Consider the following 57,671-nt stretch of genomic DNA (forward strand, 5'->3'; position numbering starts at 1 on the left):
AGAAGTCGAGTTGAAGGACGGACTACAAAGCGTTTCAAGTTTAAGTCTAGCTAGCTCAAGACTTAGCGTTACATAGTGTATTTTTTTCCTGTCCACCTACTTATGAACAATTAACCGGACATCATATAAGTGATTGCCTGAGTAATTTCCGCCATCCGCGCACTGAAACTGTTGGCTGAATTTTTTTTAATGAGAAACGGGGGTATTTTGTAATAAAAATTTATCAAACGAGTAGGGCCCAGAAGTTTTCTGCTCTTGAAAGAGATCGAACTCTTCCCTATTTTAGCAGTGTTTTTATTGTGACTTAAGAACCGAAGTAAAATATTCAGCCATTTGGCTAATCGTTTATTGGCTAATTGGCCGACTCGGTAATTCGTTAGTTTGAATATGCTAGAGTTAGTCAGGTTGATATAGAGTGCCATCTGTTATCTAAGTATCATGCTCAAAATTTTGGTAATTGAGGACGACGAATTAATCCGGGAAACTCTTCTGCAACTCCTGGAATCTCACAGCTACCGGGTCATTGCGGCTGAAAACGGTCGAGCTGGGGTGCAGATGGCACTTTCGGAGATACCGGATTTAATTTTGTGCGACGTGCAGATGCCGGAACTCGACGGTTATGACGTGTTGCGGACTCTGCGGCAAAACTCGCTAGCTGCAACAATTCCATTTATTTTCCTCACGGCTCAAAGTGACAAAACCGATTTTCGTCGGGGGATGGAATTGGGCGCAGACGATTACTTGACAAAGCCGTTTACCAAAGCTGAATTGCTAGGAGCAATTGCTTCTCGCGTCTTGAAACGGCAAACTATTACTCAACCGCTGACAGTCGCGCTTCACCAAGCAGAAGCCAGACTCAAAGATTTAGTTAACGACTCCACTAAGGTTACGACCCTCTCTCCTGAAAAGTTTGCTCTCGAAGCTTTGTTGCGCCACGCTTTGGCACAAGGTGAGTTTCAGGTATATTATCAGCCACAAGTGAATATTGCTACCGGCAAAGTTATCGGCGCTGAAGCTTTAGTGCGCTGGCAAAATCCCGATCGAGGTATAATTTCTCCCTGCGAATTTATTCCCTTAGCAGAAGAAACAGGTTTAATTATTCAGATTGGCGAGTGGGTACTGCTTTCAGCTTGCGCTCAAGCCGCTAGTTGGCTGGCGGCGGGGTTTTCGCCCTTTACAATATCAGTAAACTTGTCGGCCCGGCAGTTGTCGGACCCGGAACTAAAAGCGCGAATCGTCCAAATATTGGAAACTACAGGTTTAGAGCCTGCTAATTTAGAATTAGAAATGACCGAAAGCGCTTTGGTGGAAAATGCGACTGTAGCAGGCGCTACTTTAAACGAACTTAAAGCTCTAGGAATTCGGATTGCTATTGACGACTTCGGCACCGGTTACGCTACTTTAGGATATCTTAAGCAATTTGCTTTTGACACTTTAAAAATTGATCGAATTTTCGTCCGTAATGCCAGCGAAGATACTCAAAATGCTGCTATTACTACAGCAGTAATTTTACTTGGTCACAGTTTGAATATGACAGTAATTGCTGAGGGAGTGGAAACAGAAGCAGAACTAGATTTTTTGAAACAACATCAGTGCGATATCATGCAGGGGTATCTGTTCAGCCGCCCCGAACCCGCACCGATAATTGAAAGTATGTTGGTTGCCGACCCGAGTTGGTTCGCGCCGCCCCCAGCAGCAGGAGCTGCTCGCGCTGTCCCTTTTGTACCTGTATCCGAACCTGAAAACTCTAAAAACCTTTCAATGTCGGGTCTAGGAATAGTATAAGTGTCACCCAGATTTCAGTTTTATAGGATTAAATTCTTTCTTTTACCTTCTATTTTCTGCATAAAAGTTCACGCTTCCTCATAAAAAGTTGTAGCTTTTGATGATATGCGAATCAAATAAGGATATTCCCCATATTGCTCTACTGCTTCCGCTTTTATGCGCTAGGCGCTCCTAATTGGACTATTTGAGAAAGTGTGGCGTCTTGAAATTGTGAGCCTTTATCCAGTTGCAGGAGGTAAACTCATTTAAGTTCCTACTTTGGGACTGGCAGTTTCAAGAACTGTCCAACTGGAATTGGTGCAAGCCTGTCATGGAAAGAATATTAGTGGTTGACGACGAAGCAGACTGTCAAACAGTCTTAGCAATGTACTTGGAAAGTCAGGGATATCGGGTGGAATGCGCTAATTCAGGGGTGGAGGCGCTCTCAATGTTTGAAAATGCCCCCCCAGATTTGGTAATTTCAGATGTGATGATGCCGGAAATGGACGGGTTTGAGTTTTGTCGCCGTTTGCGAACTACCCGTTTGGGACAGTTAGTTCCGTTTATATTTTTGTCTGGTCAAGGGGAGATTGAGTCAAAAGTTGAAGGTCATTCGATCGGCGCTGACGATTATCTGGTAAAACCTTTTCAGTCTGAAGAAATCTTAGCTAAGGTAAAGGCGCAGTTAGAGCGCTCTCACCGGATTCACGCCGAGATTGTCCGACTGCTTCAAACTTCTAGCGGTAGGGCGGTGGAACCACAATTTGTGGCAGTATTGCCAGCACCTGCACCTTTGCCTTTAACACCAGCCGAGGAAAGAGTTTTTTGGGAGGTTATCCAGGGTTATACTAACAAACAAATTAGCGATCGGCTGTTTATTAGCCCCCGGACTGTGCAAGCTCATTTAGGCAGCATTTTCAGCAAATTACAGCTAGAAAATCGGGCACAGCTTGTGAGATTTGCCCTCGAAAGAGGGTACAAACCGCCTCAAACTTAACTCGGATCTCAACCTAGGGTGCGCCAGCCCGCCAGTCAGTCGATTTTAGATTTTAGATTTTAGATTTATTCCACAGATTCATCTGGGAGCTACAACTTTAGTCTAAAATTTTGATCTTTCCACGGCTTAAGTCGGAGACTTCTAGCGGTTTTTGGGCCGGGTCAGTCGATTTTAGATTTTAGATTTATTCCACAGATTCATCTGGGAGCTACAACTTTAGTCTAAAATTTTGCTCTTTCCACGACTTAAGTCGGAGGCTTCTATCGGTTTTTGGGCGGGAGCAAAAATTCCCGTAGCTGCAAAAAAAATGGAGGCTGACGCACTCAGCAAGCAGATTATTCCACATTCAAAACACAATAAGGAAAAGTAGTGATCACGCAAACCCCAGGCCCCAAATTCGTACCTCGCAAGTTGGCACGTTCCAAATCAGCTTGCCGCACGTTATTCGCCGCATCAATATTTGTCCCGGTCAATTGAGCCCTAGGAAGCCTAGTATTTGACAAAATAGCATTCTGCAAATTAGTATCGCGCACATCGGCGAAAGACATATCCGCTCCGCTTAAATTCGCACGATTCAAATTAACTCTAAACAACAGCGAACGCCTCAAATCTGCATTCGACAAATTAGCTTGCAGCAGATAAGCTTCCCCCAGATTGGCATTAAAAAGTTTAGCACCGCGCAAATCCGCACTCGTCAGATTCGCTCGCCCCAAAAAAGCATTAGACAAATCCGCATTTCGCAGATTAGCACCATTCAATTCAGCACCGTACATCTCGGCATTAACTAAGTTAGCATTTGCCAAATTAGCATCACTTAAGTCCGCTTCTAGCAAATTAGCTTCATAAAGATTTGCTCCGCTTAAATCGGCTCCTCTTAAATTAGCTCTGTACAAGCTAGCCTTGAACAAATCAGCATTTCTCAAGTCACAGCCCTCGCACTCTTTAGTTTCCAGCAATTGCCTAACATGATCGGGATTTTGAGCTTTAACGGGAGCTACCAGCCCAAACAAAGCTAAACTTGCCGTTACAGTTGCCAAGAGTTTAAGTTTCACAAACAAACCTCACTGCTACTTCAAACAAATTATACTAGCAAACTATAGACTTTAAACCGATATCCTTCTCTCTTTTCTCTTGCTATTCGTTCTCGGCGCCCTCTGCGCTAAATCTTCAAAAAAATGATTTGCAGCCAAGGATATAGACCTGCTGACAGCAAGGCGGGCCAAGCCCGCCCTACTTAACTTAATTAAGCTTCATCTAAAGCAGCAACACCAGGCAATTCCTTACCTTCGAGCAGCTCCAAACTAGCACCGCCACCAGTAGAAATGTGGCTCATTTGTTCACCTAAATTTAACTGTTCAACAGCCGCCACCGAGTCACCACCACCGATAATGGTGGTAGTACCAGTTTTAGTAAGTCCCGCCAAAGAATGAGCGATACCTTCAGTTCCCACAGCAAACTTCTCCATCTCAAACACGCCCATGGGCCCGTTCCAGATAACAGTTTTGCAATCGGCCAAAGCATCTTGGAAAGTTTTTACTGAATCCGGGCCGATATCCAAACCCATCCAACCGTCGGGGATGCTTTCAACAGAGACAGTTTGAGTGTTAGCATCAGCAGCAAACTTGTCAGCAACTACCACATCAGTAGGTAACAGAAAAGCAACTCCCCGTTCCTTCGCCTTAGCTTCCAAAGACTTAGCCAGTTCCAGCTTGTCCTCTTCCACCAAAGACTTTCCAACGTTCAAGCCGCGAGCTTTGTAGAAGGTGAAAACCATGCCACCGCCCAACAGCAGTTTGTCGCACTTTTCGAGCAGTTTTTCAATGACTCCAATCTTGCTGGAAACCTTAGAACCGCCGATTATAGCAGCTAAAGGACGCTGAGGATTGTCGATCGCACTGCCGAGATATTGCAGTTCCTTCTCCATCAAAAACCCAGCCACAGAAGGACTCAGGTACTTAGTAACGCCTTCAGTAGAAGCGTGAGCCCGGTGAGCCGTACCAAAAGCATCATTGACATACAAATCGGCCACAGAAGCTAACTTCTTAGCAAATTCCGGGTCGTTTGCCTCCTCCTCTGGATAGAAGCGAACATTTTCCAGCAACAGCACATCGCCATCTTGCATCCCGGCGACTGTAGCAGCGACTTCATCACCGATGCAGTCATCAGTCTTTTTGACTTCTTTACCCAACAATTCCGACAGGCGCACAGCAACCGGCGTCAAGCGCAACTTCTCTGTCACACCCTTGGGACGGCCGAAGTGGCTGCACAAAATCACCTTAGCGCCCTTGGACGCTAAATCTTGAATTGTCGGCAGAGCCGCCCGGATGCGAGTATCATCGGTGATATTGCCGTTGTCGAGCGGCACGTTAAAGTCCGCCCGTACCAATACCCGTTTGCCCGATAAGTCCGATGCCGATAAATTTGCTACAGTTTTTTTTGTCACAGGATTAACCTCCTAATATGTGTGTTTTTGTCGAATTCCGTTGAAATGGCGGCACTGGTCACTTGCACTTGGGCCTCGGACGCATTCAACCGCGTCCGTACAAAAAACGGAAGATGAAACAAACGGCACTGATTGGCTCAACGTAAACATTTTATCGGAGTCCGCGTCCCGGAGATGCGCAGTATGTTCAAGACTGTCTTATTTCCTGTAGATCAAAGCCGAGAAGCCCGCGAAGCTGCCGAAAAGGTGGTCAATATCGTGAAAACCTACGGTTCTCGCTTAGTTATTCTCTCGGTAGTCGAGCCCCCAGCCGAGGAGGCCGACGCCCCCGCGCGAGAGGTGATGACTTCCCCCGAAGCAGTCGCCAAACTTCTTTCTGAGGCCCAATCGATGTTTTCCCAGCAGGGAATTGAAGCTGAAATCATCGAACGGGAAGGCAAACCTGCTTTCACGATTTGCGATGTGGCTGACGAAATTGGGGCCGATTTGATTGTGATGGGCTGTCGGGGGATGGGTTTAACCGATGAGGGGGCGTCTGACAGCGTTACCAATCGGGTGATCAATCTGTCTCCTTGTGCAGTTTTGATTGTGCCTTAGTCAGTTGACAGTTGTCAGTTGACTGTTGACTGTTGGCAGTTGGCAGTTGACAGTTGACTGTTGTCATTCAACAACTAACCAATAACAACTGTCAACTAACTAATAACAACTAACTAATAACAACTAACAAGTAACAAAAGTCAACAGTCAACAGTCAACAGTCAACTAACTAATGAAAATTCACTGGTATCCCGGTCACATTGCCAAAGCTGAACGGGCATTAAAAGAACAGCTAAAGCGGGTAGATGTGGTGCTCGAAGTCCGAGATGCCCGCATTCCATTGGCTACTTATCACCCCCAAATGCCGAGCTGGGTGGGTGGCAAGCCGCGAGTATTGGTCATCAACCGCATGGATATGATTACGCCTCGATCGCGCGAGGCGTGGGAAACATGGTTTGAGGCTCAGGGGGAAACTGCGTATTTTACTAATGCCGAGCACGGTCAAGGAGTAGATGATGTGGCGGATGCGGTGCAGAATGCTGGGGTGCAGCTAAATAAAAGAAGGTTCGATCGAGGTATGCTGCCCCGTCCAGTCCGTGCAGTGGTGATGGGCTTTCCCAATGTCGGAAAATCTGCTCTAATTAATCGGCTGTTAGGGCGGAGAGTGGTAGATAGTGCCCGCAGAGCTGGAGTAACTAAATCGCTCCGATGGATTCGCATTTCTGATGAAATTGAATTATTAGACGCGCCCGGAGTGATCCCAACCCGAATTAACAATCAAGAAAATGCCATAAAATTAGCTATTTGCGAAGATATTGGCGAAGCAGCTTACGACAACCAGGTAGTAGCAGCAGCGATGGTAGATTTGCTCCAAGGGCTGGAGGCGACTGATGACACGTTGGTATCACTATCTGGTTTCAAATCCAGGTATAAATTAGATCCAGCATCTAGTAATGGTGAAGATTATTTGCACGAGGTCGCAAAAGACAAGTATAAAGGAGATGTCGAACGAACGGCGCGACAGATGTTAAACGATTTTAGAACTGGTGTTTTGGGTCAACTTTCTTTGGAGTTGCCGCCGGCTCGATCAGACTCGTAACCTACAACTAATCAGAAATGGTATTCAATAGAGAGTTGCTGACGGTGATAATTTGAACTTCGTCTCCTATGTGTAATATTTTTTCTGCTGCTTGAGGTGCGAGTCGCGTGTTAACTATCAGCCGACTAAAGTGATTTAAATGCCCTTTTTTTACCAAGTCAGGCATGATTTCCTTCTGCTTGGCTGTTAGTATATTTTTAAAATTTAGATCGCCTGCTTTCGCCCCATAGTTTCGCGTAGATAGGATACATGGCTGACCGGGATTAATAGCTTCAAATATTACTGTTCCTATTTTAAACCTAACAATTTCATCAGATTGTGAGAAAAGTTGGTCTTCCCAAAAAGCTGGGACATCCCCTATTTCAATATTAGCTCGCAAGCGATGGCGCATCTCGTTAACGCAAACTCTCGGAAACCAAGATGCAACTTCGGCAATTGTTTCGGTACTGATAATGGTTGGCCCTGGTGCAGCAAGATTGTCGGGAAAACCAGTCAGCAAGTTTTCAATTAACTTGACGGAGAAACCGAAGTAATTGCTCAACCAAGATTCTATTCCCAAGCGTTCTCTATCTACATGAAAAAATATTTCTTGTTCGGTGCCTTGAATTTTCAGGCCGGCAATTCTCTTTTTAATGTCAAAGGATAAGCGTAGAAAACAGACTCCGCTGTTGTGCTTGCTGTTAACCAATTCTCCTGCTGCATCGCAGATTGCAAAAGAGCGATCGCCTTCTAGAGCTCCGCTGGCTAGAATAGTTGCTTGACTGACTGCTATGCCGTCAAGGGACTTGACCGGATAGATATGAATGCTGGCGACGTATGACATTTCGAGCCATTGATAAAAAATAGTCGTTTTAGATACATTCTAGCATCCCGGTAGAAGGATGACCGCAGTTGACTTTACTAAATAAAATATGAATGAAATAAAAATAGGTCACTTTTTTGAAGTTTACATTTTGCCGGAGCTGCGTGTAAAGAAAAATCAAAAAAGTCTGAGTGAGGTTGTGGTAGATATTATGCTAGAAAATAGAAAAAATTGAACCGAGTTATAAGCAATGACTGAAAGGGGAAAAAAAGCATGATTTCGCGACGCAATTTAATGTTGAAGGCTGGTGCAGGGATGCTCGCGGCAAGCTTGGCACCAGTGATTTTACAAGCCCAAGCAGCAAAAGCAGAGGCAATCTCTGACCTGACTCCCGACGGTGCTCTCAAGAAATTGATGGAGGGGAATCAACGCTACATTGAGCAAAAACGGACATTTCCCGACCAAGCTCGATCGCGGATTGTAGAAGTAGCACAGGGTCAACATCCGTTTGCAACCATCCTGGCTTGTTCTGATTCGCGCGTTGCTCCCGAAATTATTTTCGACCAAGGATTGGGGGATTTATTTGATATCCGAGTAGCTGGCAATTTTCTCGACGATGTGGTTCTCGGAAATATAGAATATGCGGCCTTAGAATTAGGCGTGCCACTATTAGTAATTCTGGGTCACGAACGCTGCGGTGCTGTTAAAGCAGCTTTAGATGGCAAAGCTGTGCCTGGTCACATTAGCACTTTGGTGGCGGCGATTAAACCAGCAGTTGATTCGACCAAAGGTCAAACAGGCGATGCGTGGGATAACGCAGTCAGAGCTAATGTGAAAATGAATGTAAATCAGTTACAATCCTCGTCGCCTATTTTAGCTGAAGCTGTCAAAGCGGGCAAGGTTAAAGTTGTTGGGGGTCGCTACGATTTGGATAGCGGCAAAGTGGAGATAATTGCTTGATTTTACTGGTTGTATCTCATATCTTGGAATATTTTTAATGAACAGGCTTTCCGGCCTGTTCCACGAGAATTTGATTGTGGGGTGGGCATCCTGCCCGCCCATAAAAGCCATAATTTCAGTTACATTAAACCCATTTCTTGCAGTCCCCGGCGCAGGCGTTCTGCTTCAAATGGGCGGCGCTGTTCGTGAAGGGCGATCGCTCTTTTGAATTCTGCTAAACTCTCTGGCATTTTGCCAATCTTCAGCAAGGCTACTGCCAAGTTTTGATGAGCTTCGGCGTGTTCGGGATCGATTTTTATCGCTTGTCGGTAATAGGCGATCGCATCTGCTAAATTTCCGGCTGCCTTCAGCGTCAGTCCTAAATTGTAGTGACCTACAGCAAAATAGGGGTCAATTTTTAAAGCTGCTTTGTAAGCTTTTTCAGCAGATTTTAAATCTCCTTCATCTTTGAACAAATTGCCCAAATTATTGTAAGCGCCCAACTTGAGCGGGGGGAAAACATTGGTATTAATTGCGGCTTGATAGTGTTCTTTTGCTTTACCAAATTGCTGCTGCTGGCGATAAGCAATTCCCAAATGATAGTTAAGCTCGTAAACAATAGAATCATCAATGCCCTCGGCAGTTAAGCCTTTGGTTAATAAATTAATTCCCCGCCCAATTTGCCCGGTTTCTACATACAGCGCACCTAATTTGCTACAAGCATAAGCATCGTTTGGATAATAAGCGATATACCGTTCCATGGCTGCTTGAGCTTTTTGGAATTTACTTTTTGCTGCGATCGCATCTTTTTGATAACCAGAGTGCCAAATCGCCACATCGGGGAGAGCAGCTATTTTCCACTTTGGTTCCCTCTGCAAAATCTCACCTACGCTGTCGTCTACCATGGCGTGGTAAGGGCGAGAAAAGCGGATGTCGGGGCGATTGCGAAACAAGCGCGACACCAAGGAATAGGGAGATTGAGAGGCACCGATTTCTTGGCGGATGAGATTGATTAGCAGCAGCCGATCGCTCGCAATTGCCTGCTTCATTTGAGGTACCATCTCCGGTACCAAAACCTCATCTGCATCCAACACCAAAATCCAGTCGCCCAGGGCGTGCTTCAGACACTCATTGCGCGCCGCTGCGAAGTCGTCGCACCATTCAAAGTCATAAACCCTCGCCCCGGATTCTCGGGCAATTTCACGGGTGCGATCGCCCGATCCCGTATCCACCACCACTATTTCGTCCACAACACCTTTAACGCTGTCCAAAGTCCGCGACAGTGTTGCCTCTTCATTCTTCACAATCATGCACAGAGTCAGATCCATCGGGCGCAAACTTTCCTCGTTTCACAAAATTATTGTAATTTTTTTACCAGTAAAACACAAAAAGTCCCAGAAACAATTCTCCTATTTCCTTTTTGCCTTGAGCATAAGTACCTTTCTTCCCTAGAGAAAGTGGGTTAACTCTTTTGAGATATTAAAAAGGCTCAAACTCCGACAATTAATGGGAAATCCTACCACTTTCGGTTCCTCCCTACGGTAGAGGTAAGGACTGGAGAGCACTTGTTATTCTAAAAACATAAGACAAGGCACGAGAAAAGTTTAAGTATTCAGGAGAAAGAGAAATGGGAATTATTGCTTGGATCGTTTTAGGACTGATTGCCGGTGCGATCGCCAAAGCCATTTATCCGGGAACTCAAGGCGGTGGTTTTCTGGCAACAACAGGTTTAGGAATTTTGGGCGCGCTAGTGGGAGGTTATCTGGGTCAAGTCTTGCTGGGGACTAGCGGGGGAGCATCCTTTGGAGCATTGACTCTACCCAGTATAGCTTTTGCAGTTGTAGGTGCGATCGTTCTACTTTTCATCTGGGGATTGTTAACTCAGCGTGCTGCATAACAAATACTGCCAATTCCCAGTCGATAGACTTTTAGGGTATTCATAAACCCGGTTTCTTGAAGAAACCGGGTTTTTCAGTGGTTGGTAGGATGCGTCAGCCTACTTTTACCAAATCCGCGTTAAAAACCCCGATCGGACTCAGCGCTTGCAACGGTTCAAGAGCAAAACTTTTCTCCGCACAGAGGGGGACTGAAGAATAAAGGGGGAAAAATGCCGGACTTGGTATTAATTAATCAATCCGCAAATTGAAAGGCAAGCGAACATAAATCCCCTGCGGGTCGTTCATAGACTTGATCGCAGCCAATTCATCTTGCATTTTCTTAAATTCGGCCGTTAGCGGGTCGAGTTTGGTGGCTGGTTTCAAAACGTGAACGCCTGAAATTTTTTCCAAAATTCGCTCTTCCAAACTGCGGCGTTTGGGATATTCTTCCACCTTCCAATCGTCGCCGAGTTTAGCTTGCTTAGCAGCCTCTCTGACAGCATCTTCAAGCCCGCCAATTTCATCGACCAAACCCAACTGTTTCGCGGCTGTGCCAGACCACACCCTGCCTTGAGCGATTTCTTGTACCTTGTTTTTCGGCAGTTGGCGGGAGTTGGCGACTTTAGTAATAAATCGATCGTAAATGCGATCGACTATCCTCTGAATATTCGCCAATTCTTGAGGATTTTTGGGACGGGAAACCGTGTTAGTATCCGCAAAGCGGGCGGTTTTTACCACGTCCCAAGTTAGGCCGTTGTTAGCAGCCAACTTTTCGGCGTTGAACAGCATTCCAAAAACGCCTATCGAACCGGTAATCGTATTGGGTTCGGCAAAAATGCGGTTGGAACCCATCGAAATCCAATAGCCGCCGGATGCTGCTAAATTGCCCATCGAAACGATAACTGGTTTCTTTTTGCCCGTCAGCATCACTTCGCGTCCGATTACTTCGGCCGCCGTCGCGCTACCTCCGGGACTGTTGACGCGCAAAACCACTGCTTTTACGTCGTTATCTTCTCGGATTTTCCGCATTTCTTTAGCGATGCGATCGCCTCCTACTTGAGTCGGGCCCCCTTCGCCGTCTACAATCTCTCCCTCTGCGTAAAGTATAGCAATTTGGTTTTTCTTGTCAGCGCGAGTTGAGTTTTTATCTTCAGCGACTCTGGCATAGTTTTTCAAACTAATTTGCTTGAAAGATTTGTTTTCGCCATCGGTTCCTGTGAGCTTTTTAAGTTCAGTCGATATTTCATCAAAGTAAACAACTTTATCAACTAACTTGCTTTTTAGAGCTTCGTCAGCCATCAAAGTTCCGCCCTTATCTGCAAGCGCTTGCAGTTGCGGAACAGTCACTTTACGGATCGGGGCGACAGTTTTCAGGTATTCTCCCCACATATCTCCGAGCAACTTTTGAGTTTGCTGGCGATTTTCGGGACTCATTTTTGTGAGCAAAAACGGCTCAACGGCTGACTTGTATTTGCCGACGCGAGTCACTTGCACTCCCACGCCGTATTTCTCCAAAGCACCGGTGAAAAACATTGCCTGACTGCTAAAACCGTTGAGTTCCAAAGCGCCGTAAGGATTGATTGCTATTGTATTAGCAACGGAACCGAGGTAATAATCTCGCTCATTCCAGTCCATCTGGTAAGCAAAAATGGGCTTTTTGGCATCTCGGAAACGCTGCAAGGCTCCTCGAACTTCTTTGAGGTTGGCAAACCCGCTGCTGCTCGAATCCGAGCTGCCTTCGAGATAAATGCCAACGATTTTGGGATCTTTTTTTGCATATTCGATCGTGTCTAAAACAGTCCGCAGCGTCACTGTATCCCCGGCATCTTCCGAAAGGACTTCTTCAATCGCCGCGCCAGTGCTACGGCTCGGTTTGCTGTCGGTAATATTTAAAGAAAGGTCTAATACCAATACCGACTTATCTTTAACTTGCGGGCCCGAATCCTTAGACGACGATGCGGCCAGAGCAATTAGCAGTACCAGTCCTCCCAATCCGATGCTGCCTAGCAGCAACAGTCCTAGGAAGGTTCCCAGTAAACTTGCACAGGTATATTTTAGAAAATCTTTCATTTAGATAATTAGTCAGTTAACAGTTGACAGTTGACAGTTGACAGTTTTCAGTTTTCAGTTGACAGTTGACAGTTGCCCTTAATCAATAAAGTTCAGACAATAAATTGTCTTGAAATTATATGCGTTTATCTGTGTTTATCTGCCTAGCATCTGCGGTTGACCTATTAATCAAAGATTCAGGCAAAAGCTCTTATGACAATTGACAACCCTTCGACTTGCTTCTGCTACGCTCTTCGGACAAGTCGCTGGCTGACAAGCTGTCAACTCTCAACTGTCAACTGACTGCTGACTCACTTTTATCTTAACCTTTCCAAAACCCCAGAATGTTTTAACTCATCCAAGCTAGCGCATCCCGTACAGAACATCACGGTAGCGATTTCTGCAATTAACACCTCAGCTAGAAGGGCTGTGGCTGATTCCGATTCCGCTGCAGCTTGCAGAAATGGCCGCGCCAGTCCTGCAATATCCGCGCCAAGAGCGAGAGCCTTCGCTGCATCCAGCCCATTCTGCAAGCCTCCAGAAGCAATCAAAGGAACATCCGGCGCTGCGGCGCGGGTGCTGACAATGCACTCGGCTGTCGGTATTCCCCAGTCGGCAAAGGTTGCGCCCAACCTGCGCTGCTTGCCATCTTTAGCTCGCTCTCCTTCTATTTTCGCCCAAGAAGTGCCTCCTGCCCCGGCAATGTCGATCGCACCTACCCCCGCAGCGAGCAATTTCTTTGCCATTTTTCCTGAAATACCGTTGCCGACTTCTTTCGCAATAACTGGTACTGGTAATTTATCGCATAATTTGGCAATTTTATCTAGCAGTCCTTTAAAGTTAGTATCACCTTCGGTTTGAACGCACTCTTGCAGCGGATTGAGGTGCAAAATTAGAGCATCTGCTTCGAGAATATCAACAATTTTTTGGCACTCTTCCAAACCGTAATTATAGTTTAATTGAACTGCTCCGATGTTGGCAAATAGCAGAATATCGGGAGCGCGGCGACGGACGGCAAATGTAGGAGCTAGTTGAGGATTTTCTACAACAATTCGCTGGGAACCGACTCCCATTGCTAGTTTGTATTCTTGAGCGACATCGGCGAGGCGATAATTGATTGTCTGAGCTAATTCTGTGCCACCAGTCATCGAGGAAATGAGCAGGGGAACGGCTAGTTTTTTGCCGAGAAATGTGGAGGTTAAATCAATTTCAGTGCGATCAAGTTCTGGCAAACAGCAGTGTTCAAAACGGTAGCGTTCTAGGCCGCTGGTAGTTTCGCGAAATTGTACGTCTTCTTCGAGACAAATCCGCAGGTGCTCTGCTTTGCGAGTTTCGGTTTGCGAGGGGGATGTTAGCGGCAAGTTCACAGTGGCTATTTGGGGAAAGAGTTTTGATTTGGGAATATAGCAATTTTATTTCATTTTTGAATTTTTTAATGAACCGCAGAAAACTCAGAGAGCGCAGAGGAAAAGAAAACAGAGATGTGCGTAAATCCTGCAAGGGTTGCTGTATTATCCAGGAACAGTCAGCGGCATTCCGTTATCGGAAGGTTTTAACTTGAGTAAAAAAGGAACTGCTTTTTGCACCCAGGCTTTGGCTGATGTGTAACTTGCTGCATCTTCGCCGAAACAAATGTCCAGCATATCCGTGTGAATTATCCCCGGATTCAAAGGAACTGCTGCCATACCTGCGGGCAATTCTTGAGCGAGCGATCGCGTAAGTCCTTCTATTGCCCACTTGGAAGCGCAATAGGGCGCGACTTCCGGCGAAGTTGACCTTCCCCAACCAGAACTCAAGTTGACAATTATGCCGCTTTTTCGAGCAATCATTGCCGGGACAAAGTGACGAATTACATTAGCTGTACCTTTAATATTAACATCAATTACCTGGGAAAATTCTTCGTCACTGACATTCCAAAGAGGGGCGAGATGATTAGCTACACCTGCATTATTAATTAGCAAATCTGGCGGCTCTTTTTTGACCAGTATTTCTGTTGCCCAAGCTTTAACTCGATCGTCTTTGGTGACATCCAAACAAGTAAAATGGTGGGGCGCACTATATTTTTGTTGGAGTTTTTCCACCGCTTGCGAAGAACGGGCGCATCCCACAACTGTATGTCCCAATTCAATAAACTTTTCGGTCATGGCAAGACCTAGACCGCGACTAACTCCGGTAATTACAATTAATTTTGTCATAGATTTGCTCCAAGTTTGACATTAAGTAATACAATACATATTGACTGGTGAATTGACAAATAGAGCGCAGGGAGAAAGGATGAAAGTAAAAGCAGCAGTTGCTCGCAGTGCCGGCCAACCTTTGAGCATTGAAACGGTGGATCTGGAGGGGCCGCAGGCTGGAGAGGTGCTGGTGGAAATAAAAGCCACAGGTGTTTGTCACACTGATGCTTACACTCTTTCCGGTGCCGATCCTGAAGGTTTGTTTCCGGCTATTTTAGGCCACGAGGGAGCCGGGATTGTCGCAGAAGTTGGGCCGGGAGTCACGAGTGTCAAAGTGGGCGATCGGGTAATTCCTCTCTACACTCCCGAATGTCGGAACTGCGAATATTGTTTGAGTGGCAAAACGAATCTCTGTCAAGCCATTCGCATCACTCAAGGTCAGGGAGTCATGCCCGACGGCACGAGCAGGTTTTCCATAGACGGGCAGAAACTTTACCATTACATGGGAACTTCTACCTTCGCCAATTATACAGTATTGCCAGAAATTGCAGTAGCAAAAATTCGCGAAGATGCTCCTTTGGATAAAGTTTGTTTAATCGGCTGCGGCGTAACAACTGGCATCGGCGCTGTCATCAATACGGCGAAAGTAGAACCGGGTTCTAATGTGGTAGTTTTCGGTTTAGGCGGCGTGGGTTTGAATGTAATTCAAGCAGCTCGTATGGTGGGAGCTAACATGATTGTCGGCGTAGACTTGAACCCCAACAAGCGAGAGATGGCGGAAAAATTTGGCATGACTCACTTTGTCAATCCCCGCGAAGTGGAAGGTGAGTTAGTGCCTTATTTAGTAGATTTAACCAAAGGCGGAGCTGATTACAGTTTTGAATGTATCGGCAACATTAATGTGATGCGCCAAGCTTTGGAATGCTGCCACAAAGGTTGGGGTGTGAGCGTAATTGTCGGGGTAGCGGGAGCCGGTCAAGAAATTAGTACCCGCCCGTTTCAGCTAGTAACTGGTAGGGTTTGGAAAGGGACGGCTTTTGGCGGGGCGAAAGGCAGAACTGATGTTCCTAAGATTGTTGATTGGTACATGGACGGTAAAATTGATATTGACAGTCTGGTAACTCAGGTAATGCCGATCGAGAAGATCAATGAAGCCTTTGATTTAATGCACAAAGGCGAAGTAATTCGCACAGTGTTGACATTTTGAGTTGTTGAAGGAAGGAGGAAGAGGGAATAAGGAAGACAGGAATTACGGAAAAAGTGGTTTGACACGCTAGTTATAGTGGTAACGTACACGGCTGCACCTTAAATAACTTCTCTCTTCTCTTTTCCTCTGCGTCCTCTGCGCCATCTGCGGTTAATAAAAAAATCTAATTCACAAATGAAAAAAAATTAATATGATATCAGAATCCATAAAGATGCACAAAGAACATAAAATTTTTGATGGCAAACTAGGCTTTTACAGCCATCAATCCTCCGCTTGCAACAGCGAGATGAAATTCGCTGTTTATCAGCCGCCGCAAGCTTTATCTCAACCCGTACCAGTTTTGTATTTTCTATCAGGATTAACCTCCACGGAAGAAAACTTTATGGCAAAAGCGGGGGCGCAACAATTTGCGGCAAAATATGGGTTAATGCTGGTTGCGCCCGACACTAGCCCGCGCAATACGGGCATCTCTGGCGAAGATGACGATTGGGATTTAGGAAGTGGTGCGGGTTTTTATGTTGATGCGACAGCCTCACCTTGGAATTCTCACTATCGGATGTACAGTTATGTGGTTGATGAATTGCCGAATTTAATCGCCGAAAATTTTCCAGCGATACCCGAAAAACAGGGAATTTTCGGTCATTCGATGGGCGGACACGGGGCTTTAATTTGCGCTTTAAAAAATGGCTCTCGCTATCTTTCTGTTTCAGCTTTTGCGCCTATTTCCGCGCCAATGCGCTGCCCTTGGGGGCAAAAAATATTCGGACACTACCTAGGTGGCGACAAAGAGATGTGGAAAGCTTGGGATGCTAGCGAGTTGGTGCTTGAGGCGCAATACAACCGTCCGATTCTGATTGACTGCGGCACTGCTGATTCGTATCTGGCTGACGGGCAGTTGTTGCCGGAAGTGTTCGCCGAGGCTTGTGCAAAAGCGGGACAGCCACTAACTTTAAGGATGCAGGAAGGTTACGATCATAGCTATTATTTTATAGCGAGTTTTATGGAGGAACACATTCGCCATCACGCGGCTGTTTTGTGGGGGTAAGTAATATCAAATCCGGTTACATCTTACATCTTCGCCATTCTCAATAACAGGCTTTCCGGCCTGTTCCACAAAAAGTGAATTTGTTGTGGGGTGGGCATCCTGTCCTCCCATAAAAGGCTTATTTAAAATGGTGCAACATTTCAGTTACAGCCGAATGATACAAACGAGTATTTTTGCACTATCTATGGGGTAAGGTGCGCACTGCGCACCCTACAATCTGAGTGAAGTCGCTTTTACGAGCACAGGTATTTTCGGTTAATTAAGATTAATCGGAAATACCCATTCTTTATAATTGCTGTCGCGATTTTCGATAATCTCCGTCAGTTTGTCCAAAATCTTTTCGGTGATGGGTCGATTTTTGGGCAAGTGATAGTTTTCCACTCGCTTAATAGGGGTAATTTTTGCTGCGGTTCCGCAGAGAAAAATCTCGTCTGCAATCAACAATTCTGATTTATCAACTGGTCTTTCTGTGACTTCAATTCCTAAGTCTCTAGCGATAGTTATAACGCTGTCTCTGGTAATTCCTTCGAGAATATCTTGCTCGAAACCGGGAGTAACTAATTTACCGTTTCTGGCGACAAATATGTTCATCCCTGAAGCTTCGCTGACTTTTCCTTGAGAATTCATCATGATCGCTTCGTCGAAGCCGGATTGTACTGCTTCTGTTTTAGCTAAAGCTGAGGTGATGTAAGCGCCACTAATTTTACCTCTTAAGGGCAAACTGCGGTCTTCTTGGCGGTACCAAGAGCTAATTCTACAGTTGACTCCTTCTTTGGGTAAATAGTCTGAAAGTTCTAATCCGTAGACAAAAAAGTCGGTTTCTACGTTGTGCAGTCGCGGGGCAATTCCTAAACTTGATGTGTAGATAAAAGGGCGGATATAAAATGATTTTGTTGGTTGGTTTTTCTGAACAAAATCAATGATTATTTGTTGGATTTTGCTGGCGGGTAAATCGCAGTGAAGGAAGCTGGCACTTTGACTTAATCTTTGACAGTGGCGGTCTAATCTAAATAGCAATATTCGATCGGCATTTTCGGGGTCTGGGATTCCCCGCAACCCGCCTAAAACTCCGGTTCCATAGTGCAGTGCGTGGGTGGCTATGGAAATTTTGGCGTCGGTAAAGGGGAGAAATTGGTTTTGAAAGTAGGCAATTGGTAGAAAACTATCCATGATTCAAGCTGGCGATGAGTTTTGCAGTCCGCTAGGAAAGCTGAATTTGGTTATATTACCATAAGTTATACCCTTTTATATTTTAGATTTTAAATCTTAGATTTTAAATGACTGATTTGGTATCAGTTTGGAGGTTGTCAAAAGTAACATTTTTTTATTGAATGAGAAGATGATTAGTGTGTTATTGGAGGGTGCGATAAAATAATATAAAATGCGGTGATTTTGGTTGATAATTGTTTTGGATAAAAGTGCGCTCCTCTTCGAGGGCTTCGCTAATGACTAAAAAGAAAAATCAACCCAGGGGCAACTATGGCACGTAAATGTTTCATCATTGAAATGGGGATGGGTATAGACCAGCACGGGCAGGAACCCACTGTAGCCTGTGCAAGGGCTGTACGGAATGCGATCGCCCACAATGCTTTGCTGGGCGTCTGGGAAGTGGCGGGTTTGACTGACCCCAATCAGATGATTGTTGAGGTTAAGGTGGCTGTTCCTTACCCGGAACAAGTGCGGGAACAGGAGGTGTTGGCGGTACTCCCTTTCGGCAGCAAAACTCTGATTGTGGAGCAAGGAGGCATGATTGTGCCAGGAAGGGCGATCGCCTCTCTGAAGGATAAAAATGACGAAATGCTAATCGCTGTGGCGGCTGTGAGTGTTTTTGTGGACACTGAGGACTAATTAACTTGGTGTTGTTTGAATAATTCTGCGGTGAAATTACGATCGCCTGTCTGTAAAAAAAATGATTAATTTAGGCTAAGTATCAGATCGGCAAAGGTAGAGTGCGATCGCATAAAACCCGATCGGACTCTACCTCCTCTACCTCCTATTGGGGCTGGCTGGTATCTGCCAACATTTGGTTAACCATTTGCAGGTGCGCCTGAAGGTTCGGCAACTTCTGGGTGGCCCAAGCCTTCAAGTCGGGATCTTGTCCCTGTTGAGATTGAGCCTGAAACAGAGCAATAGCCTGATTGTGGCTCTCGATCATAGCCTGCTTGTAAGCAGTGTCAAAACTTGTACCGGAGAGTCCCGAAAGTCGATCCATCAAAGCTTTGTTCTGGCTGCTCATCTCGGTTGGCAATTCAACCTGCTTTTGCATTACTAACTGCATCAGCTCTTGATTTGCCTGAGTGTGTTCCTCTACCATTTCTTGGCCGTATTGTTTCACACCAGCACTCGAACCGCGCTGCACTGCCAATCTGCCGAGTTCCACTTCCAGCATACCAAGTTGACCTGCTTGCATGGCAAAAGTTCTGTCTCTGCTGCTGAGAGAATTAGGCGAAGTTTCGCCACTTGTTGGAGTGCTGGGAGAACGGCCGGGAGTGTTGTTGATGGGGCTATTTGGAGAACGGCCGGGAGTGTTGTTGGTGGGGGTATTTGGAGTGTTGGGAGAACCGCCAGGATTGTTGTTGTTGTTTCTATCTGTAGCAGGAGGTCCCGGAGAATTAGGATCGTTTAAGTCGCTATCAGCAAGCTCAAAAACCCGATCGCTCGACTGGTTGAAGCCGTGAGTCTGGCGGTTTAATTCTGCGAATCCCGGCACAGCTATCAAGGAACTAACGCCGGCAATTCCGGCAACTGTTACCAAATTTTTGAACAAACTTTTGCGATTGAGTGAAGTCATGACTTTCTAAGCCTCTAAGTTGTTTTCAAAAGTACGTGAAGCGAAGCTATCCCGTAGGGAATCGCCCGAAACTACCGATGGGAGGGTGTACTGCCTTTCCTAAACAAGTTGATCAAACCAAACGCACCCAGGGCACCCAGCCACCCGAAATTGTTGGGGCTATCGCGCCGATCACTCAAAACTCCTGAATTAGTATCAGCCGAAGTCGATGTGGTACCGGTTGTACCGGTTGTGCCGGTGCCACTCGTACCGGTTGTACCGGTTGTGCCGGTGCCACTCGTACCGGTTGTACCGGTTGTGCCAGTGCCACTCGTACCAGTTGTACCGCTTGTACCCGTACCAGTCGTATCGGTTGTACCCGTACCAGTCGTATCGGTTGTACCCGTACCAGTCGTATCGGTTGTACCGCTTGTACCCGTCGTACCAGTCGTACCGCTTGTACCCGTACCAGTTGTACCGCTTGTACCCGTACCGCTTGTACCGCTTGTACCCGTACCAGTCGTACCGCTTGTACCGCTTGTACCCGTACCAGTCGTATCGCTTGTACCCGTTGTACCCGTCGTACCAGTCGTACCGCTTGTACCCGCACCAGTCGTACCGCTTGTACCGCTTGTACCGGTGCCAGTCGTACCGCTTGTACCGCTTGTACCGATGCCAGTCGTACCGCTTGTATCGGTGCCAGTCGTACCGCTTGTACCGATGCCAGTCGTACCGCTTGTACCGCTTGTACCGCTTGTACCACTTGTACCGGTGCCAGTCGTACCGCTTGTACCGCTTGTACCGGTGCCAGTCGTACCACTTGTACCGCTTGTACCGGTGCCCGTCGTACCGCTTGTACCCGTACCGGTCGTACCGCTTGTGCCCGTCGTACCGCTTGTGCCACTGCCGACGCTACCGCCTGTACCCCCGCCTGCACCTCCAGCACCGCCCGACTGGGCAGAAGCAGGCACTGCGAAGGAAACCGTTGCTAAACCTAAAGTACAAGCGCTTGCTAAAACAGTTTTCAACAATTTAGAAGATTTCATGGTAATGCTTGCTTTTACGTAGAGTCTTGCGATCGCTTGTGATGCCAAAAATGCAGGGTCAAATTGACAGCGTAACGTGCAAATTTTCTAACCTTCGCTGCGGAATAATGAAGGTAAGGGAGCAAATTTAGTCCCGTTTCCTTGATGATTTTTCCCTGATTAATTACACCGCCGCGTTAACAGTTTATAAGCTATTACGTATGCTTCAAGTTCGCCATTCATCTTTAGGAATATTTGACAAAATGGCTTTTTATTTCAGGTGGTGGATGAAATTTGATTGAGCGACAGACTAGCTTAATCAAATTTTGTGTGCGGGGTAGAGAAACCAGGTTGATATGAAAAATTTTGGGTGGAGTAACGAGACATATACGAATTAACTGGCTTTCTCAGACAAGGACCCGCTTCTTCCTATGAATTTTCCCCGGATGCAGGTGCTTTGAGGCAGAAATTGTTGATTTTCTCACCGTCAATTTTGGTTTAGCACTCCGCCAGATGAGTTAGTTTAATTTTTTTTGAGCGCTATTTTTTATTAACTTGCGGCTGACAATTTGGGCACTGGCAGAATACCCCTCAAACTTTCTTTCCCAGGAAACTAAATTATCTCAAAACGCGCCAGCGACCGCTCCAAGTCGCAAAAGCGCCTGCTACCCCGCAACAGCAAGGCTTGTGACTGGGATTGGAGTTGTCTCGAACACGAAGGCGAACTGAGGGCTATGCGAGTTGTGGTCGCGCGACATGAAATTAACCAGCGGCTACACTCGGCAGAATTGCTTGTAAGTGCGATCGGGCAAACTCTGATATAGTAAAGCCACAGGTATGCCAGAGAGCGCTTGTTCTCTAACAAATTTTCCAACGAGAGATCAACTATGCTGCATCGAATTCTTGCCAGAAGTCGCTATCTAATGTTAATCGCTGTATTCGGTTCTTTTACAACGTCTGTGACGCTTTTGATCTACGGTGCCCTGGAAACCGTCATTACCATCGGCCACACAGTTACAGTACCGGTTTCCAGCGAAAACTCCAAACAACTGATTCTGTCTGGCATCGAAGTTGTAGATTTGTTTCTCCTCGCCACAGTGTTTTACATTACTGCACTCGGACTTTACGAGCTGTTTATAGACGAGCGCATCAAAGTACCACACTGGCTGGAAATTCACACCATCGACGACCTGAAAACCAAACTCACCAGCGTGATTGTAGTCGTGTTGAGTGTATTGTTTCTCTCAGAGGTAGTTAGGTGGAACGGCGGAACCAACATCCTTCCCCTGGGAGCGGGTATCGCTTTAATAATCGCTGCGCTGACTTATTTTCTAAGTTCGCAAGTTAAAAAGCCGAAATCAGATTAATCGCTGTTTGAGCAAGGAAATTACCCAAATCCTGCCCAACCAGCAACGCCAATCTCATTGCCTTCTCGGAGCAGAATAAATTTAATATTACATCTGTCCTCAGAATGAGAAAACTGCGGTATAAAACTTGCTTTTAGAGAGAGGAAAGTAGTGGCTTCTAGTATATAACATTTAATTTGTGTTTAATAATTAGAGGTCATTATGCCAGAACAACAATTTGATACCTTACCTTCAGAAGCACAAGGACTGCCCCAAGGAGCGAAACAAATTTTTCAGGCGGCTTTTAAGAGCGCTAGTGAAGATGGAATGAGCGCCGATGGTGCTACTAGCGTTGCTTGGAACAGCGTAAAATCTGAATACGTTCAAGGCGAAGGTGGCACGTGGCATCACAAGGGCGACGATACTAACCAAACCCGCAAATCTGTACAGTCTGGTGGCAATTAGTTATCAGCCATCAGTAAAATTGTGTCCGCTAACATAACCCCTATCCGTTGTTTAGTGAGGGCTTCATTCCTCAAATTTTGATGAGAACGAAGAATCCTCACTACCAACCAATTGCAGTGACGTTATTCTAGCGGGCCTGATATCGTCAGTCATTAGCAATGTACTCATCACTTGCGGTTAATGCTTTACGTTGATACCTGTTGGAATCGCGGTGGTACAGAAGTTAATGCAGCCTGTTAATCGGTTGCCCCATATCCCATTGCAATTCGGCTAAAACGAGCAAGCTAAATACCATTACGGTTCCCGTAAATAGGAAAGACCAACCGCCCGTGTAAGGCAAAATCAAAATCCCCAACAGGTGAAATAAACTTGCTGCTAAAATCGCGCGCGATCGCACGGCAAATCCAGTCCCCAAATACCCTATTCCGCTCATTCCCAACCACAGGGGACAGAGATTCGCCAACACTTTTCCCCAACGCAGAAAAATGGCTAAATCGGTCAGCAGCAATCCTAATAACATTAGTATTACCCAACCGTAAAGCACCCAAGCCAGGCGTTCTATTTTGACCCAAGAATATGTCATGCTTACCATTGCTGCTGTACCTACGAGGCTGAGCGCTGACCACAAACCTGCTTGCAGCATCCAACTCACAGAAAAAAATTGTGCTGTGCCGAAGATGGGTATTAACAGCAAGCTCCAAAGCAAGCAAGTTCGATCGAGACAAGTATAAAATTGTGAATAAAATCGATCTTTGCCAAGGGGAAACTGAACCTGCCAAAGCCCTTCTAAATCTTGAACCTCGATGTTAAGCTGTTTCCGGCGCAGAGGCGGAACTGAATAATTAAAAAAGGTCATATCTGACAATATTAAAATTTACCATCATTTGTTTAGGTACTATCTCACCAGCAATCGCTATATAATTGCAATCTGTCAATCGGATTAATATAGTTAATTTGATAATCTGTCCGCAGTAATAGTTATTCGCTCGCACCCGATAAAACAGGAAGAGAGAGATTGCACAAGTTGATAAAATAGCTCTTGCGACAGATGGCTGGGATATTAGTTATTCGATACTTTAAAAATAGTCAACTTTGTTACAGAATTTATGCTCACTTCATCCCATCCTCTGAAACAGGTATTCCACTGCCCGGAAGAATCGGATTTTTACGCGCACTGCTTGGAAAGTTTAGTGTTAAATGCTAGTGACAATTCTCGACTTATCGTAGAGTTTGGTTCAGGAGAGGGAAGTCCAGTTATTAAGTCTTTGCTGAGAAGTGATTTTGATGGGACAATACAGGGATTTGAGCTAAATAATGTAGCTTGGAAAATTGCTCAGTCTCAAATTAAGGAATATCAACTGATCGAAAAATACACTGTCAACAATGGCTCTTTTTTTGATTCGCCTTTATACGAATCGGCGGATTGTGTCATCTCAAATCCGCCTTACTTGCCGGCGGTGGATGATAAGATTTACCAGCCGCTGTTGCACGGCGGGAGTGATGGTTCGACAATTGCTAAGAAACTTTTATCTTTGGGCTGCGATGAAGTTTTGCTGATGGTTTCTAGCTATTCTAATCCTGTGGGTTTGATCGATTATGCCTTGGATCGAGGCTACTCGGTTGCGAATTTTGAAATTGCACCTTTAACTTTTGGCTATTATAGTTCGGAACCCAAAGTGAAAAGCGCGATCGCCACTCTGCGAAAACAGGGAATGGCTTTTTATTCGGAAAACATCTATCTGCTGGCTGGAGTTTTGTTTAAGAAGCACCAAAAGTCACAAAGAGATTTGTCGATCGAGCTAATTCAGTTAATGACAGCATTTTAAAATACAGCGCTGGTAGAGTGCCCCTGAGATGTTGCACTATTGTCAGCAACAGGCTTTCCGGCCTGTTCCACAAGAAATACACTCTTTGTGGAACAGGCCGGAAAGCCTGTTGCTCAAAGGCTTATTGAGAACGGTCCTATATCGTAGGGTGCATCAGTCTCTGACGCACCCTACGATATAGCTGTTAATTGTGCTCTGTGGCTTGGATCGATCGCACCACAGCAGCCGCAGCCCGATCGCCGATCGACTTCTCCTGATCGTACCCCAACACCAGCTCCCAAGCCTCGTGCGGGTATCTATCCACCAGCGGGATCGCCACTTCATCCAACATCCAGCGGCCGTGACGCTCATCTTCTTTGATGTGCAGTTCCCAATAACCCATCGCAGCTTGCGAGAGGCCCAAACGCTGGGCGGCGGCTAGATAATTGCGGTAAGCAACGGGCCCCGCCACCTCAAAATAAGTGAGTCCGCCGTTGTAGCGCAGAAAATGGCGCTTGCGTTCCGTCAGCAGGAAGTTGTGATTAATGCTTGCGAGCACTTGCCAAGGCACTAAATCGAAGTACGCTTCTGGTTCTGTACTCATCCCAAATTCAGCCAGCATTTGGGCAAAAAAGGTCGAATGCTTGCGGGGAAGGCGACCGCCGCCGTATTCTTCCATCAGCACCCGCGTCAGGGTGCACTGAATTTCGTTGCCGGCACCGCCGAGGATGCGAGAAAGGCGGCTGGCTTCCACTAAACCGTCGAAAGACGCGATCGCCAACAGGTGTTTGTATCCCTCTTCAGTCATCTGTTCCCGCTGGTAGCGATCGAGCTCAGTTAGCGGAGGATCGACATCGGCGGCCGCGCGATCGCGCAGGGCTTGCTTGACATCCGGCAATTTTTGCAGCGCTGCAACGTCGATTTGCGCCAGTTCCCACTGCTGCCAAGGTTCCTCAATGCGATCGCGCACAGAACGCAAATAGTGCGATCGTTCGTTGTTGTAGCGGCGCAAATCGTCGTACCAAAACAAGTTGAGGCGGTTGACGCGGTAAAGTACGCGCTGCAAAAAGCGGTGAGCGGCCTCATCGCCCGGTTCCTGTTGGTAAGCTGCTTGAATTGCGTAGGCGATCGCGCTTTCAAAATCGCTGACAAGTAACGGTTTTGTCGCCACCGTCTTGTCTAAATCCTCGACTTCTAGCAAATTGACAAATTGTCGATCGGCTGCTTCGTAATTTGGGGGTGCGGGTTGCTTTTTGGGAAGACTCGGCGAGTCGGAAGAAGGAAGTATCTCTAGGGTGTTTTGCATGGAATAAAGTTATGCTAACTCTAATTATTGTGCTGCCTGCCCAAACAGCCAACCGTTGCAGATTGCTGAGGATAATGGCTACTTTTCTTGAAGATAGCTAATCTGTCAGCACTATACACCTTTCTATTGATAGAGATTTGACAGAAATCAATTTGGTCACAACTGCCCCGATTCATTCCGAAAGCAGGGTGACTGAGGGAGACTCGATCAAGCTGTGTAAAGTAATTGGGGCTAATATCTGGGCATCTTTTGTAGCAGGCACTGCTTCCCGCCACGCTTTGATACCGCCTGAAAGGACAACAACATTCAGGCTAATATCCTTAATCTTATTAGTCTCATTTCCTCCCGATTCTTGGGAATACCGAGCGACTTTTTCCAACTGTTTGTATGCTTTAACCGATCGCCCTCCTCTGGCACAATAAAGTACAATTACTGGCTGAGGTTGATCGGATTTAACCCTAGCTTTTACAATGGATTGAATCTGCTTGACACCGAACCCCATCTCAATATCAATTATGGGAACAAGGGGACTTTCACCGATGCGGTCTTCCGCGTATTCTTCGGGCGATCGCACATCTATCAAAATCACTGGTTTCAACTTACCCTGCTGCAATTCGGCAACAGTTACTTGTTTCGTATTTAAACTGGCGATAAAAGTTAGGATATCCATGTGGTGAAATAAGGCAACTGCACCCACAGAAGCAACACTCGTCAAGCCAAAACCCATAATTACCAGCAAAATCCGAGAATAGCGATTAATACCTGGTTTTGCATTTTTATCTAGCATTTTTCATCATCCTTGAAAATGGAAAGAATATTTGTCCGACATATCCAACAGGTATAGAATCAGAAATTCCATATTTATGAGGCATTTTTTTCGCTGGCATATACATAGTGCCAAATAGCAAATCTAACAGTGGCAACTGAACAGCAAAGTTTTTGTTGTAGATTTCGGGAATTTTACTGTGATGCCAGTGATGAAATTGTGGGGTTGCTACAAACCATTTTAGGATGCCAAATTTTAATTGAATATTAGAATGAATTAAGAAAGCGATGGCGGCTGAATAAAGAGCATAAACTACCAAACTCTCCTTAGTAAATCCCAACCAGTAAAGAGGCATAATTTTGCAAATCTGAGTAAAAACTTGCTCGCAGGGATGCACCCGCACTGTTGCTAACCAATCCATGTGTTCAATGCTGTGATGGACTGCATGAAATTGCCAAAGCCAGGGTACTTCATGCAGTAGTCTGTGAACAATATAATATGCCATATCTGAAACGATAACTGCTTCTGCCAACTGCAACCAGACAGGTTGAGAGGCTACTTTGCTTTGCAATTCCTGGTTGAGTAGATTAGTCATCAGCGACAAAATTACAGTCACAACAATAGCCCCGGATCTGCCAATAAAGTGACCTGTAAAAAAATAAGTGGCATCGGTTGCCCATCCGAGACGGAATATCTTTTGCTTGTGCAAGGATAAGACTCTTTCGAGGGGAATGAAGATGGAAGCTAAGATGATGAACCCTTTGACAATTTCTGGCATAATTTTGGTTCCAATTTACTTATTCACTTCTACTGTCCCATCACCGCAAGCTAATTTTCCGTTAATATTTATTGGTGCAGCAGGTGGAGTTGGACTATCAGATTTTGCGATACATAATATAGTTATTATCGTACTTGTATCGGCAGCTTTCTTACCATTGGCAAGAGGAGCGGGTACTAAAAAAACAGCTCCGACAACGCTCTTTGTATCCTTTTGTACCGTGCGGGCTACGCCGTAACTAAATGCAGCTTTTTTACCAGCAATTACTGAATAATTGTAGTTGGTTGTTTGAGACTTAAGGCCAAGATCGAGGGCATCAAGGGAAGTTGCAAAAACACTTTTTTCTGCAAAATAAGCTTGTTGAGCGCGGAGCATTGAGCTAACATATTGTTTAGCTTCTGACTGCTTCGCTTTATTGCCACAAGAGAGCAGATTCGGTAACGCGAGCGCACCAACTATTATGCTACCCAAAGGAAAATAAATAAAAGTGATTCTCAGTAAAGTTCCTACCCATGATTTACGTTTTTTGTCAGGGAGAATATTTTTTTCTGAAGATTCCGCTTTTTTATCGAGGGCATCGAGTTGAGGATTTTTATTAAGCTGCATGATTGTTCTTCAAATGTGTTAGCCGATTAGTTGTCCAGCGAGTAATGATTGGAGGAGAGGCGCGACAATATTCAGGTTTCAGGTAAATGCCTAATTGAGGTTAAACTGAATATATCACTGAGTGCGGCGGGGTATGCAAACCTCGCATATTGTGCCTTGCTTCTACTCTATCTCTATTAAATCACCAGGCTATTTGAGAACTCGACTGACTTTTCATCGACTTCTCATCGACTTTAGACATCACTGGCATTTAATAGGGCGTGTGACTATAATCGAAGAAATAATTAGAGGAACGGTAAGTTATGGCAGTGCAGTTGCTCAAAAGACTTTTCACCGTAGAAGAATACCATCTGATGGGTAAAGCTGGTATTCTTTCAGAGGGCGATCGCGTAGAATTGATAGAAGGAGAACTTGTTCAAATGGCCGCAATTGGAACTCGTCACGCAGGTTGTGTTAACCGCATTACCCGACTCTTTTGCCGGCTTCCAGAAGAAAGGGCGATTGTGACTGTACAAAACCCCATTCAAGTCAGCCAGCGAACCGAACCGCAACCCGATCTAGTATTGCTGCAACCTCGCGCCGATTACTATTCAACTGCCCATCCCCTACCATCGGAAGTTTTACTATTAATAGAAGTAGCTGACACTTCAATAGATTATGACAGAGACGTGAAACTTCCTATTTACGCTCGATCGCAAATTCAGGAAGTATGGATTGTCAATTTACAGGAAAACTGCTTGGAAGTTTACCGCCAGCCAACGGTTAACGGTTACAGTTTAATGCTGAGGTTTTGGCGGGGCGACGAAGTTTCGCCGCTGGCTTTTCCCGAATTTGTAGTTAGTGTGGATTTGGCGATCGGGTAAATATGGATTATTTGCAGTCAAGGCGATCGCGAAAATACTCCTCATACAAATTGCATCTCGCACTGCAATAATTGCCCTCCTGTTTCACCAACCCCATACTGTTTAATTTAAACGCCACTTCTAGCCTTAATCGGACTGGCTTTGACACACTCGAAACCTCTCTCATCGCCTCGATTAATTCTGGATATTTTTCTAAATTCCACAAATGTCGGCGCAAATGGTCGCTGTAAATTCCTGCCTCGGTTGCCGCCGATTTCAGCAATTGATTTAAAGTCACATCTTGACGGGCAATGCGATACATAGCCAGCCGCACTAAGTAGGGATGTCCTCCCACTAGCGCCATCATTTCTGCCACTTCTGTAGCACTCCAATTGATTCCGTGTCGGGCTGCTAAGTCTTGCACTTGCTGCGAATTAAACTCTGGCAAATCAATGGGCAACCCCACATTAAACGGCGATTTATTCACATCCAGCGGGATGTAAACTTCGGTCGAATGCACCACAATCAAACGCAATTTTTTCCAAATGTCTCGCCGTTTTGCTTCTTCGTGTAAAGCTCGCAATAAGCCAAAAAAGTCGTCGGCAATTTCCGGTGATTCAAACAGGCGATCGCTCTCATCCAAGCCTAACGTTAGAGGTTTTGAGGATTCTGACAGCAAATACTGTTCAAAATAAGCCTTGCAGCACTGATTGCTGCCAATCAAATCGGCTAATTCCCAACACTTGGGCAACTGCTCCAGCATTCCTAACTCTTGACCGATGCTCGCACAAAACCACTGCAAAAATGTGTCTGAATTAGCCAATATTTTCCTATTGGCTAGCTGAAAACTCAGCGCTACCGTGCGAGAACCTTGCTGTTCTGCATGATGCAGAATCCTCGCCATCAAGGAAGTTTTGCCCATTTGTCTGGGTGCTTTGATGCGGATTAGCGCTCCCGGTTGGGCGATCGTCTCGTAACAGCGGGATTCGATCGGAGGGCGATCGATATAAAAACGAGAAGCTATTTCAACTTGTCCTCCCGGCAATTCTGGCTGCGCTGCTGGCAGGGGTTGAATTATTGACTGTTTTGTGCTAGTAATTACTTTCCATTCTACAGCCAATTCATGGTCGGCAGTTAACGATGTGCGACCTTCTTTGATAATGGTTAAAATTTGTGATAATAACTTAAATGAGTCGCCAACACCGCGCCACAGCCAGGGCTGAATTCCTGCTAAATAGCTCAGTAAATCAAAAGAAAGCGGTATATTTAATTCAAGTAAAATCGGTAAGATTGCGGGTTTATGAGCAGTTGAATTGTGCAATTCTTTGGCTAGCTGCACTTGTTCCAATATCATTTCGCTAGCGGCCGATTCTTGGGAAATCAGCAACAGCAAATAATCGCAACGCTTTAAATATGAGGCTGAGTCGCTGCTGTTGTTAATAAAAAAGACTTCGTGGCCTCCCGCACTCAAAGCTTGGTGTAACTGCTGAGAAAGGGTAGTGTTTGAGGTCGATCGGGCGTTGGCGTTAGCGAAGCGATCCGAAGGAAAGCCCTCGAATACGATCGCCACTTTTGCCCTCACCAGCACTACCTCCTCTGGCTCTGAATTCGCCTCAAAATCGGCTATATCGCGCCATTCCTGCCCCAATCCTCGACAAATTTCGATGAAATTGGCATAATCCACAGGTTTGCCATTCAGAAAATGGCTGACAGTAGATTGGGCCATCCCTAAATCCTCAGCCAGAATTTTCTGACTGGGAAAGCCATTTCTCAGGAGACAGGATTTAACTGCGCGAATGCACTCTTCGCGCACCCTTAGCGATCGTGGCATTGCTTATCACAATCAAAACACTGAAACCATCATAAATGGCAACCGCCCCTCAAGTCGATGAAAAGTCGATGAAAAGTCGATGATTTTTCAAATAACTCAGTCGCCAACTCAAATAGCCACCTGATTAGATTAGAAATAACAAGGTTGAATCCCATCAAAACGAGGTAAAAGCATTGTGTATTCTATCCTAATTTGGTCGCTGGCGTCAGCCACTAATCAACCAGCTTTTGCCTTCACCCCGCCGCTATTCTGGCTCCTGCTTGGAGTTGTGCTTAGTGCGTTCGAGCTATTAATCATCAAAACTCAGCCCCAAAAATACAGATTTTACCTGCTAATGATGGGAGCTTCGGCTTTAATTGAATCATTTATTTTGTGGAGAGGTTCGGTAGCATTTCAGTTTAGTTGGGCCAACATAATGTATGAAGATTTTGACTGGCAAATCTTCTACTGGATGGGGATAGCCCTCGCGCTGAGTATCTGGATTCGACCGATTTTCATTGTTCGCAAAAAGTTTGTCATTCCCGAAGCAACGGAAGCGACAACAATCTCCGAAATTTTCCCCGGAGAAACCGGAATGGTGATTTATGAAGGGGCTTCGTGGAAAGCCCGCAATGAAGATTCCCAAGGGGCGATCGCACCCCGACAAAAAGTTTACGTTTTGCGCCGCGAAGGAAACACGCTGATTGTTGTACCTGACAGATTAATTCACCTCAACGGCTAAATCTGAGTTAGCTCTTTTATGACTCGGCGATTGAAATCGCTTCTTGCCAAACAAATTCCGCCTTCGCGGACTAAGAAATTAGTATCAACTGTCAACTGTCAACTATTTACCAGGAGATTCACTATGTATCAGTATTTTTTGATGGTGTTGTTTGCAATTACCGGAGTATCCTTAGCCAGCAGCGTCAAAATCGTCCGTCAAGGAGATGAGGCTTTAGTTGAAATTTTCGGAAAGTACGATCGCAAGAAACTCGAACCTGGTTTGACTTTTTTGATTCCCTTTGTGGAAACAGTCGCCTATAAACAAACTCTGCGCGAGCAAATTTTAAACCTGCCACCCCAACAGTGCACGACGCGCGATCGCGTTGCCGTCACCGTTGAATTTATTGTGTACTGGCGAATAATTGACTTAGAAAAAGCGTCTTACAAGGTGCAGAATCTCAAGGAAGCGATGTTAAATATGCTGATTCTTTCAATTCGGACTCACATTGCGACATTAGCTCTGGAGGAACTTTACACGGCTCGCAATGAAATCAATAATGCTTTAGTCGAGGAGTTGGATACAACGACAGATCCTTGGGGTGTGAAGTTTACCAGAGTGGAATTGCGCGATTTTGCGATCGGCAGTAAAGTGATTCAGCCCACATCCATGGACCGGAAAGAAGTACAAAAGCTGCGAGCTTAGAGATTAGTATTTCCTCCTTTTCCTCGTTACCATAAAGAGCCTGGTAACGAGGAGAACGCTCTAGTTTTCCGACTTGAATTCGCTTTTTATATACCATTTAATGAAACAACATCATGACTAAATATCAAGAATCAAGTATTAGCAATTCAGCTTATAACGGTTGCGGATGCTTATTGCTGTTAATGGGCATTGGAGTAATTGGTGCGATCGCTCTGCCATCATTTCTTAATACTAGCCATCGCTGCAGGATTCCCGAAGCAAAACTGTATGTTAGCTCGATGAACAAAGGTCAGCAAGCCTATTTGGCAGAAAACAATGCTTTTTCCAGTTCTGTTGATGCTTTAGGACTTGGCATTAAAACAGAGACAACACATTTCAAGTATTCAATTCGTGCCACTAAGAAAGCAGCATTGAATTATGGAGTAGCAAAGGAAAAAAAATTAAAAAGTTATGTCGGGGGTGTTTTTCTGGTTCCTGCTAAAAAGTTTGAGCCAAATGCTGCTAAAGAGGAAAGAACTACAACGTCCATATTGTGCGAAGCTGATTTTCCCGGGACAATTAAACCAGCGGAACCCACCTATGAAAATGGTAAAATTGCTTGTGGTCAAGGCACGACACAAGTGACCAGATAATCTAACTATACGCAATATAAAGACAGTCGATTACCAATATCAAATCGGCATTCACTTTAGATTTACCGGACTAAAGTTTTTACAACAAACAGAGAGGATACAAAACAATGAGTCAACACAATTCTAAATCAGCTAGCATTGAATCTAATGGTTGTCGATGGTTAGTGAGTTTAATGGTGATTGGAGTATTAGCTTCCGTAGTTGTGCGACCCTTTCAGGCTAGGGTTAGGATCAACAAGCAATGGGAACCCAGAATGTATATTAGCTTAATCAACAAACGTCAGCAAGCCTATTTTGCCGAAAAAAGTGTTTTTAGCACTTCTGTTAAGGCTTTAAGAATTCGCATCATTAAAACCGAGACAGAAAATTACAAATATTCCCACCATACAACAAAAAAAGCGACATTTAATTATGGAGTTTCAAAGCATAAAGATATTAAAAGCTTTGTCGGTGTAGTTTTTGTAATTCCTGCTACAAAAGTTGAATCAAATGCTTCTAAAAATAAAATAAGGACAACATCTATATTGTGCAGATCTGATTCTCCTGGTACAATCAAACCACCAGAACCAACTTATCAAAATGGTAAAATTGCTTGTGCTATAGGCACCATTGAAATGCCACAAACTTATGACTAGAGGCTAGATCATGACAGTCGATTACCAATATCAAATCGGCGGCAGTCTCCCGCAAAATGCACCTACTTATGTAGTGCGACAAGCTGACTCAGAACTTTATCAAGCCCTCAAAGCCGGAGAGTTTTGTTACGTGCTCAATTCCCGACAAATGGGCAAATCCAGTTTGCTAGTGCGAACTGTACAAAAACTCTCGGCTGATGGCATTGCCTGTGCTACGATCGACCTTTCGGACATTGGCAACCAGCAAGTCTCTCTAGATAAGTGGTACGGTGGCGTCGCTTACAAGCTATTGTGCAGTTTCAACCTGTTTAACCCAGTCGAGTTTATGACTTGGTGGCGGGAGAGAGAGTTGATGCCCCCGGTGCAGCGCTTAGCAGAGTTAATTGAAGAATTGCTGCTAGTCAAAATTTCTCAAAACCTGGTCATTTTTATTGATGAAATTGATAGCGTTCTGAGTTTCCAAGAACCGCTAGATGATTTTTTTGCATTAATTAGATGTTGCTACAATAAACGCGCTCACAATTCAGAATACCAGCGCATTACATTTGCTTTGCTGGGAGTAGCTACGCCATCTGATTTAATTAGCGATGCAACTCGCACGCCCTTTAATATCGGCTTAGCTATTGAATTGAACGGTTTTAACTTACAGGAAGCTCTGCCTTTAGCCAAGGGATTTGAGGGAAAAGTAGACAATCCTCAAGAGGTTTTAAAAGAGATTTTGGATTGGACTGGAGGGCAGCCATTTCTGACTCAAAAGCTTTGCAAGCTGATTTTGCACAATATAAAAAGCTTAGCATCGGCTTCTATTATATCAGACTCAACGGATGAAAGCAAAACTGAAACTTTTACTACAAATCAATTATTAATTAGCGAGATAGTGCAATCTCGTATTATTGATAATTGGGAATCATCCGATGAACCTGTACACATCAAAACAATTCGCGATCGCCTTCTCAGAAGTCAGCACCGCGCCAGTAGGTTATTAGGACTATATCAAAAAATATTGCCACTTTCAGAACCCCCCGATTGTAGGGGCGGTGCCCCCGTGCCCGCCCTGGCAGGGGGGATCTGCGCCGATGATACTCCCGAACAAACTGAATTGCGGTTGAGCGGGTTAGTAGTAAAACGAGCCGGCAAATTAACCGTATCCAACCGCATTTACGCAGCTATATTCAACCATAACTGGGTAGAAAAAGCACTCGGCGACTTGCGCCCCTATGCTGAATCCCTAACAGCATGGATAGCTACAAATTGTCAAGACGAATCTCGCTTGTTGCGCGGTCAAGCACTGGAAGATGCGCGACAGTGGGCGGCAAATAAAAGCTTGAGCACCCAAGATTATCAATTTTTAGGTGCGAGTCAAGAAGCGGAATTTGCCAAATTTCGCTATCAAGAAAAACAGCATCAAGCTGAAATAGAACAACTGCGTCGCGAAAAAAAGTTACTACAGGAACTAAGCGAAGCACAAAACCAGAAAAAAGCGATTGCAGTTAAACTTTGGCGGGAGCAACAACTGAGAGTGCAAACAGTTACAGGAGCCGCAGCCATATTAATATCAATCCTGATAGTAGCTTTTTGGGTAAAACCGTCCATCGAAGAAAGAAACAACAAAATTCTCACTCTCAGTTTGCTATCAGAAACGCTATTTGCTGCAGATAAAAAAGAGGAAGCTCTGCTAGAAAGCATCAGAGCTGTTACAGAAATGAAACGATCGCTCGGAGTCAGCTCAGATATTCAGATGCGAGTGGCGATCGCCCTCGAACAGGCAGTTTACAACTTTCGGGAACGCCGCCGCTTGCAGACTCAAGCCAGTACCCTTGCTTTCGCGAGTTTCAGTCCCGACAGTCAAACGATTGTGACTGCTACGGATGATAATTATATCAAACTTTGGCAAACTAATGGAACTTTGCAAGCAACATTAACAGGGCATACGGATAAAATTATCAGGGCCATCTTCAATCCTAGCAGTCAGATTATTGTCTCAGCAAGCGACGACCAAACTGTAAAAATTTGGCAAAAGAATGGCAAATTGATCCACAATTTAAAAGGACATAGCGATCAAATAACAAGCGTCTCTTTGAGTCCAGATGGTAATATTATTGCTTCTACCAGTGCCAATGGCACTGTTAAACTCTGGAAAATCAGCGGTGAAGAATTGGCAACTTTTCAAGTGGATCGAGGTTGGATAACCAGCGCGAGTTTTAGCCCAGACGGTCAGATAATTGCTGCGGCTGGTACTGATGGCACTGTTAAACTTTGGAGCTTGAGAAAGGTTACGGAAAAGTTGCAAAAACAGCAGTCAATCGAAGCCAGCACTGATATCAAATTGCTCCGAACTTTACAGATGGAAAGTGATAAAATTATGAGTGTAACTTTCAGTCCCGATGGAGCAATGCTGGCGGCTGCAAGTGCTGGAGGAACTGCGAGAATTTGGAGCAAAGACGGCACACCGTTAAGTATTTTAAAGCATACAAGTGGAGTGACAAATATCAGCTTTAGTCCCGACAGTAAAATGTTGCTATCTGCTAGCACAGACAAAATGCTGAGGCTGTGGAACGTTGACGGTACATTGCTCAAAACTTTAAAAGGTAACAAGGATGCTGTGTGGAGTGCGAGTTTTAGTCCAGACGGCAAGGCGATCGCTAGTGCTAGTGCTGACGGTACGGTGATGCTGTGGAATTTTAATCTTGACGATTTATTGCAGCAGGGTTGTAATGGAGTCCGCAATTATTTGCAGACAAATCCGATCGCAAATCAAAACAATCGCCACCTCTGCGATGGGATTGGAACTCAGTCGGAACTCACGCAAAAAAAACCGGGTTAAGAGTCAAAATGTTGAGTTTGGCAGCAAAGTATCTAGGCAGAAACTGGCTTTTTGACCGCCCCTGCGTCTAGGGCTGATATGGTTTAATTTGGTAGCAGCTAATAGGTAATAGGTCAGCCCGATCGGTGTATTCAACTCTAGAGCAAAAGTACCAGCGCCTGCAAAAAGACTTAACAGGCGGAGTCATCGCCCTGGGCGGCATTTTCTGCACGGGTACTCTTTGGTATTGGCAGGTGGAAAAATGGTCTTTGCTAGATGCCGCTTACATGACAGTATTTACCCTAGCAACTGTGGGCTACGGTGAACTTCAGCCCCTCGGTCAACGCGGCCGAATGTTTACCATATGCCTGATTTTGATGGGGGTGATTGTGATTGGTTTCATCGTCAACCGCTTTACAGAAGCGCTGATTGAAGGATATTTTCAAGAAGGAGCAAGAATTAGGCAGCAGCGGCGATTGGTAGATTCTTTGATCGGGCATTACATTCTCTGCGGTTTTGGGCGCACTGGCCGCCAAATTGCCTTGGAATTTCAGGCCGAATATATCTCTTTTGTGGTGATAGATTCGGCGATACAGTCGGTTGAGGCAGCTTTGGCGCTGGGGTACACGGCTGTCCAAGGAGACGCGACTCTGGACGAAATTTTGCTGAGTGTGGGGATCGATCGCGCAATTTGCATAGTAGCAGCTTTGCCTTCGGATGCCGAGAATTTATACACTGTGCTGTCGGCGAAAACTCTGAATCCGAAGGTACGGGCGATCGCCCGCGCCACCACAGAAGAAGCCGTAAAGAAGTTGCAGCGAGGCGGGGCCGATGCCGTCGTATCCCCCTACATCACCGGCGGAAAGCGGATGGCGGCGGCTGCTTTGCGGCCTCAAGTTATGGATTTTTTAGACGGTGTTTTGACGGGCACCGATAGTTCTTTTTACATGGAAGAATTTCTCGTCGATCCCAATACTTGTGTCTACGTCGGGCAAACTTTGAGAAATGCCAAATTGCGATCGCAATCGGGGGCCTTAGTTTTAGCGGTGCGGCGCGCTAGCGGGACTTTGATTGTGGGGCCTACGGGAGAAACTGCGATCGAAGGAGGAGATATGCTGATCTGTTTGGGTACTGCTGAACAACTGCGAACTCTCAATCAAATCCTCAGTCCCCTGAGTTTTCGCCTCCCCCGGCCTCCCAAGTAGAAGTAGTACGATCAATCGCAATTTAAACCCGCCGCTGCTGCTGTCGGAAATTCGATCGGCACAAAAGTCACCCCAAACTGCTCCTTAGAACACTTGACAATATGCACTAATATCGGACTAAAATTTTTGCGCGAACCCGTTTTGTCAAACTGAATTGTTCCGGTGGCTCCTGTGGCGCTAAAATTTGGATCGGCTAAGGTTTTTTGCATCCCTTCGCGGCTGGGTTGGTGCTGCATTTCTATGGCTTGAATCAGCGCCTTAGCGGCATCGTAGGTTAATGCAGTTCGGTGACTGACATTTCCTTCCCAAAGCTTGCGAGTATTCTCAAGGAATTTGCGGTTGGGAGATTTTAAATGATGCCAAGAAACTGCGGCCGCCATTTTCTCAAAAGACGGTAACTGAGCAGCAGCTTCTAAAGTTTTTTGACTGTATATTCCCCCCGTGCCGACAACCCAATTGCGGTCGAGATTGGCTTGCAAAAGTGCCATCGCATTGTTGAGAGCGATCGGGATGTGACTCGGACTTAAAACTATCGTTGTTTTCTCTGTTTGCCTAATTTCTTGTATGGCTTTTTTCACGTTAAAGTCGCTGTGTGACAAATCGAATTCGGTGATATTTGCAATATTTCCTCCCCGTTCTCTAAACTGTTTTCTGAATTCTTCCCAAAAAGAGGAAGTGGCTTCGCTGGTGGTGCTGTAGAAACCTGCTACTTTGGTTTGACCTTTTTTTTCAATCAGATATTTCGCGAATACTTCAACACTAACTTTAGTCCGAGGCACAGTCCTAAAGAAAAAATTTCGGGGTTTTTCTGTGGCTTCTTCCGTCGTACTGCCTGGGGAAATTAATACTAAATGATTTTGGTTGTAAATATCGACTGTATGGACTGTCATTGCGTTAGTGTAGTGACCGATAGCGCCCAAAACACCGCCCAGTTTGACTAGGGAATTAGCGCGGGCGAGCGACTCTTCTTTTAGATTGGCATCGTCAGCAATTATGACTTGTAAACCTTTACCTTTAATAGCTTGATTCTCTTGAAAATCTAAACCATTTAGGTTGCGATCTATCTCAGAATTGAATAATTTTAAATTAACTTCCGTTTGCGCTTGAGCAACTCCCCGCAAGATTTCTTTAGGCAAATCTATCTCGGCTCTACCTTGTTCGTTGGTACTAACGGGAACGATTACGGCAAGCGTGTAATAATCGGCTTTTTTAGCCTTTAATAAGGCATTATTCATGTAAATTAAAGTTTCGGGATCTTTGCGTTCTTCTTCATGCCACGACCTTTTAAAGTAATTAAATGCTTCCCGATAATTGGATTTGGCAAATTCATTAACTCCTGCTTGCTTTAATCGAGGAGTCGAGGATTTTAGTAGAGATTCTTCGCCGCAGCTTAAAGCATCACCTTGCAGTAAAAGACAAGTTTTCGGGGTAAAAATGTTGTGAAAAAAAAGGGCGATCGCACATCCGGCAATAATTCCCGCAATTGCCAACAGCGATCGGCGAAAGTGCGATCGACAAAATCCCGAAAACCGATCGCGTTTCGGCGGTGGCGATAGGGATAGGATTGGATGATTATCTGGCAACTGTTGCGGTACATTCAAATTCTGTGACAGTGGGGGCGCCGGGTGTAAGGTGGCGATCGAATTCAAAGCCTGCAAAACATCAGCAACAGATTGGTAGCGATCGGGGAAGTTGTAGCGCACCATTCTGTTTAAAATCGTTTCCATGCCGGCGCTAATCTGTACCATAGGGCGATCGGGAGTCGAGTAGCGCCAAACGATATCGCCCCGCCGGGAATCTGTCAGGAAATCTTGAGCAGGAGACAAGCCTGTAAGGGCTTGAATAGCGACAATACCTACAGAGTAGATATCGCTACAAAATTGAGGATTGCCAGCAATTTGTTCTGCCGGCGAATATCCTTGCGTATAAATAGTTCTGCTGATAGTGTTTCCCGAATCAGTTATTTCCAAGGAACTGATTTCTTTGACAGCCCCAAAATCAATCAGAACTATTTGCCGATCGCAATCGCGCCGAATTAAGTTAGAAGGAGTGATATCGCGGTGAATGACATTGTGTTCGTGAACAAAAGCGATAACTGGCAAGATATCCTGCAAAAATTCAACTACTTGCTCTTGAGTCCATTGAGTATTTGGAGCGAATTCTTGCCTCAGCGGATGTCCTTCAATGTATTCTTGAATTAAATAAAAATTGTCATTCTCTTGAAAGCTATCGAATAACTGTGGAATGCGCGAATGTCCGCCCAATCGGCGCAAAGATCGAACTTCTCTTTCCAATCGCTGCTGTGCTTCTGGCAAGAGTTGCGGATCGCTTGGCTGCCTAATTTCCTTAATAACGCACAGGCGGTTATCCGGTATGTCTAAATCCCTAGCTGTATATGTCCTCGCAAACCCTCCCCGACCTAATTCACTGACAATTTGGTAACGTTGGCGCAGGATATCTCCTGGTTGCAGGCACATAGATTTTTCGCTATTTTTTTAATTGTCTGCGCTCTTCAAGGTTGATTTTACCGCATTTTTACAGCGATTTCTGTTAAGTTTCTGTTAAGTTTTAGAAACACTAGCGATCGGCAAAGTAATTACAAATTGTGTTCCCTTTCCTCTTTAACAATTTACCTCAATTGGGACTTGATTTTTGGCAACAATTTGACAAGCAATAGCCACCCTCTATCTGGTATTTTTGCCATCGACAAAAGCCGCAATGCCATAGGTTTCCAGCATCGGACTTCAGTCCTTATTAAAATCCGAGGACTTTACTCCTGACTAAAAACCATAAAAATTGGTAATGAAATAGCTTCGTAGTGAAGAGTTCAGTCCTCATTAAAATCCGCGATGAAATAGGTTCCTAGTGAGGACTTCAGTCCCCATTAAAATCCGACGACTTGCATTCCTCACTAAAATAGACAAACCATAGACAAGTCATGGAAAAAACAAAGGTTCTACAGCATTAATAAGCTATAGAACCCTTGAAAATATATATTTTATTGCAAGCCGATGGTGGGATTTGAACCCACGACCGTTCGATTACGAATCGAATACTCTACCCCTGAGCTACATCGGCACAGACAATTTTGAATTGTAGCACAGCCTAAATGAAAAAATCAAGGAGTTGTAGAATTTAATTCACAACTCCAAAACTCCTAGCTCACCAAAAGTTAAACGGTCACTTCCGCGTCAGTTGAGCCGCCTCTGGCCCCGGAATAAACTAAACCCCGCTGCATATCCAGCGTCAGCATAGTTCCGTCCCGAATTACCCGCGTGGCATTCTTCACGCCCACCATCACCGGCACGCCCAAGCGCAAACCGATAATCGCGGCGTGAGAAGTCAAACTGTCCTCCTCCGTCACCACACCGGCTGCTTTCCGAATCATCTCCACAAAAGCGACGCTGGTGTGTTCCACTACCAAAATTTCTCCAGGGTGGAAATTTCCTACATCTGCCGCAGTGCGAGCAACCCTGGCCATGCCACTCACCGATCCCAAACCGACACCGGTGCCTTTGCCTAAAACTGCTGTCACTACCTCAACTTTGATCAAATCCGTCGATCCGGCAACCCCTTGCAGAGTACCGGCGGTCATCACGACTAAATCTCCGTCGCACACTAACTCTTTTTCCTGGGCGACTGTCATGGCAGAGTGAAATGTCTGGCCGGTGGAGGGCAAATCCAACACCAGCAAGGGTTTGACTCCCCATACCAATTGCAGTTGTCGGGCTACGTCTACGTGAGGAGTAACTGCCAAAATGGGAGTTTTGGGTCGGAACTTCGAGACATTTCGGGCTGTGGCGCCGGTTTTGGTCAGCGTCATGATGGCTGCGGCGTTCAACTGTTCGGAGATTTGGCTGACTGCTTGGCTGATGCCGTTGGGGATCGATCGACCAATATCTTCTACATTCCTAATATTCCGCTTAATTCCTTCCTTCTCCATCCGCACTGCAATTCTCGCCATCGTCGCCACCGCTTCGACGGGGTACTTGCCGACAGCAGTTTCATTCGAGAGCATCACTGCATCAGTTCCGTCAAGAATCGCGTTTGCCACGTCGGAAATCTCGGCGCGGGTGGGACGGGGATTGTTGACCATGCTGTCGAGCATCTGGGTAGCGGTAATTACCGGAATACCCAGGCGGTTGGAGGTAGCAATCAGGCGCTTTTGCAAAATCGGCACGTCTTCGGCGGGCAGTTCCACTCCCAAATCGCCGCGGGCGACCATCACGCCGTTGCAAAGGGTGAGAATTTCCTCCATTTGTTCGATCGCCTCGTGCTTTTCGATCTTGGCAATCACTGGTACTTGCTTGCCCGCACTGGCAATCAGTTCTTTAATTTCGAGTACGTCTTGGGGATTTCGCACAAAGCTCAGGGCTACCCAATCGACACCTTGGTCGAGGCCGAACATTAAATCTTTGCGGTCTTTATCAGTCAGCGCCTTAATTGATAGGTAAACTCCCGGAAAATTCACGCCTTTGTTGTTGGAAAGCGGCCCGCCGACGACGACGCGGCAGTACAATTCCCGCGCTGCGCGGTCTACTTTTTCCACCAGCATTTCCACTTTGCCGTCGTCAAGCAGAATCACTGCTCCCTCTGGAACTTCGTCTGCTAGGGGGTCGTAGGTGACGGAAGAAATGAGTTCGGTGCCGGGAACCGGGCGGCTGGTTAAAATAAAAGGATCGCCGTTTTTGACCACTATAGAGCCTGTCTCAAAGCGCCCTAAACGAATTTTCGGACCTTGGAGGTCTTGGAGGATGGCAACCGGCTGGTTGAGTTCAAAGGAAGTTTGCCGGATTAAGCGAATGCTGCGCTGGTGGTCTTCTTCTGTTCCGTGGGAAAAGTTGAGTCGCAAAGTTGTGGCACCGGCTTCTATGAGCTGGCGCAGCACTTGTGGGTCCGAAGTTGCTGGGCCAATGGTGGCGACGATTTTAGTCCGGCGTAGGGCTTTTGGCAATTGCATCAGCGGTGTTCTGGGGAGGCAGGTGGATTTCTTGTTTAAATTTCGGCTAACGTTTCATCTTTCACTACAAGCAATGACGCTAGTCTCAAGTCTTAAAAATTTTGATAGTCGTCAAAAAAGCAGGTATTGAACAATATATAGAATATCTGACTTTTTACCCATCGGTAATCTTTTCTCGGGCAGCGCGCTTTTTTGCAAATTTATCTGCTCTCAGGCTTGACATAAATACAAAGATACCCATTGATTTTATTGGGTCTGCAGAGTTCTTTTGGCTAATCTAGCACTGGTATCCTTGCACAACAGCAATACTTTCCTGGTTGTGCAGAGGCTAGTTTCTGGCGATCGAACTCTGTTCTTTCATAAAACTTTACTATTGTCCGGCTTGTATCTTATACTACGCAAGAGTGAAATATTAAGGAGTCTTAACAAAGATGTCGGAGGCAGGACGGCCGCTGACAGTGCCGAAAGAGTTTCTGAGTCCTCCCGGTGACTTTAATCCGACACTGCTGCTGTTTTTGAGTGCAGTAGCGATTATCGTGATTTCTAACTTGGGTTTCTGGTGTTGGGGATGGCCGCAGTGGTGCTGTTTTTCGCTGAATGTGTTGGCGTTGCACATGGCCGGAACTGTGATTCACGATGCGTCTCATAATGCGGCCCATCGCGATCGCACAGTTAATGCTATTTTGGGACACGGTAGCGCGCTGATGTTGGGTTTTGCTTTCCCGGTGTTTACGCGGGTACATATGCAGCATCACGCCCACGTCAATGACCCAGATAACGATCCAGACCATTATGTTTCGACCGGCGGGCCTTTGTGGTTGATTGCTGCGAGGTTTTTTTACCACGAGATTTTCTTTTTTAAGCGCAAACTGTGGCGGAAATACGAATTATTGGAATGGTTCCTCAGCCGTTTGTTTGTGATCGCGATCGTGTATATCTCGATTCAATACGGTCATTTAGATTACGTGCTGAATTTTTGGTTTTCTCCGGCTTTGGTGGTGGGGTTGGCCTTGGGGTTGTTTTTTGATTATTTGCCGCACCGTCCGTTTCACGATCGCGATCGCTGGAAAAATGCCAGAGTATATCCGAGTCCTATTCTGAATATCTTAATTTTGGGGCAGAATTATCATCTGATCCATCACTTGTGGCCTTCAATTCCTTGGTACAATTACAAGCCTGCTTACGAAGCTGTGAAGCCGCTGCTAGATGAAAAGGGTTCTCCTCAAACTTTGGGAATATTGGAAGGGAAAAAGGACTTTTGGAGTTTTATATATGACATTTTTTTAGGGATTAGGTTGCATCACAAGAAAGCGTCTGATTGACAAAAAACCCGGCTTCTCAAAGAAACCGGGTTTTTTTATAATAAAAGCTTTTAACCGTATATCCCTAGGGCAGGTTTTGTACTGTATCAAATGCCGTAAAAAATAAACCCACCTGTAATGGTGAGTTAACTGTTAAATCAATCCCAAAGTGAATCTATTATTTATTTTTCCCCAGCCACCGCCACCGCTAAATTCCTATCGGGACGCAAATTTTGAGCTCCCCGCAAATAAGGATGATAAATTTCAGTATGTGCCGGCCAATTGACGTGAATTAAAAACCGAATGCAGCGTTCCAAAGCACCCTCAACGTGCATTTGCTGTACGTCCAACAAAGGAACATTGCACCAGTGAGAACGTTCGCGGGCGATCGCGGCCGGAAACACAGCATCTAAATCGCGAGTAGCAGAAAACGTAGCACTAATAATTAATTCTGGATTTATATCATTTTTTGCTTCTAATTCATCTAACAATTCTCTCACCGCTTCTCGAATTGCTGCCACCGAATTCTCGCTAGCAGTAGTTGCCCCACGAATCCCCCGCACTTGCCACTCCACGCAAATTTCCTCCATTTTAGTCAGTTGTCAGTTGTCAGTTGTCAGTTGTCAGTTGTCAGTTGCTAGTTGTCAGTTGCTAGTTGCAATTACCTATTACTAATTACCAATTACCACTGCCAACTAACTACTGCCAAGTGCCAACTGACTATTTAATCACGGGCGATACATCCACAGCGGCAAACCGCTAGTAGAAAGCTCGAATTCCAGCAAATTATTGTAAGCTGAAAGCCCAGATATATCCAGACTACTCCCCAAGACGCGATTTAGGAAAGGTTTTTGTTTTTCTAGCGTGCAAGACTCGGTTTTTTCCGGGTCGAGGCCTGCGAGTTCGGCGGCAAGGCGGCGAGCGTCCTCTTCTGTTCCCAGCCGATCGACCAAACCCAATTCTAAGGCTTGCTGACCGGTAAAAACCCGACCGTCGGCAAAACTTTTGACTTTTTCAACAGCCAATTTCCGGGCTTCAGCAACGGTTTCCACGAATTGCTGGTAGCTGGTGTCGATCAAGTCTTGCAAAATTTGCTGTTCAGGATCTGTCAATTCTCGATCGAATGCCAAGATATCTTTATACGGCCCCGATTTAATCACCTGAAAAGAAACGCCTACTTTTTCTAACAGCCGTTCTAAATTGTTACCCCGGATAATCACGCCAATGCTGCCGGTAATTGTACCGGGATTAGCAACGATATGCTCGGCTCCCATGCCGATGTAAACTCCGCCAGAAGCTGAAATATTGCCAAAACTGGCAACAATTTTGACTTTTTCGCGCAGACGCTTGAGTGCGCTGTAAATTTCCTGGGAATCGCCGACAGTGCCGCCGGGGCTGTCTATCCGCAGCAGCAAGGCGGGAAATTTTCGTTCTTCAACGGTTTTGAGAGCTTCTAGGACTCGTTTACGGGTTTCTCCGGCAATGGCTCCGGTGATTTCGATACGGGCGATTTGTTTGCGGTAGCGGGGCTTGAATGGCCAAATCATGGGCAGTTTTCGGGCAATGTTACGGATTTTTGTAGCTAACTCTTATAGTGTGACTCATCCGAGGGAAGAAGGCATTCGGATCGGGCAGAGGGAAGATTTTCGCCATCTGGCGTTCGCTCACTATCGGGATCTCCCACTCTCCGACTATCGGGTTCCTCTGCCATAAGTACGATCGAATTTAACTCAACACCACTATATAATAATTGTAAAAATTGCTTAACAAATCTACATCATTCTCGTGAGAGCCACTCTCATTAATTATTTGGAGTCTCCGTCATGCAGCTAAAGCTTACCGATTCAAAACTGCCTTTTGCCCCGCTGTTGCTAATTGCGCCGTTTTTCCTGTGGGGAACCGCGATGGTAGCGATGAAGGGGGTGATGCCCCACACAACGCCCCTTTTTGTGGCATTCGTGCGTTTAGTACCTGCCGGCGTTTTGGTGCTGCTGGCGGCAGCATTCATGGGAAAACCGCAGCCGCAGGGTTGGAAAGCTTGGCTGTGGATTTCGCTGTTTGCTTTGGTTGACGCTACTTTGTTTCAAGGCTTTTTAGCCGAAGGTTTGGCGAGAACCGGTGCGGGCTTGGGTTCGGTGATGATTGATTCTCAACCGCTAGCTGTGGCGATTTTGTGTTTGTGGCTGTTTCAAGAAAAAATTGGTTTTTGGGGCTGGTTGGGATTAGTTATTGGCGTAGTTGGCATCAGTTTAATTGGGTTGCCGGATGGCTGGATTTTGGGGCTGTTTCATCCAGAAAACGTGCAGGTTTCTGCGGGTATCGAACAGTTGTTTCAGGGTGGAGAATGGTTGATGCTGTTGGCTGCTTTGTCGATGGCTGTGGGTACGGTTTTGGTGCGCTGGGTTTGCCGTTATGTTGACCCGGTGGTGGCGACTGGTTGGCACATGATTTTGGGCGGTTTGCCGCTGTTGGCAATTTCGGCTGTAACTGAGTCCGAACAGTTTGTGAATATTGATTTTTCCGGCTGGATGGCGTTAGGTTATTCTACCGTGTTCGGAAGTGCGATCGCCTACGGTTTATTCTTTTATTTTGCTTCTACCGGGAGTCTAACCAGTTTAAGTTCTCTTACCTTTCTTACGCCTGTTTTTGCTTTGCTGTTCGGCAATTTGTATTTGGGCGAAATCCTCAATCCGCTGCAATCGATGGGAGTTGGACTGACTTTGGTGAGTATTTATTTGATTAATCAGCGGGATACTTTGGGTGAGAAATTGCGAAAAGTGCGGCACGGTGAAGCGAGTGCAGAAGTTGAAGCAACAGGATTGTTAGAGTCGTCTGAGTTGAATTCTGTAGAATTACCCGTGCAGTTGCGGGTTAGCGAATTGGAATCAGAAGTGTAGCAGGTGGAAAAGTTTAGGCAAAATTGCCTAAATTTACCACTCGTCCTCTAAAGGAATAACAATTTTCTTGCTTTCAATCTCTACTACAAAACTTGTCAAACTGGGATTTTTTTGGTAACAATCCATCAAATCCTTATGCTTGCGATATTGTTTGGAAATTTCCCGATAATATTCAGGCTTTTTAGCGTCAATTGTAAAATCATGTTTCTTTACAAGCTCTTTATTTAACGTTTCTAAACACTTTTTGAATTTAGACTTTTTGTTGTCTTTATAATACAGTGGCAGCAACCAACACTCAATAGAGTGTACTGATATAGCCCAAATGATTCGCTGTTGACATTGACTGTAGAAATCTTCGCCAATTTCCTCTTTAAACTTTTCGATAACTTTTTCAATCAACTCTTGAGGAGTAAATTCGCCATTTTCATCTCGCTGTGGGATATCATAACCATGCTCTTCTGAAACATCAGTATCTATTTGGATAATTATATAGTCATTAAATTGAAACGCTTCTTGAAAATCTTTTAAACGGCAATAAGCAAAAACTTGACTCCAACTACCATAACCTTTAAATTTGTTTTCATCTTTTTTATCTCTTTCTGGTTGAAGCGGTCTAATATCTAGATCTGGATTCTTGAAATATCCTGCTAAAATATTTTCAATCACAATCTGGTCAGTCAATCCCTCAGTAATTAATCCAAAACTAATCATATTAAAAATTCTTAGGAAGTCCGCCGATATAGCCCCTCAAAAAAGCCTCGGATAATTTTACAGGTTCCTGTCCTTCGAGAGGTTCAGGTTTGAGAATGCGTCTAGCTTTAGTATGCCCTAATTGGTTACGGTAGATCACAAACAGCCGCTGTTGATCATCATCTAAATCTAAACCGTCCAAAACTGCCGGGTTGTGGGTTGTGAATATAGCTTGTTTGTCGTGTTTTTTTGCTAATTCGACTAATTCTTGCATTAATCTGCGACACAATCTGGGGTTGAGAGAAGCATCAATGTTATCTATTGCAAAAAATTTAGGTGTGATATCACTAATAAATAAAGCGAAGTAAAAAAGCAAAAATAAAAAGCCTTCATTAGAACTTCTTTGGTCAAAGTAAGTTAACTCTTGATCTAAGTATCTATCTTTAATTTGGAGAGAGTTTTGAATATTTGATAAATTTGGAGGAGCTTCAAAATCTTGAAACCAATCTATGAGTTGCAGCTTTTTTTTGATTTCATTAAGCGGCTCTTGGTTATCATCAGAATTCAAAAATTTTAAAAGTTTAAACAAACCTTCTCCATTAATCCCTAATGGTTGAATTTGGCCTTCTTTTTCAAAAGTTCGTAAAGCTTGGTTTTCAGGAGAGAAAATTATAAATTTTTTTAGACCAACTATTTGATAAGCCTGATGTTTAAAAGTCTTACTTTTTTCTATATTTGTGCCAGTATGATAACTTACAAAATCGTAAACTGGACTATAAGAAATATAATACTTGCTGTCATTAACCCACTGAGAATAGGGAGAGTTATCATTTTGTAAACGAAATTTAAATTCTTGTCCATCATTCCATCTTAAGTCAATTTTGATATCTTTAACCAAATTTTCCATTTCAAAGGCCGATCGCATAAATTGAGGTTCTGTAACTCTGATGCCCCTAGATGCTAAAAACTCGTTATCCAGCTTGTCATCTGCCGCAGCAGAAGCAAGGGCGATCGCCTCTAGGATATTGCTTTTGCCACAGCCATTTTCACCGATCAATACGGTGACTCGTCCTAATTCTAGCTTCAGCTTTTGAATGGACTTATAATTTTCGATTCTGACTTCTCCAATCATAATTTAATCCCATATAATCTTAGTGTACTCATTGTATCTCCGATCGCATGAATCTCAAAGAACGCTTGCACAGCCATCTGATTCAAATTGTACGCGATCGCAATCCATACCTCGCATCCGAAGGACATTTTTATGCTCAGCAATACATCCGCGAACAGTTGGCACAGTGGGGAACTGTAGAAATTGACGATTTTTCGGTTCGCGGCCGAATTCATCACAATTTGATTTTGGATTTACCCCCCTTAGATCGGGCTAGTAAGAAGCGGTTGCTGCCGATCGTAATTGGTGCTCATTACGATACTGTACCCGGAACACCTGGGGCGGATGATAATGCTACTGGTGTTGCTGTTTTGCTGGAACTCGCAAGGGATATCGCATCTGGGCCGCTCAAATATCCAGTGCAATTAGTCGCCTTCGATATGGAAGAATACGGTTATTTGGGAAGCAGTCATCATGCAGCTAAATACAAGCAACAGCAAAAGTCAATCCGGTTAATGATTTCTTTGGAAATGTTGGGTTATTGCAACCACAATCCTAATTCTCAAAGCTATCCCGCTGGCTTGCAATATTTTTATCCAAATAGTGGCAATTTTATTGCTTTAATTGGCACTTTGCGGACGGTTCCCGATTTGATTAATTTGAGTGGCAAAATTCGCAAATCTGGTCAGCCCTGCGAGTGGCTGCCGGTGCCGAATCGAGGTTTAATTGTGCCGGATACTCGCCGCAGCGATCATGTTCCTTTTTGGGATAATGGTTATCCGGCTATTATGGTGACTGATACTGCTAATATGCGAAATCCGCACTATCATCGAGAAAGTGATAGGATTGAAACTTTGGATTTGGATTTTCTGGCGGGTGTTTGTCTGGGATTGGTTGAGGCTATTCGACATTTATAGGAATTTTATTTTAACTGACATTTTGTACCTCGATCGAGAACAGGCAAGATGCCTATTCCACAAGAGATAAATTGTATTGTGGGGTAGGCAGGAGAGCCCACCCATAAAAGGCTGATTAACATTTACGATCGAGAACAGGCAAGATGCCTGTTCCACAAGAGATAAATTGTATTGTGGGGTGGGCAGGAGAGCCCGCCCATAAAAGGCTGATTAACATTTATGATGGATAATGATATGAATGCTGTTTTTGACGATCGCACTCGCTGGCAATTTTGGATCGATCGCGGTGGCACTTTTACTGATATTGTCGCCAACAGCCCCGACGGTAAGTTAGTCATTCACAAGCTGCTATCGGAAAACCCGGAACGCTACACAGACGCAGCAGTCCAAGGAATTCGCGATATTTTGAGAATTCCCGCCGACGCAGCTATACCGGCCGGCGAAATTGAAGCGATTAAAATGGGGACGACGGTGGCGACAAATGCTTTGCTGGAACGAAAGGGCGATCGCACAATTCTGTTAATCACCAAAGGTTTCCGCGATGCGCTGAGAATTGGCTATCAAAACCGCCCGAATATTTTCGCGCGTCACATTGTTTTGCCCCAGATGCTGTACGATCGAGTTATTGAAGTTGCGGAACGCTACAGCGCTCAAGGTGAGGAGTTAACTGCTGTCAATCCCGAGTTTATCCCGTCTTTGCAGCAAGCATACGATGAGGGAATTCGCAGTTGTGCGATCGTATTCATGCACGGCTACCGCTACTCGGAACACGAAAAACAAGTTGCTAAAATAGCCAGAGAAATTGGCTTTACTCAAATTTCAGTATCTCACGAAGTCAGCCCGCTGATGAAATTAGTTTCGCGGGGTGATACTGCGGTTGTCGATGCTTATTTATCTCCGATTTTACGGCGTTATGTCGAACAAGTAATCAGTCAGTTAATCGAGGCAGATTCCGGAAACGAGGGATTATTAATGCCCAATGCCCAATGCCCAATTCCCAATGCCCGATTGCCAAAATTAATGTTCATGCAATCGAACGGCGGCTTAGTGGACGCCGCACAATTTCAAGGGAAAAACAGTATTTTATCCGGGCCGGCTGGGGGAATTGTGGGTGCAGTTCAAACCAGCAAAAAGGCAGGTTTTGATAAAATGATTACCTTTGATATGGGCGGAACTTCAACAGATGTTGCCCATTTTAACGGCGAATACGAACGCGAATTTGAGACGGAAATTGCTGGGGTGAGATTGCGATCGCCCGTGATGGCAATTCACACTGTAGCAGCCGGCGGCGGTTCAATTGTGTTTTTTGACGGTGCCCGCTACCGCGTGGGGCCGGAGTCTGCAGGGGCCAATCCTGGGCCTGCTTGCTATCGCAAAGGCGGCCCCTTGACGGTGACTGATTGCAATGTGATGTTGGGGAAAATTCAACCGGATTTTTTCCCGAAAGTATTTGGATTGAATGGAGATTTGCCGATCGCCCCTGACGTAGTAAAGCAAAAATTTGGGCAACTAGCGGGGGAAATTGGGGGCGAGAGGACGGCCGAAGAGGTGGCGGAGGGTTTTTTGGCGATCGCGGTGGAAAAGATGGCAAATGCTGTCAAAAAAATCTCGCTTCAGCGCGGTTACGATGTTTCGGAGTATACATTGTGCTGTTTCGGCGGTGCGGGCGGCCAACACGCTTGTGCGATCGCGGATGCTTTGGGGATGAAACGGGTATTTATTCACCCTTATGCGGGTGTGTTGTCCGCTTACGGTATGGGTTTGGCTGATGTGCGGGCTATTCGCGAAAGGGCGATCGAGCAACAATTAAGTCTCGAATTAATCACTGATTTACATCATATTTTAACCGAATTGGAGGCTGAGGGAAAGAGGGAATTGAACCGCAGAGTCGCAGAGAACACAGAGAATGAGTCAGAGGTTTTAGTTGTTAACAAGTTGCGCTTAAAATATCAAGGAAGTGACTCGGTTTTGGCTGTCGATTTTGCTGACAATATTGAGGCGATGCAGGCTGAATTTGAAGCAGCTCACCGACAGCGTTACAGTTTTATTATGCCAGAAAAACCGCTGATTGTGGAAGCGGTTTCGGTGGAAGTTGTAGAAAAAATGGATGTGCCGGAAGCATCCACTATTTCCCCATCTGGTAGGACGGGGATCTTGCCCGTGCAACCAATTTCAACAGTGCAAATGTATGTTGCTGGCGGCTGGCGGGAAACGCCTGTTTATCAGAGAGACGATTTGCGATCGGGCGACTGCATAGAAGGCCCTGCTATGATTGTTGAAGCTACGGGAACTAATATCATAGAGCCGGGCTGGGAAGGGGAAATCACCGAAAATAATGATTTAATTTTGAACCGCAGATGCACGCAGATGGACGCAGATAATATCCGCGTTGATTCGCGTTTATCTGCGGTTAAATCAGATCCAGTTTTGCTGGAAATTTTTAATAATTTGTTTCGGGCGATCGCCGAACAAATGGGCGTCACATTGCAAAACACAAGTTCCTCAGTCAACATCAAAGAACGCCTCGACTTTTCCTGTGCAATTTTCGACAAAAACGGGCAATTAGTTGCGAACGCGCCGCACATTCCCGTACATCTGGGTTCGATGAGCGAAAGCGTTGAAGCTTTAATTTTAGCACAAGGCAATGCGGTTCAACCGGGCGATGTTTATGTTTCTAACAATCCATACAACGGCGGCACACACTTGCCAGATATCACCGTTATTACTCCAGTATTCGATCGGGATTCCTCCTTTCCTTTGTTTTATGTAGCCTCGCGGGGACACCACGCCGACATCGGCGGCCTTACTCCCGGTTCCATGCCTCCCAACAGTACAACAGTAACTGAAGAAGGCGTATTGCTTGACAATTTCCTGTTAGTAAGCAAGGGCAATTTCCGAGAAAAAGAATTACTAGAAATTCTGACAGCGGGGAATTTTCCTATTCGCAATTCTGCTCAAAATATAGCCGATTTGCAAGCACAAATTGCTGCTAACAAGCGCGGCGCAGAAGAGCTGCTTAAGATGGTAGAACATTATGGATTAGAGACTGTGCAAGCTTATATGGGCTTTGTGCAAGACAATGCTGAGGAGTCGGTACGCAGGGTAATTGATGTTTTGCAAGATGGTGAGTTTACTTATCCGATGGATAGTGGCGGACAAATTAAGGTAGCGATTACAATAGACAAATCTGCGCGCCGTGCAAAAATAGATTTTACTGGCACTTCAGCTCAACAATTCAACAATTTTAATGCTCCCGCTGCGGTGTGCAAAGCCGCTGTTTTGTATGTTTTCCGCACGTTGGTAGATGACGATATTCCTCTAAATGCGGGCTGTTTGAAACCTCTTGAAATTATCAATCCCGAAGGCTGTATGCTGAATCCTCGCTATCCAGCGGCGGTAGTTGCCGGAAATGTGGAAACTTCGCAAAATATTACCGATGTTTTGTATTGTGCTTTGGGAGTGATGGCGGCTTCTCAGGGAACTATGAATAATTTTACCTTTGGAAATCAGCGCTATCAATATTATGAAACTATTTGCGGCGGTTCGGGTGCTGGTGCAGATTTTGACGGTACGGATGCGGTTCAAACTCACATGACTAATTCGCGTTTAACTGACCCAGAAGTATTAGAATGGCGCTTCCCAGTGCTGTTAGAAAGTTTTGCAATTCGGGATCGTAGCGGCGGTAATGGCTCTCATCGCGGGGGAAATGGAGTTGTGCGGCGAGTGCGGTTTCGGGAGGCGATGACGGCGGGAATTTTATCGGGGCGGCGGGTGATTTCTCCTTGCGGTTTGAATGGGGGTGAAGCTGGTAAATTTGGGCGGAATTATATTGAAACAGTTGATGGTAAAGTTGAGGAATTAGGGAGTACGGCGACTGTGGAAATGCAGTCTGGGGATGTGTTTGTAATTGAGACTCCGGGGGGCGGAGGATATGGTTATTTATAGTAGTAATATCAACTCCGGTAGCATCGGAATGAATATTACCCACAGTCAGGACACGGCAATGCCGTGTCCCTACAATTAATCGGGTAGGGACACGGCAGTGCCGTGTCCTCGGTATCATTCTGATTCTACCGGAAACGATATAAGTAAGCGAGCGCTTTTAATTTATCGTGCTGAACCGACACGCATTGCTGCGGTGAAGATTCTTTTTTATGGGAAGTAATATAGCCAGAGTTTTTGAGAACTTTTCTGATGTGTGAAAAGCTCGATCGCACAACTGAAAAATATATATCTTGAAAGAGGGACAAAATGCCATAAATACCGCTCTGCTGGCACCGCACCGCTAAAAAATGGCCCTCAACTCTGGAATGTCGATCGACAAATCGTGTAGAATCGGGCTGCACCAGCATTTATTCTCCAAACCTTTCCAGAACAATTGTGCAAACACCTAATTTTTCCGAACTCAACCATCCTGTGGTCAAATCCCTGTTCCATCACAGCGACCAGGAATTATTGACTCTGTTTCAAAACCATCCCGATCAAGGTCGGTTCTTCACGGCGATTTTTTGCCGCTACGCTCAAATTGTCCACTCCCTGATTCGCCATTCCGTGCGATCGCCTGTACAAGGCGATTACCTGTTTGCCCACACTTGGCAGCACATCTATCACGAACTCCGAGGCCTCGATTTGCGCCGCGAGATCCAAGAGTCTGATGGCGAAAATCTCAGTCTCCAAAACTGGCTGATTAATGTCACCGCAGTCTGCATAAATCAAGCCCAATTGCCCCCTGTTGAGTCGATTCACTACTCTTTGCAATCGGCTCCGCCTCCCCTTTGGTGTTACGTCAAACAAGCCTTGGAATTGTTAGCGCCGCTGCCGCGTTTAGTGGTGTTGATGGCTCAGACTTTCCGCTGGAGCGAAACTCGAATTGCAGCTTATTTGCAAGCAGAAGGCGAAGCTATTTCGCCGGCTCAGGTAAAGGCTTTGCTGCAAAAAGGATATCAAAGTTTAGAATCCAACTTGCCGGAGGATATTCGGGCTATTTATCTAGATGAAAATCTCGATTATCAAGAAGCACTTGTCTAGATATACACGATATAAACCCGCCCTTTCTATTTGTAGGGGCGGGTGTTACCCGAAATATTTGCTAGGACTAACAGAATCGTAAACCCGCCTTTTGCGAGGAATAAGAAAAAAATGGCAGTTTATCAAGTTCGGTTGGTAAATGAGGCTCTCGCGCTCGATCGCACGATCGCAGTACCAGACGACCAGTATATCTTAGATATGGCAGAAGATGCCGGTATCCGCTTGCCGAACGGATGCAAGCAAGGAGAGTGTTCTGCTTGCGTTGTCAAACTGCTGAGTGGTGAAATCGACCAAAGCGAACAAAAGTTTTTGAAGCCATCAGAATTGCAAGCTGGCTACGCTGTTACTTGTGTGGCTTACCCGCTTTCTGACTGCACGTTGTTAACGCATCAAGAACAAGTTTTATATCAAACATCTCTTTATTTAAAATCGTAAGTATGGAGCGATTTAAAGATACTCGTGAAGACATCTACTCATTCCAGAATGAATTTCTGGTGAGATGCCCTTTTTGTGGTTCATGTGCGATCGTGCGTTGTATAGATCCTGATAAGGTCGATAGCTTTGCTCCTCGCAGATTTTCCTGTACAACTTGTGGTTCCTCAAAAGATTGGTCTGAACAGAATATTGAAAGCTGGTATAGTAAGGCACAGGATAATTACTTCCACTATCCTCTGTGGCTTCAAACTTCCTGTTGCGGTAAGACGCTTTGGGCTTACAATCTTCGACATTTAGAATTTATTGAGGCTTTTGTTCGGGCAAAGTTGAGGGAACGAAAACCTCATGAAATTTATGGCTGGTCGAATCAGAGTCTGTTCTCTCGACTTCCAAAATGGATGCAATCAGGTAAGAATCGAGAAGAAATTCTCAAAGCGATCGTAAAGATACGTGAATCAGTTGTAACTCCTACCTAATATTCGCCGCTGGAAATGGTTGTTCAACCAGATTTCGTGTCATGTAAGGTGCGTGACTCTCCAGCATCTCGCTGCAACTTTAGTGGCTAGAAAGCCACGCACCCTAACGAGTATAGATAAACCCCCCCTTATTAATTTAGCAACTGTAGAATCCGCTTCAGCGGAATTTCCGCCCAATCTAAGCGGTAATTAAGTTCGTAGGCTAGCTCGCCAACCGCTTTTTCCAAAATGTAAGCATCCAACAAAACTTGTAGTTCCGGTATAGATTTGGGCAAGAAATTCGCATCGGCTGCTGTTACCAAATAGCTGTTAAGAAAAGTGAGGCTGACCCAGCGGTGCCAAACGTTCGCCCACTGCTGCATCTCCGGGAGATTTTCCGGGCGAATCATCCCACTTTCTACTTCATTCCGGAGTGCCAAAGTAACAGCGTAACTTATAGATTGCAGCATTCCCGCAACATCTCGCAGGGGCGACCTCTTCATCCGCCGCTCGTTTAAAGGTCGATCGCGTTCTCCTCCGAAATCAATAATTACGAAGTCTTTGCCTGTATAAAGAACTTGCCCGAAATGAAAGTCTCCGTGACAGCGAATTCTATCGGTCGTGATTCTCAAGTTCAAAATAGATTTGAAACGTTCCATGAGCAAATCTTCACGGTTGAGCAGCTTTTGCGCCGATTTTTGTATTTCGGGCGGCAGTTTTGACATCCGTTTTTTGAGATCCAGCAAAGTTCTTCCGGCCAGATTTCTCATGTGTTGATAGATGGAACGCTGGTAAAAGGAGGTGAAGCTTTCTGGGGCAAAAGCGGGATTTTCTGTGTCAGCAGCTAAAGCGAGGTGAAGTTCGGCTGTCCGCTGACCTAAAAGTTCGGCTGATGCTAAGTAAGAGCCGATGAGTTCGCGAGCTAAGGCGGGAATTTCTAGGGATAAATCCGCTACTAGCGAGTTTGAGTTCCGCTGCATTTGTCCGGTCAAAGCGCTCGGTAAATAATTTTCGGGGGCAGTAGATAAATTCTCGCCGGAATGCTTTGCTTCTACGGTCATTACTTGCTCGAAATAGTCGCGCAGTGTGTCTAATGTATAAGACCAAGCGTCTATGCTGTCGGGGATTAATTTTTGCAGTATTCCGACGGTAAGGACTTGTTTTGCTGGTGTGTGATATTCCAATGCTCCGGCAATTGGAGCGTAGTGTTGGATCGAGTTGCGCTCTGTTAAAAAGCGTCCGATTTCTAATTCGGGGTTGATTCCTTCCTCGATTTTTCGCAATATTTTCAGGACGAAGCGGTCGCCGTAACCTGCGGATGTATTGCTTTGTTCTTTTTTGAACAGGTGAGGGTCGAGCTGCGATAAATCTTGTTCTGAGTTGAATGAACTGTCGGCAATTCCTAGCAGTTGACCTGCAGCACCTCTGTAACTGCGAGAATTGGCGATCGCCCCCAGCAGCGCGCTCAGAAAACCTTTGTCCCCGGCAGCGTCAAATAGTACCCCGACTTCCTTGTTGGTTTCTGGGAAGTGGAGGCGGGCGATCGCCCGATCGTCCACATCGCCTTTCATCTCTTCCCACCCTAAAGGCAAAACGTAAGTTTCCGGCATACCTTCAGTATAATTCAACTGCAAAAACAGAATGTAAACTTGAGATTGCTCCCCCGCACTATCTTTACATTCAATCGGTACAATCTCACTTATTTCTAATGATTGAATTGTCCGATCTGTACCGCTAAACCAGCGATTGCGCCGCAGGTATCCCGGCAAAATATTAAGCAGCATATCGCTTAACTGACTTGTAGCAAAAGCAGTTTTCCAATTGCCGATAACCGCCAAAGTAGGCAAGTCTGTGGGAACGCCGTGGAGCGCCAAATCTTCGTTTTTAACAGTAAGAGTAAACCAGTAAAACGTGTGAGGACTCAAGCACAAAAAGTAAGGCGATTCGCCAACCGCCGGAAACTCCGTGCGACCGAAAATCTCCACCGGAACAGCGCCTTTAAAGGGCGCAAGGTCTAATTCGGCCGTCTGGACGAAGCGTGACAAATTAGCCACTACCAGGATGTGTTCGTCTTGATAAGTGCGTACAAAAGCTAAAACTTTGCGGTTTTCCGGGTACAGAAACTCGCAAGTTCCGCGGCCGAATGCTTGGAAGCGCTGCCTAATTGCAATCAGGCGTTTCATCCACCACCACAGAGAACTCGGATTCGCCCGCTGCGCGTCCACGTTAACAGATTCGTAGTGATATTCAGGGTCAACAATGGGCGGCGCGTAAAGCCGCTGCGGGTTAGCACGGCTGAAACCGGCATTGCGATCGCCACTCCACTGCATCGGAGTTCTCACCCCGTTGCGATCGCCCAAATAGATATTGTCTCCCATGCCAATTTCATCGCCGTAGTAAAGCACCGGCGTACCCGGAAGAGACAGCAGCAAAGCATTCATCAACTCGATGCGGCGGCGGTTATTTCCCATCAAAGGAGCCAAGCGGCGGCGGATGCCCAAATTAATTCTCGCCTGAGTGTCTTGAGCGTAAACCCGATACATATAATCTCGGTCTTCATCACTCACCATTTCCAGCGTCAATTCATCGTGATTTCGCAAAAATAATGCCCACTGACAGTTATTTGGAATCGGCGGAGTTTGCTGGAGAATATCGCTAATTGGGAAGCTATCTTCCATGTACAAAGCCATAAATAAACGCGGCATCAGCGGAAAATGAAAG

At 45.5% G+C, this 57,671-nt stretch carries 48 protein-coding genes and 1 tRNA gene (1 of these 49 running past the window's edge); 25 read left to right on the forward strand and 24 right to left on the reverse strand.

Annotated elements, in window-relative coordinates:
• The first annotated feature begins 438 nt into the window (after positions 1–438).
• Positions 439–1,785, forward strand: a complete 1,347-nt coding sequence (locus tag QUA45_RS00715) for an EAL domain-containing response regulator (protein WP_333218921.1) — start codon at positions 439–441, stop codon at positions 1,783–1,785.
• A gap of 310 nt (positions 1,786–2,095) precedes the next feature.
• Positions 2,096–2,761 carry a response regulator gene (locus QUA45_RS00720; protein ID WP_333072892.1) on the forward strand — a complete coding sequence of 222 codons (666 nt, stop codon included), beginning with the start codon at positions 2,096–2,098 and terminating at the stop codon, positions 2,759–2,761.
• 335 nt (positions 2,762–3,096) lie between these two features.
• On the opposite strand, the gene QUA45_RS00725 is transcribed toward QUA45_RS00720, so the two are convergent.
• Positions 3,097–3,813 carry a pentapeptide repeat-containing protein gene (locus QUA45_RS00725; protein ID WP_333065852.1) on the reverse strand — a complete coding sequence of 239 codons (717 nt, stop codon included), beginning with the start codon at positions 3,811–3,813 and terminating at the stop codon, positions 3,097–3,099.
• A 191-nt stretch (positions 3,814–4,004) separates the two neighbouring features.
• Positions 4,005–5,204, reverse strand: a complete 1,200-nt coding sequence (locus tag QUA45_RS00730; RefSeq protein WP_333094644.1) for a phosphoglycerate kinase — start codon at positions 5,202–5,204, stop codon at positions 4,005–4,007.
• Between the two features lie 183 nt (positions 5,205–5,387).
• On the opposite strand from QUA45_RS00730, the gene QUA45_RS00735 reads away from it, so the two are divergent.
• Positions 5,388–5,801, forward strand: coding sequence for a universal stress protein (locus tag QUA45_RS00735; protein ID WP_333094646.1), 414 nt, complete (start codon positions 5,388–5,390; stop codon positions 5,799–5,801).
• A 172-nt stretch (positions 5,802–5,973) separates the two neighbouring features.
• Positions 5,974–6,840 (forward strand): ribosome biogenesis GTPase YlqF, encoded by an 867-nt coding sequence (gene ylqF / locus QUA45_RS00740; protein ID WP_333218923.1) that lies wholly within the window; start codon positions 5,974–5,976, stop codon positions 6,838–6,840.
• A gap of 7 nt (positions 6,841–6,847) precedes the next feature.
• On the opposite strand, the gene QUA45_RS00745 is transcribed toward ylqF, so the two are convergent.
• On the reverse strand, positions 6,848–7,663 hold the full coding sequence (locus QUA45_RS00745) for an MOSC N-terminal beta barrel domain-containing protein (protein WP_333218924.1): 816 nt from the start codon (positions 7,661–7,663) through the stop codon (positions 6,848–6,850).
• A 252-nt stretch (positions 7,664–7,915) separates the two neighbouring features.
• On the opposite strand from QUA45_RS00745, the gene QUA45_RS00750 reads away from it, so the two are divergent.
• A complete protein-coding gene (locus QUA45_RS00750; protein WP_333218927.1) occupies positions 7,916–8,602 on the forward strand; it encodes a carbonic anhydrase in 687 nt (228 codons plus the stop codon).
• Between the two features lie 119 nt (positions 8,603–8,721).
• Here QUA45_RS00750 and QUA45_RS00755 read toward each other — a convergent pair whose 3' ends face one another.
• Positions 8,722–9,909 (reverse strand): tetratricopeptide repeat protein, encoded by a 1,188-nt coding sequence (locus tag QUA45_RS00755; RefSeq protein WP_333094653.1) that lies wholly within the window; start codon positions 9,907–9,909, stop codon positions 8,722–8,724.
• Between the two features lie 299 nt (positions 9,910–10,208).
• On the opposite strand from QUA45_RS00755, the gene QUA45_RS00760 reads away from it, so the two are divergent.
• Positions 10,209–10,478 (forward strand): GlsB/YeaQ/YmgE family stress response membrane protein, encoded by a 270-nt coding sequence (locus tag QUA45_RS00760; protein ID WP_333037423.1) that lies wholly within the window; start codon positions 10,209–10,211, stop codon positions 10,476–10,478.
• 229 nt (positions 10,479–10,707) lie between these two features.
• On the opposite strand, the gene sppA (QUA45_RS00765) is transcribed toward QUA45_RS00760, so the two are convergent.
• The 3 genes from sppA (QUA45_RS00765) to QUA45_RS00775 form a co-directional block, all read right to left on the reverse strand.
• Positions 10,708–12,528, reverse strand: a complete 1,821-nt coding sequence (sppA, locus tag QUA45_RS00765) for a signal peptide peptidase SppA (RefSeq protein WP_333094654.1) — start codon at positions 12,526–12,528, stop codon at positions 10,708–10,710.
• Between the two features lie 296 nt (positions 12,529–12,824).
• Positions 12,825–13,874, reverse strand: a complete 1,050-nt coding sequence (gene fni, locus QUA45_RS00770; RefSeq protein WP_333218929.1) for a type 2 isopentenyl-diphosphate Delta-isomerase — start codon at positions 13,872–13,874, stop codon at positions 12,825–12,827.
• Between the two features lie 144 nt (positions 13,875–14,018).
• Positions 14,019–14,702, reverse strand: coding sequence for an SDR family NAD(P)-dependent oxidoreductase (locus tag QUA45_RS00775; RefSeq protein WP_333094657.1), 684 nt, complete (start codon positions 14,700–14,702; stop codon positions 14,019–14,021).
• A 79-nt stretch (positions 14,703–14,781) separates the two neighbouring features.
• On the opposite strand from QUA45_RS00775, the gene QUA45_RS00780 reads away from it, so the two are divergent.
• On the forward strand, positions 14,782–15,891 hold the full coding sequence (locus QUA45_RS00780) for an S-(hydroxymethyl)glutathione dehydrogenase/class III alcohol dehydrogenase (protein WP_333094658.1): 1,110 nt from the start codon (positions 14,782–14,784) through the stop codon (positions 15,889–15,891).
• A gap of 190 nt (positions 15,892–16,081) precedes the next feature.
• Positions 16,082–16,936, forward strand: a complete 855-nt coding sequence (gene fghA / locus QUA45_RS00785; protein ID WP_333146356.1) for an S-formylglutathione hydrolase — start codon at positions 16,082–16,084, stop codon at positions 16,934–16,936.
• Positions 16,937–17,191: 255 nt separating this feature from the next.
• On the opposite strand, the gene QUA45_RS00790 is transcribed toward fghA, so the two are convergent.
• Positions 17,192–18,106 (reverse strand): branched-chain amino acid transaminase, encoded by a 915-nt coding sequence (locus tag QUA45_RS00790; protein ID WP_333094660.1) that lies wholly within the window; start codon positions 18,104–18,106, stop codon positions 17,192–17,194.
• Between the two features lie 309 nt (positions 18,107–18,415).
• Between QUA45_RS00790 and QUA45_RS00795 the strand changes: the two genes are divergently transcribed.
• On the forward strand, positions 18,416–18,784 hold the full coding sequence (locus tag QUA45_RS00795) for a Lin0512 family protein (RefSeq protein ID WP_333094661.1): 369 nt from the start codon (positions 18,416–18,418) through the stop codon (positions 18,782–18,784).
• A 145-nt stretch (positions 18,785–18,929) separates the two neighbouring features.
• Here the strand turns inward: QUA45_RS00795 and QUA45_RS00800 are convergent, their stop codons facing one another.
• Entirely contained in the window at positions 18,930–19,727 is a 798-nt protein-coding gene (locus QUA45_RS00800) for a DUF4142 domain-containing protein (protein WP_333094662.1), read from the reverse strand.
• 71 nt (positions 19,728–19,798) lie between these two features.
• Positions 19,799–20,752 (reverse strand): hypothetical protein, encoded by a 954-nt coding sequence (locus QUA45_RS00805; RefSeq protein WP_333146354.1) that lies wholly within the window; start codon positions 20,750–20,752, stop codon positions 19,799–19,801.
• An 866-nt stretch (positions 20,753–21,618) separates the two neighbouring features.
• Between QUA45_RS00805 and QUA45_RS00810 the strand changes: the two genes are divergently transcribed.
• Together QUA45_RS00810 and QUA45_RS00815 are read left to right on the forward strand one after the other, a co-directional pair.
• The gene (locus tag QUA45_RS00810) at positions 21,619–22,098 is read left to right on the forward strand and encodes a YqhA family protein (RefSeq protein WP_333094664.1); all 480 of its coding nucleotides are present in this window, start codon (positions 21,619–21,621) and stop codon (positions 22,096–22,098) included.
• 201 nt (positions 22,099–22,299) lie between these two features.
• Complete coding sequence (locus tag QUA45_RS00815; protein WP_333094665.1) at positions 22,300–22,542, forward strand: ChaB family protein; 243 nt, start codon at positions 22,300–22,302, stop codon at positions 22,540–22,542.
• Positions 22,543–22,765: 223 nt separating this feature from the next.
• Here the strand turns inward: QUA45_RS00815 and QUA45_RS00820 are convergent, their stop codons facing one another.
• A complete protein-coding gene (locus tag QUA45_RS00820) occupies positions 22,766–23,398 on the reverse strand; it encodes a hypothetical protein (protein WP_333094666.1) in 633 nt (210 codons plus the stop codon).
• 250 nt (positions 23,399–23,648) lie between these two features.
• Between QUA45_RS00820 and QUA45_RS00825 the strand changes: the two genes are divergently transcribed.
• Entirely contained in the window at positions 23,649–24,368 is a 720-nt protein-coding gene (locus QUA45_RS00825; protein WP_333094667.1) for an SAM-dependent methyltransferase, read from the forward strand.
• Positions 24,369–24,552: 184 nt separating this feature from the next.
• Here the strand turns inward: QUA45_RS00825 and QUA45_RS00830 are convergent, their stop codons facing one another.
• The 4 genes from QUA45_RS00830 to QUA45_RS00845 form a co-directional block, all read right to left on the reverse strand.
• Complete coding sequence (locus tag QUA45_RS00830; RefSeq protein WP_333094668.1) at positions 24,553–25,653, reverse strand: iron-containing redox enzyme family protein; 1,101 nt, start codon at positions 25,651–25,653, stop codon at positions 24,553–24,555.
• Positions 25,654–25,825: 172 nt separating this feature from the next.
• On the reverse strand, positions 25,826–26,440 hold the full coding sequence (locus QUA45_RS00835; protein WP_333218930.1) for a rhodanese-like domain-containing protein: 615 nt from the start codon (positions 26,438–26,440) through the stop codon (positions 25,826–25,828).
• Positions 26,430–27,197 carry a sterol desaturase family protein gene (locus tag QUA45_RS00840; RefSeq protein ID WP_333218932.1) on the reverse strand — a complete coding sequence of 256 codons (768 nt, stop codon included), beginning with the start codon at positions 27,195–27,197 and terminating at the stop codon, positions 26,430–26,432. The genes QUA45_RS00835 and QUA45_RS00840 overlap by 11 nt, the downstream gene beginning before the upstream one ends.
• Before the next feature lie 15 nt (positions 27,198–27,212).
• Positions 27,213–27,803, reverse strand: coding sequence for a type IV pilin-like G/H family protein (locus tag QUA45_RS00845; protein WP_333218934.1), 591 nt, complete (start codon positions 27,801–27,803; stop codon positions 27,213–27,215).
• 302 nt (positions 27,804–28,105) lie between these two features.
• On the opposite strand from QUA45_RS00845, the gene QUA45_RS00850 reads away from it, so the two are divergent.
• Complete coding sequence (locus QUA45_RS00850; protein ID WP_333218936.1) at positions 28,106–28,666, forward strand: Uma2 family endonuclease; 561 nt, start codon at positions 28,106–28,108, stop codon at positions 28,664–28,666.
• A gap of 7 nt (positions 28,667–28,673) precedes the next feature.
• On the opposite strand, the gene QUA45_RS00855 is transcribed toward QUA45_RS00850, so the two are convergent.
• On the reverse strand, positions 28,674–30,476 hold the full coding sequence (locus QUA45_RS00855) for an AAA-like domain-containing protein (protein ID WP_333218938.1): 1,803 nt from the start codon (positions 30,474–30,476) through the stop codon (positions 28,674–28,676).
• Positions 30,477–30,651: 175 nt separating this feature from the next.
• Between QUA45_RS00855 and QUA45_RS00860 the strand changes: the two genes are divergently transcribed.
• The 6 genes from QUA45_RS00860 to QUA45_RS00885 all read left to right on the forward strand — a co-directional run bounded on the left by QUA45_RS00860 (position 30,652) and on the right by QUA45_RS00885 (position 37,156).
• Complete coding sequence (locus tag QUA45_RS00860) at positions 30,652–31,197, forward strand: NfeD family protein (protein WP_333094674.1); 546 nt, start codon at positions 30,652–30,654, stop codon at positions 31,195–31,197.
• Positions 31,198–31,320: 123 nt separating this feature from the next.
• Positions 31,321–31,881 carry an SPFH domain-containing protein gene (locus QUA45_RS00865; protein WP_333218940.1) on the forward strand — a complete coding sequence of 187 codons (561 nt, stop codon included), beginning with the start codon at positions 31,321–31,323 and terminating at the stop codon, positions 31,879–31,881.
• Between the two features lie 113 nt (positions 31,882–31,994).
• Positions 31,995–32,513 (forward strand): type IV pilin-like G/H family protein, encoded by a 519-nt coding sequence (locus QUA45_RS00870; RefSeq protein WP_333218941.1) that lies wholly within the window; start codon positions 31,995–31,997, stop codon positions 32,511–32,513.
• A gap of 107 nt (positions 32,514–32,620) precedes the next feature.
• Positions 32,621–33,148 carry a type IV pilin-like G/H family protein gene (locus tag QUA45_RS00875; RefSeq protein ID WP_333094677.1) on the forward strand — a complete coding sequence of 176 codons (528 nt, stop codon included), beginning with the start codon at positions 32,621–32,623 and terminating at the stop codon, positions 33,146–33,148.
• Between the two features lie 10 nt (positions 33,149–33,158).
• The gene (locus QUA45_RS00880) at positions 33,159–35,972 is read left to right on the forward strand and encodes an LpqB family beta-propeller domain-containing protein (protein WP_333218943.1); all 2,814 of its coding nucleotides are present in this window, start codon (positions 33,159–33,161) and stop codon (positions 35,970–35,972) included.
• Between the two features lie 125 nt (positions 35,973–36,097).
• Positions 36,098–37,156 carry a potassium channel protein gene (locus QUA45_RS00885; RefSeq protein ID WP_333094679.1) on the forward strand — a complete coding sequence of 353 codons (1,059 nt, stop codon included), beginning with the start codon at positions 36,098–36,100 and terminating at the stop codon, positions 37,154–37,156.
• 11 nt (positions 37,157–37,167) lie between these two features.
• Here the strand turns inward: QUA45_RS00885 and QUA45_RS00890 are convergent, their stop codons facing one another.
• From QUA45_RS00890 to pyk, 3 genes are all read right to left on the reverse strand, one after another.
• Positions 37,168–39,633 carry a bifunctional serine/threonine-protein kinase/ABC transporter substrate-binding protein gene (locus QUA45_RS00890; RefSeq protein ID WP_333218945.1) on the reverse strand — a complete coding sequence of 822 codons (2,466 nt, stop codon included), beginning with the start codon at positions 39,631–39,633 and terminating at the stop codon, positions 37,168–37,170.
• A gap of 529 nt (positions 39,634–40,162) precedes the next feature.
• Positions 40,163–40,234 (reverse strand) — tRNA-Thr (locus tag QUA45_RS00895).
• Positions 40,235–40,328: 94 nt separating this feature from the next.
• The gene (gene pyk / locus QUA45_RS00900) at positions 40,329–42,116 is read right to left on the reverse strand and encodes a pyruvate kinase (RefSeq protein WP_333094681.1); all 1,788 of its coding nucleotides are present in this window, start codon (positions 42,114–42,116) and stop codon (positions 40,329–40,331) included.
• 431 nt (positions 42,117–42,547) lie between these two features.
• On the opposite strand from pyk, the gene crtR reads away from it, so the two are divergent.
• Positions 42,548–43,438 carry a beta-carotene hydroxylase gene (gene crtR / locus QUA45_RS00905; protein ID WP_333094682.1) on the forward strand — a complete coding sequence of 297 codons (891 nt, stop codon included), beginning with the start codon at positions 42,548–42,550 and terminating at the stop codon, positions 43,436–43,438.
• A 161-nt stretch (positions 43,439–43,599) separates the two neighbouring features.
• Here crtR and aroH read toward each other — a convergent pair whose 3' ends face one another.
• Together aroH and sppA (QUA45_RS00915) are read right to left on the reverse strand one after the other, a co-directional pair.
• Positions 43,600–44,007 carry a chorismate mutase gene (gene aroH / locus QUA45_RS00910; protein WP_333072926.1) on the reverse strand — a complete coding sequence of 136 codons (408 nt, stop codon included), beginning with the start codon at positions 44,005–44,007 and terminating at the stop codon, positions 43,600–43,602.
• Between the two features lie 138 nt (positions 44,008–44,145).
• On the reverse strand, positions 44,146–44,964 hold the full coding sequence (gene sppA / locus QUA45_RS00915; RefSeq protein WP_333094683.1) for a signal peptide peptidase SppA: 819 nt from the start codon (positions 44,962–44,964) through the stop codon (positions 44,146–44,148).
• A 276-nt stretch (positions 44,965–45,240) separates the two neighbouring features.
• Between sppA (QUA45_RS00915) and QUA45_RS00920 the strand changes: the two genes are divergently transcribed.
• On the forward strand, positions 45,241–46,314 hold the full coding sequence (locus tag QUA45_RS00920) for a DMT family transporter (RefSeq protein ID WP_333094684.1): 1,074 nt from the start codon (positions 45,241–45,243) through the stop codon (positions 46,312–46,314).
• Positions 46,315–46,347: 33 nt separating this feature from the next.
• On the opposite strand, the gene QUA45_RS00925 is transcribed toward QUA45_RS00920, so the two are convergent.
• Both QUA45_RS00925 and QUA45_RS00930 read right to left on the reverse strand, forming a co-directional pair.
• A complete protein-coding gene (locus QUA45_RS00925; RefSeq protein ID WP_333094686.1) occupies positions 46,348–47,025 on the reverse strand; it encodes a phage tail protein in 678 nt (225 codons plus the stop codon).
• 1 nt (position 47,026) lies between these two features.
• Complete coding sequence (locus QUA45_RS00930) at positions 47,027–48,136, reverse strand: AAA family ATPase (RefSeq protein WP_333094688.1); 1,110 nt, start codon at positions 48,134–48,136, stop codon at positions 47,027–47,029.
• Between the two features lie 47 nt (positions 48,137–48,183).
• On the opposite strand from QUA45_RS00930, the gene QUA45_RS00935 reads away from it, so the two are divergent.
• The 4 genes from QUA45_RS00935 (at position 48,184) to QUA45_RS00950 (ending at position 54,495) form a co-directional block, all read left to right on the forward strand.
• Positions 48,184–49,032: a M28 family peptidase gene (locus tag QUA45_RS00935; protein ID WP_333218946.1), complete on the forward strand. Its 849-nt coding sequence runs from the start codon at positions 48,184–48,186 to the stop codon at positions 49,030–49,032.
• 234 nt (positions 49,033–49,266) lie between these two features.
• Complete coding sequence (locus tag QUA45_RS00940; protein WP_333218948.1) at positions 49,267–52,977, forward strand: hydantoinase B/oxoprolinase family protein; 3,711 nt, start codon at positions 49,267–49,269, stop codon at positions 52,975–52,977.
• Positions 52,978–53,412: 435 nt separating this feature from the next.
• Positions 53,413–54,060, forward strand: coding sequence for a sigma-70 family RNA polymerase sigma factor (locus QUA45_RS00945; RefSeq protein ID WP_333065799.1), 648 nt, complete (start codon positions 53,413–53,415; stop codon positions 54,058–54,060).
• A 111-nt stretch (positions 54,061–54,171) separates the two neighbouring features.
• Complete coding sequence (locus QUA45_RS00950; protein WP_333072940.1) at positions 54,172–54,495, forward strand: 2Fe-2S iron-sulfur cluster-binding protein; 324 nt, start codon at positions 54,172–54,174, stop codon at positions 54,493–54,495.
• Between the two features lie 607 nt (positions 54,496–55,102).
• On the opposite strand, the gene treS is transcribed toward QUA45_RS00950, so the two are convergent.
• Positions 55,103–57,671, reverse strand: partial view of a maltose alpha-D-glucosyltransferase gene (treS, locus tag QUA45_RS00955; protein WP_333094690.1) — the 3' portion only. The gene runs 812 nt beyond the window's last position; the window shows 2,569 of its 3,381 coding nt (coding positions 813–3,381); the start codon falls outside the window, past its right edge; the stop codon is at positions 55,103–55,105.

Origin of the sequence: Microcoleus sp. Pol12A5, assembly GCF_036701435.1 — a bacterium.
Taxonomy (GTDB): Bacteria; Cyanobacteriota; Cyanobacteriia; order Cyanobacteriales; family Microcoleaceae; genus Microcoleus.

Bases quoted from the DNA above. Each gene is read 5' to 3' on its own strand.
- QUA45_RS00810 (WP_333094664.1), top strand. From the start codon at position 21,619: ATGCTGCATCGAATTCTTGCCAGAAGTCGCTATCTAATGTTAATCGCT.
- sppA (WP_333094654.1), bottom strand. From the start codon at position 12,528: ATGAAAGATTTTCTAAAATATACCTGTGCAAGTTTACTGGGAACCTTC.
- QUA45_RS00825 (WP_333094667.1), top strand. From the start codon at position 23,649: ATGCTCACTTCATCCCATCCTCTGAAACAGGTATTCCACTGCCCGGAA.
- QUA45_RS00790 (WP_333094660.1), bottom strand. From the start codon at position 18,106: ATGGATAGTTTTCTACCAATTGCCTACTTTCAAAACCAATTTCTCCCC.
- ylqF (WP_333218923.1), top strand. From the start codon at position 5,974: ATGAAAATTCACTGGTATCCCGGTCACATTGCCAAAGCTGAACGGGCA.
- QUA45_RS00850 (WP_333218936.1), top strand. From the start codon at position 28,106: ATGGCAGTGCAGTTGCTCAAAAGACTTTTCACCGTAGAAGAATACCAT.
- QUA45_RS00760 (WP_333037423.1), top strand. From the start codon at position 10,209: ATGGGAATTATTGCTTGGATCGTTTTAGGACTGATTGCCGGTGCGATC.
- QUA45_RS00880 (WP_333218943.1), top strand. From the start codon at position 33,159: ATGACAGTCGATTACCAATATCAAATCGGCGGCAGTCTCCCGCAAAAT.
- QUA45_RS00845 (WP_333218934.1), bottom strand. From the start codon at position 27,803: ATGCAGCTTAATAAAAATCCTCAACTCGATGCCCTCGATAAAAAAGCG.
- fghA (WP_333146356.1), top strand. From the start codon at position 16,082: ATGATATCAGAATCCATAAAGATGCACAAAGAACATAAAATTTTTGAT.
- QUA45_RS00920 (WP_333094684.1), top strand. From the start codon at position 45,241: ATGCAGCTAAAGCTTACCGATTCAAAACTGCCTTTTGCCCCGCTGTTG.
- QUA45_RS00775 (WP_333094657.1), bottom strand. From the start codon at position 14,702: ATGACAAAATTAATTGTAATTACCGGAGTTAGTCGCGGTCTAGGTCTT.
- QUA45_RS00805 (WP_333146354.1), bottom strand. From the start codon at position 20,752: ATGAAATCTTCTAAATTGTTGAAAACTGTTTTAGCAAGCGCTTGTACT.
- QUA45_RS00815 (WP_333094665.1), top strand. From the start codon at position 22,300: ATGCCAGAACAACAATTTGATACCTTACCTTCAGAAGCACAAGGACTG.
- QUA45_RS00720 (WP_333072892.1), top strand. From the start codon at position 2,096: ATGGAAAGAATATTAGTGGTTGACGACGAAGCAGACTGTCAAACAGTC.
- QUA45_RS00950 (WP_333072940.1), top strand. From the start codon at position 54,172: ATGGCAGTTTATCAAGTTCGGTTGGTAAATGAGGCTCTCGCGCTCGAT.
- QUA45_RS00755 (WP_333094653.1), bottom strand. From the start codon at position 9,909: ATGGATCTGACTCTGTGCATGATTGTGAAGAATGAAGAGGCAACACTG.
- QUA45_RS00745 (WP_333218924.1), bottom strand. From the start codon at position 7,663: ATGTCATACGTCGCCAGCATTCATATCTATCCGGTCAAGTCCCTTGAC.
- QUA45_RS00750 (WP_333218927.1), top strand. From the start codon at position 7,916: ATGATTTCGCGACGCAATTTAATGTTGAAGGCTGGTGCAGGGATGCTC.
- QUA45_RS00830 (WP_333094668.1), bottom strand. From the start codon at position 25,653: ATGCAAAACACCCTAGAGATACTTCCTTCTTCCGACTCGCCGAGTCTT.
- QUA45_RS00840 (WP_333218932.1), bottom strand. From the start codon at position 27,197: ATGCCAGAAATTGTCAAAGGGTTCATCATCTTAGCTTCCATCTTCATT.
- QUA45_RS00875 (WP_333094677.1), top strand. From the start codon at position 32,621: ATGAGTCAACACAATTCTAAATCAGCTAGCATTGAATCTAATGGTTGT.
- QUA45_RS00715 (WP_333218921.1), top strand. From the start codon at position 439: ATGCTCAAAATTTTGGTAATTGAGGACGACGAATTAATCCGGGAAACT.
- crtR (WP_333094682.1), top strand. From the start codon at position 42,548: ATGTCGGAGGCAGGACGGCCGCTGACAGTGCCGAAAGAGTTTCTGAGT.
- QUA45_RS00865 (WP_333218940.1), top strand. From the start codon at position 31,321: ATGTATCAGTATTTTTTGATGGTGTTGTTTGCAATTACCGGAGTATCC.
- QUA45_RS00835 (WP_333218930.1), bottom strand. From the start codon at position 26,440: ATGCTAGATAAAAATGCAAAACCAGGTATTAATCGCTATTCTCGGATT.
- QUA45_RS00940 (WP_333218948.1), top strand. From the start codon at position 49,267: ATGAATGCTGTTTTTGACGATCGCACTCGCTGGCAATTTTGGATCGAT.
- pyk (WP_333094681.1), bottom strand. From the start codon at position 42,116: ATGCAATTGCCAAAAGCCCTACGCCGGACTAAAATCGTCGCCACCATT.
- QUA45_RS00935 (WP_333218946.1), top strand. From the start codon at position 48,184: ATGAATCTCAAAGAACGCTTGCACAGCCATCTGATTCAAATTGTACGC.
- QUA45_RS00780 (WP_333094658.1), top strand. From the start codon at position 14,782: ATGAAAGTAAAAGCAGCAGTTGCTCGCAGTGCCGGCCAACCTTTGAGC.
- QUA45_RS00925 (WP_333094686.1), bottom strand. From the start codon at position 47,025: ATGATTAGTTTTGGATTAATTACTGAGGGATTGACTGACCAGATTGTG.
- QUA45_RS00890 (WP_333218945.1), bottom strand. From the start codon at position 39,633: ATGTGCCTGCAACCAGGAGATATCCTGCGCCAACGTTACCAAATTGTC.
- QUA45_RS00735 (WP_333094646.1), top strand. From the start codon at position 5,388: ATGTTCAAGACTGTCTTATTTCCTGTAGATCAAAGCCGAGAAGCCCGC.
- QUA45_RS00855 (WP_333218938.1), bottom strand. From the start codon at position 30,476: ATGCCACGATCGCTAAGGGTGCGCGAAGAGTGCATTCGCGCAGTTAAA.
- QUA45_RS00870 (WP_333218941.1), top strand. From the start codon at position 31,995: ATGACTAAATATCAAGAATCAAGTATTAGCAATTCAGCTTATAACGGT.
- QUA45_RS00795 (WP_333094661.1), top strand. From the start codon at position 18,416: ATGGCACGTAAATGTTTCATCATTGAAATGGGGATGGGTATAGACCAG.
- QUA45_RS00820 (WP_333094666.1), bottom strand. From the start codon at position 23,398: ATGACCTTTTTTAATTATTCAGTTCCGCCTCTGCGCCGGAAACAGCTT.
- QUA45_RS00930 (WP_333094688.1), bottom strand. From the start codon at position 48,136: ATGATTGGAGAAGTCAGAATCGAAAATTATAAGTCCATTCAAAAGCTG.
- QUA45_RS00800 (WP_333094662.1), bottom strand. From the start codon at position 19,727: ATGACTTCACTCAATCGCAAAAGTTTGTTCAAAAATTTGGTAACAGTT.
- aroH (WP_333072926.1), bottom strand. From the start codon at position 44,007: ATGGAGGAAATTTGCGTGGAGTGGCAAGTGCGGGGGATTCGTGGGGCA.
- sppA (WP_333094683.1), bottom strand. From the start codon at position 44,964: ATGATTTGGCCATTCAAGCCCCGCTACCGCAAACAAATCGCCCGTATC.